This is a genomic window from Terriglobales bacterium (assembly GCA_035624455.1).
Classification (GTDB): Bacteria; Acidobacteriota; Terriglobia; order Terriglobales; family Acidobacteriaceae; genus DASPRM01.
In genome coordinates this window covers 57,672-99,272 of sequence record DASPRM010000004.1, presented here as the reverse complement: position 1 = coordinate 99,272, position 41,601 = coordinate 57,672, and the positions used below count along the sequence as shown (strand labels likewise).

The 41,601-nt window shown below is 57.3% G+C and carries 32 protein-coding genes and 1 tRNA gene (1 of these 33 cut by a window edge); 8 read left to right on the top strand and 25 right to left on the bottom strand.

What is annotated here, in order from left to right; genetic code table 11:
- From VEG30_00715 to VEG30_00670, 10 genes are all read right to left on the bottom strand, one after another.
- The coding region (locus VEG30_00715; protein HXZ78420.1) for a Glu/Leu/Phe/Val dehydrogenase dimerization domain-containing protein at positions 1-440 on the bottom strand (440 nt) is incomplete at its 3' end.
- Between the two features lie 1,211 nt (positions 441-1,651).
- Positions 1,652-2,215, bottom strand: coding sequence for an NADH-quinone oxidoreductase subunit B family protein (locus VEG30_00710; protein ID HXZ78419.1), 564 nt, complete (start codon positions 2,213-2,215; stop codon positions 1,652-1,654).
- Positions 2,202-2,720, bottom strand: coding sequence for a 4Fe-4S dicluster domain-containing protein (locus VEG30_00705; protein HXZ78418.1), 519 nt, complete (start codon positions 2,718-2,720; stop codon positions 2,202-2,204). The genes VEG30_00710 and VEG30_00705 overlap by 14 nt, the downstream gene beginning before the upstream one ends.
- Before the next feature lie 15 nt (positions 2,721-2,735).
- A complete protein-coding gene (locus tag VEG30_00700; GenBank protein HXZ78417.1) occupies positions 2,736-3,650 on the bottom strand; it encodes a complex I subunit 1 family protein in 915 nt (304 codons plus the stop codon).
- Positions 3,647-5,344, bottom strand: a complete 1,698-nt coding sequence (locus VEG30_00695) for an NADH-quinone oxidoreductase subunit C (protein HXZ78416.1) — start codon at positions 5,342-5,344, stop codon at positions 3,647-3,649. Before VEG30_00695 ends, VEG30_00700 begins: the two co-directional genes overlap by 4 nt.
- Entirely contained in the window at positions 5,341-7,227 is a 1,887-nt protein-coding gene (locus VEG30_00690; protein ID HXZ78415.1) for a proton-conducting transporter membrane subunit, read from the bottom strand. Before VEG30_00690 ends, VEG30_00695 begins: the two co-directional genes overlap by 4 nt.
- Positions 7,224-7,724, bottom strand: coding sequence for a hydrogenase maturation protease (locus VEG30_00685; protein HXZ78414.1), 501 nt, complete (start codon positions 7,722-7,724; stop codon positions 7,224-7,226). The genes VEG30_00690 and VEG30_00685 overlap by 4 nt, the downstream gene beginning before the upstream one ends.
- An 8-nt stretch (positions 7,725-7,732) precedes the next feature.
- Positions 7,733-8,581, bottom strand: a complete 849-nt coding sequence (locus tag VEG30_00680) for an FAD/NAD(P)-binding protein (protein ID HXZ78413.1) — start codon at positions 8,579-8,581, stop codon at positions 7,733-7,735.
- Positions 8,562-9,644, bottom strand: a complete 1,083-nt coding sequence (locus VEG30_00675; GenBank protein ID HXZ78412.1) for a 4Fe-4S dicluster domain-containing protein — start codon at positions 9,642-9,644, stop codon at positions 8,562-8,564. The genes VEG30_00680 and VEG30_00675 overlap by 20 nt, the downstream gene beginning before the upstream one ends.
- Positions 9,641-11,665 carry a molybdopterin-dependent oxidoreductase gene (locus VEG30_00670; protein HXZ78411.1) on the bottom strand — a complete coding sequence of 675 codons (2,025 nt, stop codon included), beginning with the start codon at positions 11,663-11,665 and terminating at the stop codon, positions 9,641-9,643. The genes VEG30_00675 and VEG30_00670 overlap by 4 nt, the downstream gene beginning before the upstream one ends.
- Positions 11,666-12,782: 1,117 nt before the next feature.
- On the opposite strand from VEG30_00670, the gene VEG30_00665 reads away from it, so the two are divergent.
- Positions 12,783-15,323, top strand: coding sequence for a hypothetical protein (locus VEG30_00665; GenBank protein ID HXZ78410.1), 2,541 nt, complete (start codon positions 12,783-12,785; stop codon positions 15,321-15,323).
- On the opposite strand, the gene VEG30_00660 is transcribed toward VEG30_00665, so the two are convergent.
- Positions 15,300-17,969, bottom strand: coding sequence for a hypothetical protein (locus VEG30_00660; protein ID HXZ78409.1), 2,670 nt, complete (start codon positions 17,967-17,969; stop codon positions 15,300-15,302). The two genes, VEG30_00665 and VEG30_00660, sit on opposite strands and share 24 nt — an antisense overlap.
- Positions 17,970-18,066: 97 nt before the next feature.
- The gene (locus VEG30_00655) at positions 18,067-19,056 is read right to left on the bottom strand and encodes a DUF362 domain-containing protein (protein HXZ78408.1); all 990 of its coding nucleotides are present in this window, start codon (positions 19,054-19,056) and stop codon (positions 18,067-18,069) included.
- A gap of 167 nt (positions 19,057-19,223) precedes the next feature.
- On the opposite strand from VEG30_00655, the gene VEG30_00650 reads away from it, so the two are divergent.
- The gene (locus VEG30_00650; protein ID HXZ78407.1) at positions 19,224-21,449 is read left to right on the top strand and encodes a hypothetical protein; all 2,226 of its coding nucleotides are present in this window, start codon (positions 19,224-19,226) and stop codon (positions 21,447-21,449) included.
- A gap of 4 nt (positions 21,450-21,453) precedes the next feature.
- Here the strand turns inward: VEG30_00650 and amrB are convergent, their stop codons facing one another.
- From amrB to VEG30_00625, 5 genes are all read right to left on the bottom strand, one after another.
- Positions 21,454-22,962: an AmmeMemoRadiSam system protein B gene (gene amrB / locus VEG30_00645; protein ID HXZ78406.1), complete on the bottom strand. Its 1,509-nt coding sequence runs from the start codon at positions 22,960-22,962 to the stop codon at positions 21,454-21,456.
- A gap of 22 nt (positions 22,963-22,984) precedes the next feature.
- A complete protein-coding gene (gene amrS / locus VEG30_00640; protein HXZ78405.1) occupies positions 22,985-24,094 on the bottom strand; it encodes an AmmeMemoRadiSam system radical SAM enzyme in 1,110 nt (369 codons plus the stop codon).
- Between the two features lie 153 nt (positions 24,095-24,247).
- Positions 24,248-25,255, bottom strand: coding sequence for a DUF362 domain-containing protein (locus VEG30_00635; protein ID HXZ78404.1), 1,008 nt, complete (start codon positions 25,253-25,255; stop codon positions 24,248-24,250).
- 118 nt (positions 25,256-25,373) lie between these two features.
- Entirely contained in the window at positions 25,374-25,886 is a 513-nt protein-coding gene (locus tag VEG30_00630; GenBank protein HXZ78403.1) for a DUF6599 family protein, read from the bottom strand.
- Entirely contained in the window at positions 25,883-27,535 is a 1,653-nt protein-coding gene (locus VEG30_00625; protein HXZ78402.1) for a 4Fe-4S dicluster domain-containing protein, read from the bottom strand. Before VEG30_00625 ends, VEG30_00630 begins: the two co-directional genes overlap by 4 nt.
- Positions 27,536-28,259: 724 nt before the next feature.
- Between VEG30_00625 and VEG30_00620 the strand changes: the two genes are divergently transcribed.
- Positions 28,260-28,769, top strand: a complete 510-nt coding sequence (locus VEG30_00620; GenBank protein HXZ78401.1) for a hypothetical protein — start codon at positions 28,260-28,262, stop codon at positions 28,767-28,769.
- Between the two features lie 38 nt (positions 28,770-28,807).
- Here VEG30_00620 and VEG30_00615 read toward each other — a convergent pair whose 3' ends face one another.
- Positions 28,808-29,155: a hypothetical protein gene (locus VEG30_00615; GenBank protein HXZ78400.1), complete on the bottom strand. Its 348-nt coding sequence runs from the start codon at positions 29,153-29,155 to the stop codon at positions 28,808-28,810.
- A gap of 98 nt (positions 29,156-29,253) precedes the next feature.
- Positions 29,254-30,438, bottom strand: a complete 1,185-nt coding sequence (locus tag VEG30_00610; protein HXZ78399.1) for a 6-phosphofructokinase — start codon at positions 30,436-30,438, stop codon at positions 29,254-29,256.
- A 111-nt stretch (positions 30,439-30,549) separates the two neighbouring features.
- Here VEG30_00610 and VEG30_00605 point away from each other — a divergent pair, with 111 nt between their 5' ends.
- Both VEG30_00605 and VEG30_00600 read left to right on the top strand, forming a co-directional pair.
- On the top strand, positions 30,550-32,556 hold the full coding sequence (locus tag VEG30_00605; protein HXZ78398.1) for an oligopeptide transporter, OPT family: 2,007 nt from the start codon (positions 30,550-30,552) through the stop codon (positions 32,554-32,556).
- Positions 32,556-33,923, top strand: a complete 1,368-nt coding sequence (locus VEG30_00600) for a hypothetical protein (GenBank protein ID HXZ78397.1) — start codon at positions 32,556-32,558, stop codon at positions 33,921-33,923. The genes VEG30_00605 and VEG30_00600 overlap by 1 nt, the downstream gene beginning before the upstream one ends.
- A 563-nt stretch (positions 33,924-34,486) precedes the next feature.
- Here VEG30_00600 and VEG30_00595 read toward each other — a convergent pair.
- Positions 34,487-34,564, bottom strand: a tRNA-Glu gene (locus tag VEG30_00595).
- Between the two features lie 333 nt (positions 34,565-34,897).
- Between VEG30_00595 and VEG30_00590 the strand changes: the two genes are divergently transcribed.
- Complete coding sequence (locus VEG30_00590; GenBank protein HXZ78396.1) at positions 34,898-35,590, top strand: lipid-binding SYLF domain-containing protein; 693 nt, start codon at positions 34,898-34,900, stop codon at positions 35,588-35,590.
- A gap of 101 nt (positions 35,591-35,691) precedes the next feature.
- Here VEG30_00590 and VEG30_00585 read toward each other — a convergent pair whose 3' ends face one another.
- Entirely contained in the window at positions 35,692-36,219 is a 528-nt protein-coding gene (locus tag VEG30_00585; protein ID HXZ78395.1) for a hypothetical protein, read from the bottom strand.
- A 227-nt stretch (positions 36,220-36,446) separates the two neighbouring features.
- On the opposite strand from VEG30_00585, the gene secA reads away from it, so the two are divergent.
- Complete coding sequence (secA, locus tag VEG30_00580; GenBank protein ID HXZ78394.1) at positions 36,447-39,395, top strand: preprotein translocase subunit SecA; 2,949 nt, start codon at positions 36,447-36,449, stop codon at positions 39,393-39,395.
- Between the two features lie 31 nt (positions 39,396-39,426).
- On the opposite strand, the gene VEG30_00575 is transcribed toward secA, so the two are convergent.
- Entirely contained in the window at positions 39,427-40,020 is a 594-nt protein-coding gene (locus VEG30_00575) for a class IV adenylate cyclase (protein ID HXZ78393.1), read from the bottom strand.
- Positions 40,021-40,077: 57 nt separating this feature from the next.
- Here VEG30_00575 and VEG30_00570 point away from each other — a divergent pair, with 57 nt between their 5' ends.
- The gene (locus VEG30_00570) at positions 40,078-40,452 is read left to right on the top strand and encodes a RidA family protein (protein HXZ78392.1); all 375 of its coding nucleotides are present in this window, start codon (positions 40,078-40,080) and stop codon (positions 40,450-40,452) included.
- Positions 40,453-40,585: 133 nt separating this feature from the next.
- Here the strand turns inward: VEG30_00570 and VEG30_00565 are convergent, their stop codons facing one another.
- From VEG30_00565 to VEG30_00555, 3 genes are all read right to left on the bottom strand, one after another.
- Complete coding sequence (locus VEG30_00565; GenBank protein ID HXZ78391.1) at positions 40,586-40,960, bottom strand: winged helix-turn-helix domain-containing protein; 375 nt, start codon at positions 40,958-40,960, stop codon at positions 40,586-40,588.
- 48 nt (positions 40,961-41,008) lie between these two features.
- On the bottom strand, positions 41,009-41,257 hold the full coding sequence (locus tag VEG30_00560; protein HXZ78390.1) for a hypothetical protein: 249 nt from the start codon (positions 41,255-41,257) through the stop codon (positions 41,009-41,011).
- A gap of 312 nt (positions 41,258-41,569) precedes the next feature.
- On the bottom strand, positions 41,570-41,601 hold the final stretch of the coding sequence (locus VEG30_00555) for a carboxypeptidase-like regulatory domain-containing protein (GenBank protein HXZ78389.1). 3,373 nt of this gene lie beyond the right edge of the window; only the last 32 of its 3,405 coding nucleotides appear in the window; the start codon falls outside the window, past its right edge — the gene reads right to left on this strand; it ends in the stop codon at positions 41,570-41,572.

Sequence of the window (41,601 nt, the reverse complement as noted above, 5' to 3'; positions counted from 1 at the left end):
TTAGGATCGAAGTCCGAGCCACCCTTCGCGCCTCCCATCATTAGCGTAGTCAGTGAGTTCTTGAAGACCTGCTCAAATGCGAGGAACTTTAAGATGCCCAGATTAACGGTGGGATGGAAGCGCAGGCCGCCCTTGTAAGGCCCGATGGCGCTGTTCATCTGGATGCGGTATCCACGATTAACCTGCATCTCGCCATGATCGTCGAACCACGGCACGCGAAACATGATGACACGTTCCGGCTCAACGATCCGCTCCAGGAGTCGGGTCGACTGGTATTCCGGATGCTTCGGCAAGACCAGCCGCAGAGAATCCAGTACTTCTTGAACCGCTTGATGAAATTCAGGTTCGGCGGGGTTCTTCGCCTTCACCTCGTTCATGACGTCGTCTATATAGTCGCTCGGCGTAGCTTTGATTCGCGGCGCCGTGACTGTCGTAGCCATAAGCCCTCCTTTGCCCCCAGTCAAAAAATATCCTGGCAGGCAGATCTCTTTCCCCATTACCACGGGGGAATTGGGTGAACCGGCTGATCTCCTTTCCTGCGAACTTCGTGGCCACGAGATCAACTAGCCTTCAAATGGCGAGGGATCTTTCAGGGGGGTTGCCTTACCGTTTCCGTGGCGACATCTTGCTCCACAGACCACACTTCTCCGGCGTCTCCCCAGGGGACTCTCGCACGCACTCCCGCAATGCAGGTTCGCTTCAAGCGAAGCGACACAAGGCGGGAGCAGTCTCCAACTGTGCGCGGCTCAGGTAGCGGTTCCGCTTTAACACCCGGCCCGAGTGACCAGGCTGGCGCGGCCTCGCCCCACGGACCATTTACGATGTGCTTGGAAGTCGGAATGCTCTTTACCGTGTCTCCCACGTGAACGCAGTCTTCAACCCTGGGAGTCTCTGGGAATTGCGAACCGGCAGGTACATCGAACGACCAGCCTGCCGCTGCTTCGCCCCACGGCACTTGAACCCGGGACGGCGGAGTTGCATGTTGAGAGGGTGAGTGAAGGAAGCAAACCTCGACCAAAACTGGTTCGGGTAGGGGTTCTGCGGGAAGATCTGACTTCAAGGACCAAGCCGCTGCCGCCTCGCCCCAAGCACCTTCCACCTCTGGCACTCTCGCAGAGGTTGACTTGATTGGGGGCGGTGGATGGCAGAAACACGGTCTCTCAAGCGTGTAATCTACCGCGCAATAGGGACATAAATACATAGACCACCCCCCATGCGCCATCTAAACGCTAGGCCGCCATCCCCTTTGAGGTCAAGCTACTGCGTCACACTGGTGATTTGCCTCCCGTTTCGGGAAGCGCTGCACACAAGGTACCAAGCCTGCCGCACGCCAGCATATTTGCTCGGGAGATTTCTCCAAGTGCTCCTGATTCGCAGGTCATCCTGTGTTTGCGTGAGACCGCATTGAACATGCCAACACCTAATTCTTGAAGAGCGTTCTCCCAAAGTCGTTCCGTTTCTACCCAGCTCTCAACGATTTTCCTTCCGCCGGAACGGAAGCAGGTTGAGTTCGTGCATGACTCTGAATTCAGCAGCTCGCTCAAAGACATGATCGAAGCACTCGGAGTGCCCCACACCGAAATCGATCTGTTGCTCGTAAATGGAATTCCTTCGCCTTTGTCGCAGCTAGTTCATGAGGGCAAGCGCGTGGCTACACCTTTTCTGACTTCTCATAGACGACCAGTTCGTTTTCGCCGCAGAGCTGATCGGGGTGATAGGTGGGAATGGGAAATTCTGCCTGCTTGAATACAACGGGAGCGGCTTTCTTCTCCACCATGCCGAGAGCAACCGCCACGCCGTAAATGATGGCCTCAGGCCGAGGTGGACAGCCGGGTATATAAAAGTTGACGGGGATGACCTTCTCCACCGCACCGAGAACGGCATAACTGTCGAACCACAGGCCTCCTCCACAAGCGCACGATCCGATGGCAAACACCAGCTTGGGCGCAGGCATCGCCTCGTAAGCGCGACGCAGCGCGTCGGCAGTCGAACGGAGAGCCGGTCCCTGGCAGAGCATCACGTCCGCGTGCCGTGGCGATCCGACCAGCTTGATCCCGAACCGCTCCACGTCGTAATAGGGCGTGAGCACGTTGAGGACTTCGATATCGCACCCATTACAGCCGCCACTGTTCGCATGATAGACCCACAGCGAACGGCGGAACATCTTCTGGCACAGGTTCTCCAGCATGGCTACCTCGGTGCTAGTCGAGTTCAATGCGAATATCGTCGACCAGCGGATCCCCCTCAAAGAATGATCGCGAACGGCATACCCAGCGCGCCTGCTCGAAATCGTCAAAGCGATACCCTGGCATTTTCAATTGCTCCAACACATCGGAAATCTTGAAACAACGTCCGCAGCGCTGGCAGGTGCTCATGAACAACTCCAATCGTTGCCGTAGATCGGCTACATCATTCGTAGCCTGCTCAAAGTCGCGGCTCATAGTGATGGCCTTTTCGGGGCAGACCTCGGCGCAGCGGCCACAATAAGTGCAGCGGTTCCCGATATAGTTCAAAACGCGAATTTCCTGGCAGATGTCGGTTACCAGAATTGCGCGTGCCGAACAGTTGCTGGCACAGCCGGCACAACCGATGCACTTGTCGCCGTTCCAGCGGGGCACGCCACGGAAGTTTTCCGGGGTGGGTTGCGCCTGGGCGGGATAGGGCAGAGTCACCTTTCCCGGCCTAAGACAAAGCAACGTTTCTTTGAGTTTGCTCAGCATCACCTGTTCGCCTTCTCAGTGACCATACGCAGCAACCACCAGTGCTCCCAAAGATGCGATGTCCATGACCACAAAGTAGCGGATGGCCTGGTCAATGCGGTAGCGGGCGTGGAGCGCCGCGATGGCGGTGACAAACAGCATCAGCACGACCACTTTCAGCCAAAAGACTAACCAGGCAATGAGCAGGTTCGAGGTCCCGGACCAGGGCGCGAACAATCCGATGAACAGCGCAGCAAAGACTACCAGCTTCGCCATTTGGGCATACTTGAACAGCGCCAGCTTGGGGCCGGAGTATTCCATCAACGGACCCTCGATGAGCTCGGTTTCGGCTTCCGAGGTGTCGAACGGAATTCGCTGCACAAAAGCCTGAAAGGCGAGCAGCATCAGAGCCAGCATCGCAAGGCCCGACCAGGGAATTCCTGCTACCGCATACACTCCTCCCTTCAATACGAGGTCGAGATGCAGCGATCCAACGTGCAAACCGGCGATCAGCACGGCAACGGCGAACAGGGGCTCAAGTGTGACCATGCTCATCATCTCCCGGCTGATCCCGACCAACGAATACGTCGACCCGGCAGCGAGGCCCGCCAGGATGGTGCAAATGCCCATGAGGGTGAGCAAATATACAAGCATGATCGCATCCCCGATGCTCGCACCCGGGGCCGCGGTTCCCATCGGCAGGACAAACGCAATCGTCAGCACGACTGCCAGCGCGAGATAAGCTGCAAAGCGCTGCATAGCAGGTACCTCACCAACTTCGATATCTTCTTTGCCGGCCAGCTTGAGCAAATCGTAGTAAGGCTGCCACAGCGGAGGTCCCTGGCGCGCCTGGATGCGCGCGACGATCTTTCTCTGCAGTCCGTGGAGGAAAGGAGACACGAGGAGCACCATAACCACGTTCAGCAGGCCAGCAGTGACGCTTGCAATCACGCGTTTTCTCCTCGCGCCGCACTCCGGGCTGACTGGGTTGCCCGCAACAGTTCTTCCTGGGTCCAGACCTTCAGTGTTCCCGAATGCACATCAATGGTTTCCAGCCGATCGGTGCAGGAAAAGCACGGGTCGATGCTGGCGAGCGAGATCGTCATATCTGCGATCCGCTGATCCTTGATCATGGTGGGGACAGCTTGCAGGTTTTGATAAGTCGGGGCGCGAACTCGCCACCGACGCGGCCGATTGTTCTCGCCGGTGACAATGAAGTGGTGGCTCTCGCCACGCGGCGCCTCTACGGAACTTAGCCCCATGCGAGCGGCGGGCAACTCCTCCTCAATTGCAGCCTGCAGCGGGCCGGCCTCCATCTTTTCCAGGCACTGCCGGATGATGCGAGTGGATTGAAACACCTCTTTCATTCGCACCAGTAAACGCGACCAAACGTCCCCATCCTGCTCAGTTATCACCTCCAAGGAAACGCGACTGTAGGCCGCATAGGGATGATCGCGTCGGCAATCGATGTCGACACCGGCCGCTCGCGCTACCGGGCCGACTGCAGCGGAATCCTTGACGAGCGCAGGATCAGCAACCCCCACTCCCCGTGTGCGTCGCTGAATATTGCGGTCTCCGCTGACCGCCGCAACCACTGCTTTCCACTCTTCCTCTAGCTTTTCCAGCACGGAGCGAAGCTCTAATTGCAGTTCAAGGCTGATGTCGCAGCGCACGCCGCCGATTACGCACAAGGAATAAGTCTTGCGATTGCCACTGATCTTCTCTGCAATCCGCATGACTGGTTCACGGATGCGGAACGCATGCATGAACAGGGTGTCGAATCCCAGAACGTGACACGCAAGTCCGACCCAGAGCAGGTGGCTGTGGAGCCGCTCCAGTTCCAGCATGATGGTGCGGATAAACTCGGCGCGCCGAGGCGGGGTGATCGCGGCGGCTGATTCGACAGCTTGTGCGTACGCCACACTATGTACGCAACCGCAAATTCCGCAGATGCGCTCGGCTAGCATCGGGATATCGTCATAGCCCATCACCGATTCGGCCAGCTTCTCGATACCGCGATGGGCCATGAATCCGCGGTACTCGCACCCACGGACGAATTCACCTTCCACGTAGAGCCGGAAGTGCGCGGGCTCGTCGAGCGTGGGATGAAACGGACCGAAGGGCACCACCGTACAGCCTTCCGGCGGTTCATCAAACGTGAACTCGCGGCGGCTGTCGAAGGCTTCGGGAACGTGGTTCCAGGGCACATCTTTGCGCAGCGGGTGGACGCCTTCAGGCCATCCGTCGGGCAGGACGAGGCGCTTCAGATAGCGATGCCCAACCGGCCGAATGCCAACCAAATCCCACATCTCGCGTTCGCCCCAGCTCGCCGCCGGTACGACGTCGGAAATAGTCTCGACTTCAGGGTTATCGCTGGGAAGGTATGCAAGGACACTGAACAGTAGGTGATCGCGATCCAGCGCAAAGTTGTGCGCAACCAGGAAGTTCCCGCTGTAAGGGCGATCATCCGCTCCCATCGTAAGCACGTAGCGGGCATCATAGCGACGGAAGAGGTAATAGCAGATGCCTTTCAGTGCCGCAGGCTCCACAAAAATGAACAAGCGCTGGTCGCTCGCAAGGTCAGCGCGCTTGATGGCTTGGCCGAAGCCATCCTTCAGCAATATGAACAATTGGCGAGCGATCATGGGTGCTTCTCGGCCTTCGCCGCCGAGCCTCCCAGGTAGCGAAAATAGGTTTTCAGCTCACCGTAAAAATTGTGAGCGACATAGCGGTAGCAGTCGGATTCAGTTGCGTATCCACAGAGCCATAAAGCGGCAGTGCGGCGCCGCGCGCCACCGATCTTTGAGGCAGCGGCCGCGACCGCAAACATCAATGCCATGACTGCCACCAGAGCCAGGGGCACAAATCGGCCGGAGTTGAGCAGTTCTGCACCGCTCAACCCGCCGGAATTCACCGGGACCACATCTGCAAGGCGCGCGATCACAGCCTCCGGGTTGTGGGAGATGGCGCGTCGCACCAGCGCAAACCCTATTGCAGGCCAGAGCCCGAGCAAGATGCAGAGCAGCGCGAGAAAAAGCTGAGGGATCTGCATCAGCCAGCCGGGCTCCAAGCGCCGGGTTTGCGCGCACGCCAGCACCAGGGCACTGGCACGCGACATGAAGCTCGCGCCGAAGAACTTGATGAACGACGCGAGCGTCACGCCACTGATAAAAATGGCGGCGATGGCGCACACTACCAGATAATGGGCGGCAGTAGCTCCGCGCAGGGCTGCTACGTAGATCGTCCATTTGCTGATAAAACCATTGAACAGGGGCACGCCGGAAATCGAGCAGGAAGCCACCAGGGTGGTCACTGCGGTTATAGGCATGAAGCGCATCAATCCGCTGACACGGTTCAAGTCCTGCGTGCCGGTCGCGTATAACATGGACCCGGCGTTGAAAAACAGAAGCCCCTTGAAGAGCCCATGATTGGCAACATGCAACAGCGCCCCGAACAGCGCGAGCGCAGCAACTGGCGCCAGCGCCGCGCCAGCAGGCAATAGCGCCATGCATATGCCGGTTCCCAGTAGGATGTAGCCGATCTGGCCGATGCTGTGATAGGCGAGTAAGCGCTTCGACTGCTCCTGTTGCAGCGCCTGCGTGGTGCCGGTGAACAGCGTAACTGTGCCAAGCGCCGCAACAATATTTCCCCAACTATGCAGGGGATACAGATCGAGGGCTTGTGCCGGGACCAGCCACAGAAAATAGCGAATCAATCCGTAAACGCCGGTTTTGATCATCACCCCTGACAACATTGCACTGACTGGCGAAGGCGCGGCTGGATGCGCGTCCGGCAGCCACACTTGCCCGAAAGGCCACATGCCCATCTTGATCCCGAATCCGATCATGAACAGAGCGAATGCGAATTGCGCCAGAAAGGGTTGGGCGGCGAGCAGTCGCGGCAGGTGTGCACTCACGGTTTGAAAGTCGTACTTGAGACTGCCTTCGCCGACAGCCGTGGCCACGATTTGCGCGCCAATCAACGTGAATGCACAGGCGATCTGCATCATGATCAGGTACTTGTTTGCGGCCCGAACCGCGGTCGGTTTGTGCCGTTCGAAACGGATCAGTGCATAACCGGGCAGGGTCATCAATTGCCAAAATATGAAGAAGAACCACATCATGTCCGTCGTGGTAAGCAAGCCGTACATGGCAGCGAGGAACAATAGAAAATTCGGGTAGTAACGGGCGACACCGTAGGCCGAGTAATGCTGCATGTAGGAGATCGAGTACAGTGCCGCAGGAACAGCAATCGCAACGGCCAGCAATAGAAACACGGAATTGAGCCCGTCCACGTGCAGGCGCAACGCGAAACTGAGGTTGGGCATCGACCAGAAACTCGCCGGCTTTTCCGAGGGTGCAAGAAGCCAGACACGTCCGCAGGCAAACACGACGAGAACAGCACTGGCCGCGGTGACGGCGAATGAAACCCAGGCCGCCAGGGTTCGGAACCGTGCGCATAAGAGCGTTATTACCGCGCCCGCAATGCAGAGCAGGATCGCAGCGACAATCGCGCGTTCCGGCGTCATTGTCCCACCCCTCCCGAGGCTGTCGCCCTGCCCTCACACGCGAGTTCGCCGAGCAGTGTGGAGACAGCACTTATCGTCGTCTGCAGGACCGGTGACAATTGTTTGCCAAAGGAAACCGATTCTGGTTGTGCTCCCAGCAACCAGACCCGCGTGTCGCCGTTGGCCTCCGCGCAGCGCGCCAAAACCCCGAGCGAAATCTTGTGAGTCGAAATCTGAGGGAATCGTTCGGCGATTTCTGCGCTCTTCATCAACACGAGCGAGCCCGCGTCAGCACCGAAATCAACCGCGTCGAGGAACAGCAGGGTCGAAAAGTGTTCATCGGCGATGCGGCCGATCCACCGCTCTGGTGTGCTCCTTGCCACGAAAACATTCGGCACACCTTTAGCCAGCAGCGCCTCCGCGAGTTGCACCCCAAAGCCATCATCAGCGCAGTCCACATTGCCGATACCAACAAAGCCCACCTGTCCTCTTAGCAAATCGGCGAGTTGTGCGCGCAAGTCGGGCATCAGATCTCCTCGCCCAATCGCTTTATCTGCTGATACGTAAAGACCGGGCCATCGATGCAGACGTAGGCGACACCGATACAGCAGTGTCCGCACTTGCCCACACCGCATTTCATATAACGCTCGAGCGTAGAAACAATGTTTGTCTGAGGCATTCCCATGGCCAGCAAATCCTTGATGACGAAGCGAAACATGATTGGAGGGCCGCAGACGAACGCAATCGTGTTCTCCGTCGGGACCTGTACCCCGGCCTTTTTGAACAGGCTGCCCACTACGCCCACATGTCCCGTCCAGCCGTCCTGGCCACGATCGACAGCCAGGTGGCACTCGACTCCCTCGCAGGCTTCCCACTCGCGCAGCTTCGGGACGTACATCAATTCTTTGGGCGTTTTCGAGCCGTAAAAGATCTGTATCCGGGCGTAATCGGCGCGATGAGCTAGCGCGTAAACAATGCACGACCGCAGCGGAATCAGCCCGATCCCGCCCGCAACGAAGACCAGGTTCTTGCCGCGATATTGTTCCATCGGAAACCCATTACCGTAGGGCCCGCGGACCCCAAACTGATCACCGGGACGCAACCGGTGCAGGGCTCCCGTACAACTGCCGACCTGCCGAATGGTAAAGAAGGTGTCGTTCTCAGTCGGACTCGGAGGCAAGGACGCGGGAAATTCGCCCACACCGAAGAGCGACACTTGTGCAAACTGTCCCGGCCGGAAATGGCGGAAGCGCTCCTGGTTTTCGGTTTCACGAAAATGCCAATAGAAGGTCTTGACCTCGGCAATATCGTCTTCCACACGATCAAGCACTGCCACCTTGGGCAGGTAAACGTTTTCAGTGAGAAACTGCTGCATGTTGCTCCGAGCTTGCACGGCGAATCATTTCCACCACGTTTGGCATGCCGATGTCCCCGTGGCACACGGTGGCGCAGCGCCCGCAACCCACGCAGGCCACCGACAATTCACGTTGCACGAAGTAATGGGCTAGTTTGCGAAAGAAGCGACGGTTTCGGCGGTCGTGCACTGCGCGGCGCGGATTGAAGCCGCCGGCCATGCGGGTGAAGCCGCTTAGTGCGCATGAGTCCCAGATTCGTACGCGCTCGGCTTCGCCCGGCCCGCTTTGCCGGTCGCTGACGGTGAAGCAAGTGCATGTGGGGCACACATAAGTACAGCCACCGCATTCTATGCAGCGGTCGGCGATCTCCTCCCACGTTTTCTCCGGTATCTCACCGCGCGAAATACAACGTACGCCAGCGGAGAACCAACTGGTTGCATGCTTGAACTTCTTCCGTGTTTCTTCCAGGACAGCTCGTCTGCGCGCAATATGTTCAGCAGTGCCTCGCCGAAAAATACTCTCTGCGAAGAGTGCTTCACCGGCGGCGCTGCCGGCAACGGCCATGTAGTCGTCGCCCAGATCGATGAGCTGAAGATCGAAGTGAGCGCGCGCCGCCGGGCCGGTGTCGGCACAGACACAGAAGCAATTGGCCCCGATATCTGCTTCCGGATCCGTGCACACAAAATTGACCAGGAACAGGTTCTGGCGGCGTTTTTCGTAATAGATGTCGCGATAGTCCCGTCCGAGATAGAACCGGTCCAGGTGGTAGACGCCCGCGATATCGCATGACCTCATGCCGAAGATCGCGCGTTTTCGATCATCATAAACAGGCTCGATGTGCACCTGTCCATTCCTGCGATGGACGGTGAGCAACGGCTCGAGGTGCGGAAGAACAAAGCGCTTTGGCGGATTGCAAGGATTTGGCGCATGCATTTGGATCTGCGATCTGTTTGCCGGCGTGACTACATCAAAAAAGGTGTCGACGCCATGATCCCGGAACAATGCCAGAACCTCATAGCCGGAAGCGCTCAGCAGGTCCACGATCTTCAGTACGTCGTTGCGTGCGACAATCCGCGCCCTCACGCTGCCTCCTTCTCGAGACGGATCCAGACCAGTGCTGCGCCACCCGCTACGCTTCCCAGAATCTGGCGCTCGACTTCCCGAACAAAGTACGGAACGCACACCGTGCCTCGCCGCACCTCGTCAGTTACTCGTGCGGTAGATACGGCAGCGGCATCGGGAGAAACGAGGCGGACCTTTTGCCCGTCGTGGATACCCAGGGCCTGGGCGTCAGCGGGATTGATCTCGACAAACCCTTGCGGATAGTCGAGCAGCAAAATGCGGTGTTCACGGCGAAGCGTCTCACTATGCTGAATAAGGACGCTTTGGTTCCAGTAGTACAGCGACTGACCGAAAACCAGGATGAGCGGGAACTCCGGTGGCGGCGGAATGATCGTCGGCTTGGCAACCGCCGCGAATCGGAACGCATGATTGCCATTGTGATTCCCGAACAGCAGTGATGTTCCTAGCGGCTGTTCTTTAGTGCATGGCCATTGCCGTCCGTAGTGGCTGCCGAGGTTACGGTAATTCACCCCACTGTAGAAGGGCACGACAGCCCCGATTTCGTCCATCACCTCCGCGGAGCTACGGTAACTCCAGTCCGCACCTAACAGACGAGCCACTCGGACCAGTTGTTCCCAAGCCGGTAGCGGTCCTGGGGGCGGCGCAACGGCCCGTTCCGCGAGCTGAATCCTTCGCTCCGTGCTGGTGAACGATACGCGCTCCTCTCCAAACGATGTCGTGGGGAGAACGACGTGGGCGTATTCCGCGGTTCCGGTCATGAAGAGATGCTGGACAACGATGAGTTCAAAATGGCGAAGCGAATTGGCAGGATCCCCAAAAAATGCCGTGCTGAATGGGTCGCAGCGACAGAGCCACAGCGCCTTCAAGCTGCCATCGCCTCGATCTGTCAGCATCGATCGTGCTCCAAATCCAGGGCTGGAAGGGATTGTCGTCTTCCAGAGCGCTTCCACCTCAGCTCGCGCCCTTGCATCGCCGACCGGTCGGTATCCCGGCAAGCGATCAGGGAGGACACCCATGTCGCAAACGCCTTGCAGATTGTTGTGTTCTGTGAGCGCGAAGATGCCGGCGCCGCGCTTGCCGAGATTCCCGGTCAACAGAGCCAAGTTGACGATGGCGCGGATACTGTCGCGCGTTCGCGACTCGATCCCCGTCGAGTACAGCACAGCCGCGCAGCGCGCGCCTGCGTAAACCTGCGCCGCCTCTTCAATCAAGTCGGGCGACACGCCGCAGCTCTCGGCTGCCTCGAACACGTCGTAAAGGCGGATATGTGCCAGGAACGACTCGTAATCGCGACAGTGTTTATGGATGAAAGAGTGGTTCATCAGGCCGCGGTCGACAATTGCCTTAGCGAGTGCGCCGTAGAGCATCGCCTCGGTGCCGGGGAGCACTTGCAGGAACAAATCAGCCGAGCGGGCGATTCGATGGTACCGGCTACCAATAACAATCAGCTTGGCGCCAGAGAGTTTGGCGCGGAGTACGGCGCCAGCAATCACGGGTAGACGGCGCGCGAGGTCGACGCCGTCAACGACGATCACTTCGCTGTTTGCCAGATCCGAAATGGAGTTGGTGGTGGCTGGCAGCCCCAGTGTTTCCAGTAACACGTTGATGGAGTTGTGGCAGTAAACCCCGCTTCCGTGGTCCACGTTATTGGTGCCGATCGCGGCGCGAGCTAGTTTTTGCAGAAGATAAGATTCTTCGTTGGCGCATCGGGGAGAATTGAGGAAAGCCAGCGCGTCCGGTCCGTCGCGCGCGCGGATTCGCATCAGCTTGTCAGCTACAAAGCCGAGGGCTTCGTCCCATCCCACTTCCTCTAGTGTGCCGTTCCTCCGCAACAGCGGCGACCGCAGCCGGTCAGGCGAACTGCACACTTCGTGCACGTGCCACCCGCGCACACACAGCCGGCCCGAGTTGGCGGGATGAGAAAGGCTTGGGTATGCGCCCACTACCCTCCCGTCACTGCTCTCCAGATAGAGGCCGCAACCAACGCCGCAAAACGTGCAAGTAGTCAGCGTCTGGGCCATCTGTCCCTTCTTCCCCGGTAGAGGCACGACAACGAGTCATCGGCCACGGCGGGTGAATGCACCAGTACGTGTGGAACGCCAATTTCTGCTAATAGCGTCTCGCTCCTGGAGTAGTCAGTCTGTGACGGGGAACACCACGAGGGGTGCCTGAGCCGACCACATCCGAAGCACCCCCGCAGGCAGTCTTGCCAAGGAGCGCACTACGGGAATGGCACCGCTACGAGTTGCTTCCAAGTAAAGAACTATGGCGACGAGTTTTGGGCGGCGTCGACGTCAAGGCAATCCCACCCCTGGCATGGAGGAGCGGAGGCAACCATAGGCGTAATTGCCGTATGAAGGCAGGAAATACATATAACACTTCACATCACTGAATTTCCGTACCCAATGTGGTATGAAGAATTCGGGCCGGGAGTCGTCCGAAAGTCCTCACTCGACCTCTGCACCAACGCGGGCTTGAGCGCGGCGACGCCCGGCAACCAGCTTGCGTGAACTCCGCATGGTCGCTACCCACAAATCCGAGGCCCCGGCGCCGGACGACCTGCTGGAAAGCTGTCGGAAAGCAAGAGAGCGCGCGCGCGACGTCGTAGCCATGTACAAAGAGTCTGCCCAAGAGAGCGCGACAGTGGTCGCCGACGTCAGAAAGCTGCGCGAGAATGGGGAGCGTCTGGTTCAGCGTTTCGAAGAAGACTTGGCAATCGCCCGAAGACTTCTTCCCTCCTCGCCGAAAAGCCCGGTAAAATTCGTCCGGCGAAAGCGACGGAGATGAGAGCAGACGAAAGCACCCGCCGCCCCTTGGCCTAGGGCGGCGCTTCTTATTTCTCGCGCAATACACGTAGAATCCGCACGAGCCCCACAGCTCGCGCCATCGGTTAAAGGGCGAGGGCTAACATCCCTCGCCTTTAGAAAGACACCCGCAGTTGTTGGGCTTCTCCACGTGATCAGGGTCACAGACCCGTGCCCACCTCCAATGGAGAATCTACAGAACGCACGCTGATTCCGTGCTGGAGTCAAGAGTGCACCTCACTCAAAGCAGCGAGTCTGCAGATCGTGGGCGCATCGTGGCGCCGGCATATTTGCGGAATCCTGCCTCACGCCTGCCTTCCCAGTGGAGTACATCATGAATTACTTCCGAGATCTCGCCGTCCATTCGTGCGGCCCGCATGGCAGCACTCATAGGAACCGATTGCTGAAAGGAATCGCAGATTTTGCGCAAGTGGTTAGGCGCTGCTTCTGCACGGTAATCCCCAAGCCGAGCGACCTTCCGGGGCTGGATCGTGGTTGGATCATCGCCAACCATAAGCTGGTCTCATTCCACGCTGCATTCTTGACGTCCTTGCTTAGCATTTCGACGAGTGTGGCGTCGAGGTTTGATGTCATGCGGCAGATGTTTCTCAGCGTGGAGGTAGTGATCTCTTCCATCATCTGGTATGCGGCCTGGCATACGAATATTGCCATCCACGAGATGGGGCACTATCTGGCCGCGGTCAGGACGAATAACCTGCGGCCAGAGCTTGAGGAACAGGCGCAGGCAAAACTCAAGCAGGGCGTATTGGGGAGACTGCGCTGGTATCTGGAGATGTTTGTGAAGATCCCCTGGGGAGCATTTCTTGGAGTCAACAAGGAGGCGGGCAGCTTTCACCCCAGTGTGAAGACACAAAATCTCGCGGTGGCAGCTGCGGGGCCAAGGGCGAGCAAAGTGCTCAGCCAAATCTTTTTTGTCCCGGGAATTCTCTTGATCATCATTGGTCTCCGCATGGCGTTTCCGGCAGCCGTCTACCTGGGCAGACTCTGCTTCACGATCGGCGTGGTTGCGCTTTTTGATTTCCTGCTGTCCGATGCCGGCAAGTACAAGGCATTCCGTGAACGGCAGGAAGAGGCGGCGGCAAAGGCAGCGGAAGTTAGGGTGGCTGAACCGGCCCGCATGACTCAGGAAGTACGTCCCGTGAAGCCCTCTGAGTTGCGACGCAAGCTGCGCCTGCACCGCTTGCAGGAACTGGAACTGCCTGACGGCCGGATTGTGTTTGCCCCCTGGGAATTTCGAAATTCGATTATGGGCGGACGTCACACCGAGGAGATGGGCGGTAATCTCAGTTTTCAGGAATTGATGTTCCTACCGCTCACCGCCAAAGACTATATCGAAGCCCAGCGGGTCACGAATCTTCTACAAAGCAGGGCCATCCAGATTATCCAGGACACCGAAGGACTGAATTTCGTCGGCATTGGCCTGGAGGGTGGGATTGTCGCCTCCTATGCCAAGGAAAAGGGTGACCTCCTGCCCGAAGAACGGGCATTGAGGGTTGCGGTGCAGGCGATCGAAGAATGTGGATTCGTGCCTGACCGGGACGTATGCCTTGCTCTGGATCCAGCCGCCAGCGAACTCAGCAATGCTTACCGCGAGAAGACCGGGGAGAAGGACTCGGTTGGCCAGTATCTGTTTTGGAGAGCCGAAGATCCTAGGGTGATGACCACCGACGAGATGGTGGATCTTTTTGTGAGCTGGGTGAAGAAGTATCCGATTGTCTCGCTAGAAGACCCCTTCGCGGAAGACGACTACGAAGGCTGGAAGAAACTGATGAAGGCGCTCGATCAGGAAATCCTGATCATTGGAGACGACCTGGTTACCACCAAGGATTCTACGATTCAGCGGTGCGCCGAACAGGGCCTGATTAATACCGCGCTGATCAAAGCTAATCAGATCGGAACATTGAGCGAAACCTTGCTAGCTACCCGCATAGCGAAACAGATGAAGCTCGCGCTGGTGGTCTCACACCGCTCGAAATCCCCCAATGAGGTGATGGAAGCGGACATCAGTTTCGCGGTCGGAGCGCTTGGCTTGAAATGCGGAGGTGGGGCTAACACCGAGAGGCTCGTCAAATATGGGCGAATCGTCGACCTCATGGAGATGGCCAAGAAAGGAACTAAGGTTACGCGGAGACTCGACCCCGATCTGGTGATTGCGGATATATCCGCTCACGAGGAACCGACCAATGCCGGCATTCCGACCGTGGGAGTTGTTGTGATGCTGGACAATGGAATGAAATTCTCCGGCGCTACCCCACTCGGCACGTCCGCAGGGACGGACGAAGCCATCCACCTGGTTGACAGCATTATCGAAGCATCGCCACTTACCAGAAAGTATTCGCAGTATTTCGTCTACAAAGAGAAGGAAAAGACTTACCGCTTCGCATCGGGAGTCAAGGCTGAAACTCTCGCCACCGAGAATCGCGAACTTGCCGACTTGTGGGTACGGTCAAAACGCTATGGCGGCAAGGGCTGTCTGAACGCAGTGCACAATGTCACGGAGGTCCTGGCTCCTCGCTTCCTGGGACAGAAGATCTCGGCGCTGGGTACGCTGGCCGACATCGATCGCGAACTCCTGCTGATGGAGCTGGACCTGGCAATGAAGCGGGGGAAAATCGCACTCGGCGCTTCTGACGAAGAGAAAGTCCAGATCATGCAGCGCAAGGCCAACCTCGGCATGAACGCGGTGCTGTCGCTGTCGCTTGCCCTTGGACGGCTGGTGGCCGCAAGGGATGGAAAGGAACTGCCTGACATCCTTCACGAACTGGAAACAACCATCGACCGCGACGTTCTGTACGGCATTAAGGAGCGAATGCAGGAGCCGGCAAGGGAGCTAGCAGTCGTCGGGACTCGGTAAGGGGAGGTTCTCCTCCCGGCATATCTTTTCGAGCTGGCTAACCGACCAGGGTGCTTTGAAATCGTAAAACACGCGGTAGGGCTGCTGCAGGAGTTCAATAACGCCTTGGCATTGCGGGTCGGCCCATTCGGGGAGTACGGACCTGACCTCGTCCAGTTTCGCGCCGCTCAGCTTCAGCGTGATGAGAGCCAGCACGTTGCGGGGGTGAAGGGAAAGCTCCTCGAGGCCACCTTTTAAGATCTGCTTTCGTGCTAATAGAATCCTGCGTTCGCCTACGCTGTGCAGAACCTGCATGTATTTCTCAAACAGGACCCACTCGTTTACCAGTAATCCGATTTCCGAGGGGGTAAAGGATCGCCAGAAGGCAACGGGGTAAGAGAGGCACAGAAAACGTCCCAACATGAACGCTCCTGCCTCATAGCCGGAAATATGTTCGCGCAAGCATTTCGCTAGTGCGTGTTTGAAGAACCTTATTTTCCTCCCCAGTGTGAGCATCTCGAAGACATTGCTTTGCCCCAGGTGGTCGCCTATGTCGCTTTTGAGGACTTCCTCCATGTAAAGAGTTTCGCTTTTGTCAAACCAGGCGTTTACCAGGGGTTGGGCTTGCTCCAATTCGCCGCGCAGATCAAAATTTACGAGCCGTACGACTTCACTCAATGTCGAGATCTGGTCAATCTCGAGCCCTCGAGTTAATTGCTTGTAGTAGCGATAGGCGTAAGCGATGGAGGCAAAGGATTTCTTTTCGCCCTCATCCATCTCGACCGCCTCACCTTTCATGTATCGCAGCAGGCGCGCCGGTTTGTACTTGGCTTGTCCCTGATAGAGGCATCTTCGCCGCGACGAAACAGTGATCCAATCCCCCTCCCTGATTTCCTGGCCCGCCGCATTGAACAAACCTCCGCCAGGGTTCAGCTGTACCCCGCTCTTCTCCAGGCTCAACAGCGCGGGAATACCCAAGCTCTGGCATATGGTGACGACATGGACAGCGGCTGAGGTCAGGCTGACGATGGCATCCATCTCCCGCATCACCACGGTGTCGGTCGGCACAAAGGTTTGTTTGCAGAGGCATACCTTCTCGCCCTGACTCTTTGCCCTTAATGCTTCATCCCCGGTGAAATACATGCGTGCCGAAACCGCCGACCTCGGCAGGACCGCAATCCCCGAGCAGAAGGGAGTGAGCAGGCTGAAGTCATCCTGATCGATGGTATCGCTTGTGAGTTGCTTGAGGTGGTAGGGACGAACGAGCTCGGAAACTCGCTGCCGGGAAATCGTGCCCGCCTTATGCATGTCGACCGCCGCAGTGATGGCTGCCCGTCCTGACATACCGCACTGGTTGACCTGCAGTAGAGCGAATAGTTGATGCCGTTCTGTGGCCTCGACTGCGAATTCGATCGTGACCGGCGATTCGAACTCCCCTTCCAGATCCCCGAGGTGGGGAAGGAAATGGTAGACGCCAGGAAATGTTTTCCTGATCGCTTCCGGATCTTCGAAAGACGTAGCCTGGATCTCGGCAGTGCCGGTCATCATTTCTTCGCCAAAAATGTTGCGAGCCGTTTGCAGTTCAATCCCCGTTCCTGTGTGGGTGTCGCGACTGGAAATGACACCGGCATAAGCGCTTTCATGGCGCACGGTGCAGATCATTTTTTGGAGGATGAGACTGGGGTAGTGTTCTGTTCCACGACACAGGGTTAGCACGAGATCCTGATTCGCTTCGAAGTCTTGATAGGCCAGTTTCGCGAAGAAGATGGCTTGAGCGATTGGACTATCCACAAGATTTCGATCACTGGATCTCACCGTCGAGCTGAGCTGGTCGATCAGGCGTGCCACTTGACCCGGCGAGAGGTTTGAACCCGACTTCTTGATTAGGGCAAGGTACTCGTCATGGTGTAGCGCTTGACAGAGATTTCGCAAATTGTTCAGGAACATCCTGCGAGCTGCGACCGTGCCATACATCTGTTCCAGGCTTGGCAACGTACCCTCTGTCACTCCGACATTGAGGTAGGTATCCATGAGTCCGGGAATATAGGTGGGGGTAGCGCAGCGCATGGCAAACACCAAGGGATTTCTGGAATCGCCGAGCCTCTGCATAGTGAGAGTCTCGAGTTGCCGGGTGGCCTTGGAGACATGTTCCTCGAGATGCTGTGCCCGATCGAGATAGCCAAGCGATGTCAGCACGACAAAATCTGGCACCGGATAGCCCTGCTGGCTCAATTTCAGGAGAATGGAGCCCTTTTGACTGATCTTTTGTTCGGAGTGCGCCTGACAGCTCGTGGAAGGAACCACGAAATCACTTTCGACCGGCTGCCCTCGAACTGCAACGTCGGAAGCCTGGACAGCGAGCGCTAGATCTCCAGCGGCCCTGAGGTCTCCGTGACGCGCATCCAGAATCAGCTTTAGATGTGCCTTAGCTTTTTCGAAGTCATCGCAGCAGAGCAGCGGAATATCTGCTTCGCTGACCGCAATGCAATTGGTTGCTCCGTCGTCCAGTTCATATTCGATTACTGGCGGAGATTGTCCGGTACCCTTCACGGTTCCGGTTTGACCGCGCCCAAAATGCAAATCTCTGCTGGCCAGGAGATTGCGCTGGTTAACAAAATTACCGCGAAGTTTGAAGTCGCGGATTCCCGTGCTTAGGAGAATTGCCATAACGCCTCAGAATCAGGAATACAGCGGTCGCGAAAATCGCGACCTCAGAACCTGCCCGACCTCATGGGCCGGTCCAATTCCCAACCCGGTATCGTCATCACGACAGCTGTTTCGCGATTGTGCGAAGGTGCTCAAACTCATATGTTCCCAGGCCGCGTTGGGCTGCCATCTGCAGATAGGGAAGAGCGGAAACCTTCAGGTCCCAATAGGCATTGGCTACATAAGCATCGACCGCGACTGGATCAGTGCTGGCCACCAGCGTCTTCTTGAAAACGACGTCTTCCAGGTTGCCTCCGGTGGGTCCGTTTCGCATCAGAACTCGGTAGCAATCGATGAGCGTTAGTGTCGGACGCATGAAATCTGCGAGATCCACCAGGCTTTCGTGGATCTTTTGATGCAATTGATGGCGGGGGCCGCCCAGGATGCCGTACCAGTTTTTCATTCCCAGGGTGGTACCAGTCAGGCTGTGGTGTTTGGCGATCGGGACGTTGATGATTTTGTCGACGTTGAGGAAGGGATCGAAGACCGGCCACTCGCGCAGCACTGCGCCTTGTAGATCCACGTCCCTGAATCTGGCGGGTTCGGGCAGGATGACCTCCGCCCCCTCGCGCCGCGCCGCTTCGGCAATGCCCGAACGCTGGAAGCACCGTCTGGCCTCGTTACAGCTGACGTCGGTGACAATGACATTCTTGGCTCCGGCGTTCCAACATTGGCGGACTATCTCGGCAACGATTAGCGGGTTGGTATTGGCCGCCTGTTCGGGAGTGCGGTCCCAGCCTATGTTGGGCTTCACCAGAACAATGTCGGCGCGCGAGATGAAGCGGCTCATGCCGCCTAAGGCCTCGATGGCTTCACGCGCCAGTTGCGCAGGATTTGCACCCTGAATGACTGCCATCTCGGGCAGTACTGGATTGGCGGCGACAGCATGACTACGTTTCCGACTTGTCGCCAGCTCTGGCTGAGGATGCTGATTGCGCTGGCTAAGCCAGAATCCGAGCCTGGTAGTTCCCGCGGCAATTCCACCCAGCCGGAGCAGTTGGACTAAAGCCTCGCGACGGCTGATTGTTGGGTTGGTGGCCGGCGGCATATTCGCACCGCCTTTTGATTTTTGTTCAGCAGCTAGATTCTAATTTCGTTCCGGTGGTCCCACCTGTGCAACCCGTCACACTGCCCTGTGCGCGACAGCTAACGATTGCAGTAAAAGCTGCTCTGGGTTTGGTTGGATTCAGCGCGGTCATCGGCCAGATTCTTCTCATGCGGGAACTTATCGTCGTGTTCAACGGCAATGAGATTTCTCTGGGAATTATGCTGGCGACGTGGCTTTTATGGACTGCCGCCGGAAGCAGCCTGGCCGGCCGGATGGGAATCGGCCAAAACAATGCTCGGACGGCGGTGGCGGCGATCGAATGCCTGCTGGGCATTAGCCTGCTGCCAACGATTTGGATCGTACGCACCTCCAGGGCTTTCTTTCAGACAGTGCCGGGAGAACTGGTGGGTCCGCTGCCGATGCTGCTCACGTCCCTGGTGTGCCTGGGTACGTTTTGTGTTCTCTCAGGATGCCTGTTCGTCGTGGCGGCGCGCATGTACCAACAGGAGTGCGCGGTTTCCGGCCGCCTCGCGAGCAGTTCGGCCTACTTGCTTGAGGCCATCGGCTCCGGTTTGGGCGGAGTCCTGGCCAGCATCGTTTTGCTGCGTTTCCTGAGCTCTTTTCAGATTGCCATTCTCGTCGCCCTGCTGAACCTATGCATGGCCGCGACCTTATTATTGCGGATGAAGCCCAAACAGGTGGCGGGTTGGGTTGTGGCAGCCGCCTGCTTTGCGATTCCGCTTCTTTTATATATCGCGCCATCCTTCGACAGGTCTGCACAACAACGCCTGTGGCGAGGATTCAGCGTCTTGGGAATTCGCGACTCGATCTACGGCAATCTCACGGTCGTCGAGACCGGTAATATCCGCAGTATTTACGACAACGGTGTGATCCTGGCCAGCACGCCTGATCCAAATGCTGCCGAAGAGGCCGTCCACTACGCCCTGCTTGAGCATCCTGCGCCGAAGCGAGTCTTGCTCATGGGCGGCGGTGTCAATGGTAGTATTCCCGAAGCGCTGAAGCATCCCACCCTGGAGCAGCTCGACTATGTTGAGCTCGACCCCACACTGATTCATCTATTCCGCGAATTTTTCCCGACGTATTCGGCGCCCGCTCTTTCTGACCCTCGCGTCCACATCCATTACGCGGACGGGCGGCACTATCTCCAGATGGCGGCTGATTCATTTGATGTAATCATTCTGAATCTGCCCGACCCCCAAACCGCGCAGCTCAACCGTTTCTACACGGCCGAGTTCTTTCATTCGGCTCGTCATCATCTCGCTGCTGGAGGGCTGCTGGCGTTAGACCTGCGCTCGTCGGAGGACTACATCAGCCCAGAATTGGCAGAATTTCTGCGCTGCATTCACCATACGCTGCGACAGGTTTTTCCTCAGGTCGTCATCATCCCCGGCGAAACAGCACACTTCTTCGCGGCTGTGCAACCGAATGTTTTGACCGATGATCCGCAAGTATTGATTTCCCGGCTGCAGAGCCGGCATCTGCAGACGCAATACGTGCGGGAATATTTCATCCCATTTCGCATGATGCCGGATCGCATGGCTCAAGTTCGTGAGCTGCTACAACCGCTGCCTGCGACGCCAGTCAATCGCGACTTCGAGCCGATTGCCTACTACTTTGACGTGGTGTTGTGGAGTGCTCAGTTCAAATTGGCCTATTCCCGTCTATTCCAGGCTGCAGCGCACATTGCCTTCAGGCCGATTATCGACGGAGTGCTTGTCGCACTGCTGCTCGTAGCCGCTGTACTCGGGTATCTGCCCGCACGGGAGCGACGCGCGCGGGCAGCGGCGGCCTACTGTGTGGCGGCGACGGGGTTCACGCTGATGGCTTTACAGATTTTTCTCCTGCTGTCGTTCCAGTCTCTTTTCGGCTATGTCTACCATCAACTTGCGATCCTGATCGGTATGTTCATGGCGGGCATCGCGTTTGGGAGTTGGCTGGGGATCGCTCGCACTCGTGCTTCCGATAGCGGGCCAAACATGACAACTGCCGCAATCGCTCAACTTCTGCTAGCCCTATCAGCGCCAGTACTGCTGTTTGGAGTGAGCCTGCTGTCCCGAAGCTCTAGCGGACCGGGCATTCTTTTGGGTGCGCAGCTTGCTTTTCCAGCTTTAGCGGTATGGTGCGGAATAGCGGGGGGATATCAGTTTCCCATCGCCACAGAGATTTATCTTGGCGGTCGTCGAGCCGAAACCGGTGTGGGCGTACTCTATGCGATCGACTTGCTTGGCGGTTGTGCCGGCGCTTTGTTGTTGAGCAGTTATCTCATTCCGGTATTCGGGTTTTGGAAGACCGCATGGCTCACTGCCGCAGTCAACCTGGCGCCCCTGCTTCTGGCTAGCCGGTTGAGCCTGGCAAAGAGCGCTCGGACATAACCAGTCAGTTCTCCCCAAACACGACTGCGGTAAACATGAAGATGTCGGTGTTCTCATCCTTCCAGCAGCCGAAGTGCATGCCGGCCTTAGCGCAGGTTTCATCCAGGAACCGCTTGCGATCCCATTTTTCTTCTACAGGAACTTGTGGCAGCAACAGGCCCTCACGACTGCCATTCTTCATCAGCAGACCGTGCCGGCCGACTTGAACTTGTTGAATATCCTGCACGCGCCGCAGCGGTGAAAGCACGGAGATTTCATATTGGAGTTGCGGCAACTCGGAGCTGGAGACTGGCCTGAATCGCGGATCGCGCAGGGCAGCCAGCGTGGCGGTGTCCCGCACTGCCAGGTAGAGAGGCTTCATCGCAGAGGTGTAGCCAATGCATCCTCGCAGCTCACGCGACTCTCGCAAGGTCACAAAGGCGCCGTGCTCCTGATTCAGCACCTCGCTGGTACTCGAAGTTGGTTGATACGCGCTCTTTTCCTGTACGGCGTGTTCTACAGACGTGCGAGCCAGAGCAAGCAGTTCGCTTTTCTCGCGCGCGGTCAGTGAGAACGGCGGTTCAGCGGACTGAGAGTGTGGAGTCTTCACCAGAGCCACGGCGCTATATCCCACAACCCGCGAGCGGTCTGATGTTACGTCGCCCGAATTGGCATACTTCAGCACCTGAGCCTGATTTGCACCCAGGCGTTCGGCGGCGATCATCGCGGCCACGATTGGTGCGCCGCCACAAGCTTCCCAAACTCGTGCCCCGAAGTTCTGCGACATGCTGAAGTAGTCCCACGCCTGTAGTGCGCTGAGTGTTTTGTGGTCGATCTTCACCGCCTCGTCGTAAGGGTGATAATGCGAGAGGTCGGAGCTCGCCACGATCAGCGTGTCGTTACCGTGGATCAGCTTCGCAAGAGCTACTCCCAAGGCACGGCTGCTTTCATAACTCCGATCGCCCATGACGATGGGCACGAGCTGGAAATCACTCAGAACCCGTTGCAACCACGGTAACTCCACCTCGAGTGCATGCTCAGTGCCATTGGGGGTAGGAAGATGTCCGCGGCCCGAGAGCTTGATGCTGGGGCTCATCTTCACCAACTGTGCGGCGAAGGCATGGTCCACACGAACCGTTCCGAGCGGCGTCGTGTAACCGTCACCGTCATAGATTGAGGTGAATTCAAAGGATTCGTAATGCGACGGGGCGATCACCACGACTCGGGAAAACTTCTGCCCTTTCAATGCCGCATACGTGAAGGCAGCGACAGGGCCGGAGAATTGATAACCCGCATGTGGTGCTACAACAGCGACAATCGAGCCCGTGATCGGCGGCGGCGATGCATGTGCCAGCATGTCATCCATCATTGCCGTGAGCGCCTTGGGGTCGGCTGGATAGAAGCCGCCTGCCACTCCAGCCGGCCGCAGGTGTTCCGGGCTCATAGCCGAATCGTGCCGGAATGCCGCAATCAGCAGAACCGTGATCAGTAGGATCGCCGCACGATACATTGCGCCGCGAATTTTCATACTCATGCGCGAGCCCTCCTCTCGGACCTCATGCGTGCCACACTCCCGGAATCGGTTGCTGGCAGAATGGGCAGGCATTCTTGCGGATGAGCATTTGCCTGGCCGTCAATCCTACGCGTTCCACCAGCATGCGGCGGCACTTCGGGCAATAGGTGTTTTCCGCGGGATGCCCTGGCACATTGCCGATGTAGACGTAGTGCAGTCCCTCAGCGTCGGCGATCGCTTTGGCGCGCTCCAGGGTCGGTACCGGCGTAATCGGCAGGTTTTTCAGCAGATATTCCGGATGAAATTGCGCAAAATGCACAGGTACATCTACGCCGAGATTTGTCTTGATCCACCGAACCAGGCCGCGAAACTCGGCATCGCTATCGTTGAGGGTCGGTACTACCAGGTAGACAATTTCAGTCCATTTGCCCATTTTTCGCAAAGTGACCAGGGCATTCAGCACCGGCTTCAATTCCCCGACAACGACATCGCGGTAATAGGATTCGGAGAAGGCTTTCAGATCGATCTTGACGGCATCCATCTTTCCATACGCGGCCTTGAGAGCGTCTGCTTGCATATAGCCGTTGGAGACGACCACACTGCGGATGCCGGCTTCGTGTCCGGCATCCGCCGCATCCATCAGGTACTCGCTGAAGACCACCGGCTCACTGTAGGTGTAGGCAATCGTCGGACAGTGGTATTGCCTGGCCAGGTCGGCGACCGATCTTGGGGGTGCATAGTTGGCGGGAACTTGCTCCGGGCGCACCTGCGAAATGTCCCAATTCTGGCAGAACTTACAATTGACGTTACAGCCAGCGGTGGCCAGCGAGAAAGCCATAGTTCCCGGCAGGTAGTGGAAGAAAGGCTTCTTCTCGATGGGGTCTACGTGTGCCGCACACAAGCGCGAGTGCACCAGCGTGTAGTAGGTGCCGCCGCGATTTTCTCGCACACCACAGTATCCACGCTCCCGGTCTCCCACCGTGCATTCGCGCGGGCATAACTTGCATTTGATCCGCTTATTCTCAATTTTCTGGTAGAACCTAGCCTCGACGGTGAAACGTGAATCGTCCAGCTTCTGCGGAAATGCACTGAGAGGGACAGCGACCAAATCTTGACCAAGATCACCTAGGCTTAGAGCTGCGCCCGATAACATTGCGCATTTCAAAAACGATCGGCGATCGACTGGGGACAGCATCGGGAAGCACTTAGGGCTTAAGAGCAAGCTACTTTCTGCCGCCGCTGCGGCCCGCCATTCCCCCTCTGCTTGCGCATCCAGCTCGCGTGACATCTCACTACCTCACGCCGCTTACACTTCGACAGTCGCGATTCGCCGCGGATCATTCATGCCTAGCCGATGCCCTGCGTCGGCGGCTGTTGCGATGTATGCCGGCGATCTGCCGACGCCCTCCAGCGTCTTCAGTCCCTTCTCAGCCCGCTTACGCTCGATGATCTGCCAGCCAATATAGTCGAGCGCCACCGGATCTTGCGAGATGATCAGGCCATCATTCTTCCAGCTGTATTGCGGCTTGTATCCGGGACCACCTTCATACGAGGCGGTTGTGGCATCGCAAATCGTCAGCCGCATCTTGCTTCTGATCTCGGGCAGCATATTCACGTCGGCGATATACGGATTGCAGCCATTGGGGTGATATTTGTTGGGGTTGTGAATTACGCCGTACATGTTCTTCAAGGCGATGGTGACTCCGGCCCCATCATGATCTTTCAGCACTGGCACATTGATCAGCACGTCGCTGCGCTGCGTGAGGATCTTCGACAGCCGGCTGCCGACGCTGCCATATGTCGCCAGCCTCTCTTCGTAACCCAGCCGATCGCTGCCGAAACATTGAACGCGGTTTCCGGCCGTGGCAACGTGGAATCCGGCACGTTCCAGCTCCTCAGTGTCGCGGTCCCAAATGACGGTGTCGTTCCCCCTGATTCCAGCTTCCTGCAATCTTTCACAGATAGCTTCAACTAGCTGAACGTTACTGGAAAGGCCGCGTCCTCCAAGTGCATTTACTTTCACTCCGACCCTTTGCCCCGCGCGGACGAGCTTTTTCCAGGGCTCAATCGGATCATCCAGATCGAATAGGCTTTGCATGGCGCGGTCGAGAAGACTAGCAATCCGACTGGAGTCGACGGTGGTTTTCGCACCGCGGAGCTGTGCATCATTTGCGATCACAACCTTCGATTTGCCGGGCGTTGATTCCTGTCCTGCCATCCCCAACAATGGCAGTTTGGCGGTTCGCAGGACGGCGGTCCCCATGACGCATTTCTTCAGGAAGTCTCGCCGGCTCGTATCGCTTGTTTGGTCCATAAAGGCAGCTCCCAGACTGCGTATAAGGCTTACTTGATCCCCGGCCGGATTCATTCCACCCATACCTCAAACCGGCTTAGGTTTTCAGTGATAACCGCACACAACTTTCGGCACTGACTTATCTCGTTAGCCTCCGCTCGATACTGCGTCCCAGTTGCAACAGCGCCTGCGCGGTTTGGGCGGACTCCTGATAGGTAACAATCCGCACCAGGTAAGGTCCGGCGCGAAATACGAGGCTCTGTCCGTACAACCGGCCGCCGTCTCCGAGTTGGACCTCCTTGGCGTCCCCGATCGGCTCGGAGTCGAATATCTTCGCCGCGCTCTCAGAATTTCCCATAGTGTAGATGTCGACTACTGCCTCAACCTGATTCTGAAACTTGTAATCAGCGGTAACTACTCTCAGCGTCCCAGACTTCAAATACCGTTCCGCCTCGCCGTCGATGTACTTCCACAGGTCGGCCGCCTCAAAGCTGCGTATCGCACCAGTCCTGGCCCATCCTTCAACCTCGTCAGAAGCCGGAAACGGAGTAGTATTCGTCCGAGTCCCTCGATTGCAACCGGCACTTCCCAAGAGTGCGCCACACACGGCGATCATCAACGCCAAACGCAATGGACTGAACCCTTTCCTCATTTCCCGTTTCCCCGGCTTCGATTCAATAGGATCTGGTTCGTCCGCGACCGGCTCTCACCGACGCTGGTCACGTAAATGGCTGCCCGATCCTGTACCGGGCACGCGTACTCACAAGCGCCACAGCCGACGCAGCGCTTTGGATTGATGTACGGCTGTTTCACTTGTTTGAGATGCCCCTCTGCATCCATCACTTCGGCTGGCTGGAGGTAGATGGCCTTAGGTGATGTCGGACACCATTCTTCGCAGACGATACACGGCGTCGCCATCGCCCACGCCAGGCAGCGGCCGCGATCTACGAATGCCGTTCCCAGGCTGATGGGCTTGAGGTCAGTGGCCGCCCCCACAGCCCAGCCCTTGTCTTGGGCTGTGATCTCCCAGATTGCGCCCGTGGGGCAGACTTGCGAGCACAGCACGCAGCTGCTCTCGCAGTAACCGATTCGCGGGACCATGACTGGCGTCCAAAGGCCTTCCAGCCCCGCTTCGCTCAAGGCGGGATGCAGAGCGTTGTCTGGACAAACCTTTATGCACTCGCCGCAACGTATGCAGCGCGCCAGGAAGGACCCCTCATCGAGTGCCCCCGGGGGGCGCAGTAGCCGGTCGTGGCGCTCGACGGCGAATCCAGGGGTGCTACGCAACAGCGGAATGACGGCTGCCCCCGCTCCCAATCCCATCACCACCTTGCGCCGCTGCAGGTTTACACCGCTCCAGCTTTGGGCGGGGAAGAACTTGAACTGCAGGCCGTGCTCTGGACACCCATCAACGCAGTTCAGGCATAAATGACACTCAGGCTGACGCCAGGGAACCCCACGGATCGGGTCGTCGCCTCCCTGGCATCGCAGCAGACAACGGTTGCAGTTCTCACAACGCTCCGCGCTCTTGACCAGCCCGAGAATCGGCCAGCGCGAAACCAGGCCCAGCAAAGCACCCAGCGGACAGAGCGCGCGGCACCAGAACCGAGTGATGTGAAAATTCAGAGCCACAACAAGAATGAAGATCAAGCCCAGCCAGACGCCTTGCCGAAAATACGGCTGCTTGAAACTTAAGAACAGTGCTCCGAGGATGAAATGCAGCACACTACCCGCGGTCTGGACCGTTGCGAACCGGCTGTGTTCTAAAGCGGCTAGCACGGCACTCAACGCATAGTTCGTTCCCGGCAGAATAGACAGGCCAAGCGAGCGCACCAGCAACGAGAACGGATCCAACCACCCAACCATTCCGCTGCCCAAGAGCGCGGCGATCAAGCCCGCAATTAAGAGGTAGTACTTCGTGGTCTGCCAGCGCTTATAGCGGTTCGATTCAATCAGCTGTTTTCCGCGCTTGCGCTCTGATTTCAGGCTGCTGAAGAAATGGTGCAGAGACCCCAGCGGGCAGATCCATCCACAGAAGAAGCGCCCCAGGAACATCGTTGGGATCAGAATCAGCAGGCTCCACAACAACCCGTGATACAAAGCGCGACTCGCCAGAGCGTTCGACAGTGCCACCAGGGGATCGAATCGCAAGAAGAGGTTGACCGGATAGGGCAGGCGAATATCCGCCCCTACGGCGCGCAAGGATCCGCGGAACTCTGTATGCAGCAAAAGGAACAGAAACAGCAAAAAGAAGATGAGCTGCGAAAGCCAGCGCAGTCTGGTTGGTTTGACATGAGGCACTCTGGCACTCCTCGTAGAAGGGAACCGGTTACCAGAGTCTGGCATGAAATCTGGAACTCTTTGGCGCAAGCAATGTTCCTCTGAATGGTTACCCGACTGCTGTGAGCAAGGTCACCTGTTTCGGGTATTTGCAAGCGGAAGACAGTCCCTGGAAGCATCGTCTCCGGGCCAGGCGATATGAGTCATTTTCTTAGCAACTCAATGAATTCCTCGGGACTCATCTGAAGCCGTTGAAGAAAATTGTGCAGTGTGCCGGGATGAATGGTGTCGCCCGGGTGAGGTTCGTGTAGGGAGATCAGACTAGGGTTACGGCTAGGGTGAGAGAACAGTCGGGTCGAACCCCGACGTGCCTTCACCTGTCGGTATCCCAACCGCTGGAGGACGTGAACAAAACGCTTCCACGGCAATTGCCTGGGTACTTCGGACATCATCAACACCCTTGCAATGAGTCTGCCTCGAGAGGCAACTGCTGGAGAAACAATCGATGCGACACTTATCCCGAATTCCGTTTTGGTACCGCATTGCCACACATCGGAATTTAAGAATGCCACCGCAAATAGGCGGCTGGTCCCAATTGCCAGGTACGATTTCGAAACAAGGCAAATTCTTGAGTGAATGCTCACTTATGCAGGTGTGCTTAGTCACTGAACTTGTTATCTGACTGTGCTAGCGCTTGCAAGGGGAGTGGTTTCGAAGAGCGATTCCTCCCCCGGAGGAGGTTCTTATGGGCAGCACGGTCGTCGTCCCCTTCGCGCCCGAAACGAAGCAAAACGAAGCCGTGAGAGAGCGCTATCGCAATGCCTATCAGGTAGCGGAGACTACCACCGGCTTTAGCGAGACCATCAGGAACGGTGGCCTTTTCTTGGCAGGAGTAATTTGGTTTGCCGCACTTATTGTCTACCAAGCAAGATCAGCCGAGCGTTCAGGGTTTCCGGTTGTGTGTGCCTCGCTGGCAGGCTGTGCCATCTTCGCGATATTGATTTCGCGCATCATTAGCAGGGGCTTTCGAGTATGGGCACAGTTGCTGGCAACTACTATCGATTCCGCGGTTACTTCCTCACCTTACCTCTCGAAAGCGCAAAAAAATGTCATGTTTTCGCGAAGCCAATCGGTATCCGTGATGTGGGAGTGTGCGCGCGTTCGCGACTTGGCCCTACTTCGTCAGGATGGTGAAGCAGCATCGGGCGCAGCGGCTAGCGACAGAACAGAGGTAATTCGCATTCGCCGGGCATAGCCGCCGGGGGAGTCACGGCGAATTTCAATCCAGGGAAATCACTTTGCCTCGATCAGGCAATATTCGCCGATTTTGTCGTCTATGGGATCGGTCGAGTTTCGATAAATATCGGCATTCACGCAATCGTAAATTCCGTGGCCCTTCGGAAGTCTCACCATGAAGTAGTCTGCTGGCTCCAGCCCGGTGCAACCTCGGAAACCCTTGTTGCACTGCAACTCAAAAGATTTTTTGCCCTGCTGAACGGCAAGGATTACAACACCGTTGCTTACCTCCCTGCTCTTTACCGTGATTTTCAGGAATTCACTCTGTTCCTGCCCGACTTGCGCTAGTGCAGTAAAAATCGCAAGCAGGAGGGATGCCAGGAGGAAAATTGCTGCTTTTCTCATAGGTCATCTCCCCAGGAGAGTTCGCTGACGAGATTCTCAGTCCGCACACTTATGATCGCGCACCAGGTCGTCCTCTGTCTGTGACGGGGAACATGGAACTAGGGCCGCGTCAAAAAGATTGGCAGGCCGAGTTTGTGGTCGTACTTCGGGCGGTAGCGCTCGGTGTTGTACATCGATGCGACATCCACTTTGCGTGGACCCAGCTTCGGATCGGGAATCGGCACCATTGCATAGCGGCCCTCGTTGATCGCGGTCATCAGTCCGGATTTGCCTTGTTCCAAGGCGTCCATGGCCATGCCCGCAAACGTAAATGCCACCAGGCGATCGACGAAATCGGGGCTACCCGAGCGGAGGTCGTAAGTCAGGTCGCTGACCACGGTCTCTTCACCGGTCGTCCTCTTGATCTCGTCGCTCAGGTCTTCGGCGACACTCATCTTTTTGCGATGTCCGAAGGCGTCGGCTTCTCCGTATTCCTTTACTGTGTAGCCTTGCCACTCGGCGCCTTCGGAAAGAATGACCAGTGAGTAGTTGCTCGGATTGTTGCGCTTATCATCGATGAGCAACTCTATCAGGCGCTTAAGGTCGACCTTGTACTCAGGAATGCAGCAACGCACCGCGGTCACGTAGGCTGTGTAGAGGGCGGTGTAGCCGGCATCACGGCCGAACACACGGAAGATGCCAATGCGCTCGTGCGAGCCGACCGTGGTACGCTGGCGGTCGATGGCGTCCATGGCGCGCGTAATCGCCGTCGAGAACCCGATGCAGTATTCCGTATTGCGTACGTCGTTGTCCATCGTCTTGGGCACAGCACCCACCTTCACCCCCTTGCGATCCAGTTCCGAGGCATAGCTCAGTGTGTCGTCGCCACCAATTGCAATCAGGTAATCGAAACCCAGCGTCTCGATGTTCTTGAGCACCGCCGGGGTCACATCGAACACCGTACTGACCACACCCTTCTTGGTCGATTCTGTGGCAGCAAACTTCTGCCCCTGCAGAACCGGAGGCAGCTTCTTCATCTTGGCGGGATTAGTACGCGAGGTGTGCAAGAAGGTACCGCCGGTGCGATCAATGGTGCGCGTGTTCTCGCGATTCAGGGGCAGGATGTAGCGCGCTTTGCTGGCCGGATCATTTAGATCAACATGGGTCAATCCTTCCCAGCCCCGGCGGATACCTATGACTTCGCCTCCGATTTCCGCAGCGCGATAGACCACCGACTTGATTACCGAGTTCAGCCCGGGGACATCGCCACCACCGGTGAGTATTCCTATGCGCTTCTTTGCCATATAAGACTCCTTAACCCCTTAATACCAAGGGGTGATATTCCACCAAAAGGTGATTCGTGTCACTGATCTGAATGGGAGGGGAATGGTCCACTTGGGAACGAGGGAATACCAATGCCGGCTGAGCTCATCGACACCAAGACTCTTCCCGAAAATGCCTACAAGCCGCTGCATGACGGCGAATTGTATCTGCCCATCGTCCCGGCTACCGCAAAATTACCAGAACTGACATCGCGCTCCATCTTGTGGGGAGTCCTGTTTTGCGTGATCTTCTCGGTAGCGTCGGCCTATTCCGCTCTCAAAGTCGGCCAGGGAATGGAGGCTGCGATTCCCATCTCCATCCTCGCCATCGGCTTGGCGCGCTTGTACCAGCGGCGCTCCTCCCTGCTGGAGAACGTGATCATCACCGGCATGGGCGGCGCTTCCGCCGCCGTAGTATCAGGCGCTGTTTTCACCGTGCCGGCGCTTTACGCTCTCCATCTCGACCCGCATCCCGTGCAGACGATTTTCATCTGCCTGGCCGGCGGGTGCCTTGGCATTCTCTTTCTCATCCCGCTGCGGCGTTACTTTGTGCGCCAAATGCACGGCAAGTTCCCATTTCCGGAGGCCACGGCCATCACCGAAGTCCTCGTAACAGGCGAAAAAGGCGGCTCGCAAGCCAAGCTTCTCCTTCAGGCCACTGTCATCGCCGCGATTTACGACTTCTTTGTCACCACCTTTCATATCTGGAAAGAGTACCTGAACTTCCAGTTTCTGCCGGTGGTGCGGTCACTCGCGGATCGCAGCCGCATGGTATTCAATTTCGATGCGGTTAGTTTCATTCTCGGTCTGGGATACGTGATGGGCTTGCGTGTTGCTCTCATCTTTTGTGCCGGCGGCGTACTGGTGAACTTCGTAGTCGTGCCGATGATCTGGTTTTTCGGCAGCCACATGGGCGATGTTACCGTGTACCCTGCCACCATCCCCATTTCGCACATGGCGGCTGCGGACATCTACCGCAACTACGTGCGCTTCATCGGCGTGGGAGCCATCGCGAGCGCCGGATTGGTTGGAATTCTCAAATCGCTGCGCGTGGTTGCGGGATCGTTTGGCATCGCGCTGCACGCCTTTCGTCACGGTGAAGCGCCGCACATGGAACGCACGGACCGTGACATTCCCATCATCACTATCCTGCTCGGAGTCGTGCTGGGCGCAATTGCAGTGGCTGCCTTCTTTGGACAGCTTCATGTTTCATGGACGGTGGTTGGAATGGGCCTGGCACTTACCCTGCTGTTTTCATTCTTTTTCACCACGGTAGCTGCCAATGCCATTGCCACGACAGCCAACAACCCCGCCAGCGGAATGACCTTGCTCACCGTAATCGTCTCTGCGGTCGTGCTGCTTAAGTTCGGGCTCTCGGGAGCCACCGGCATGTTCTTCGTGATGGCCCTGGCGGGCATGGTTTGCGTTGCCCTTTGCGCCTCAGGACAATTCGTCACCGATCTGAAGGCCGGCTATTGGGTCGGTTCCACGCCCGCAGCGCAGGAGAAGGTGAAGTTCATCGGGGTGGTCGCGTCGGCCATCACGGCAGGTTTGACCATCATTCTGCTGGCCAAGGCATTCCAGTTCGGAGAGGCCGTGCCCGGCGATCCGCGGCAGGTGCTGGTTGCGCCCCAGGCCTCTGCGCTGAAAGCCGTGGTCTCGGGATTCATGAGTGGCCAGCCCGCTCCCTACATATTGTTCGGTCTCGGCGCCATGGTCACCGTGGTGCTGGAGATGCTCGGCCTTTCCTCCATGGTCTTCGCGCTTGGAATCTATTTGCCGCTGCAGTTGACCACCCCCATCCTGGCTGGGGGATTTCTCTCGCACCTTGTAAACAAGCGCTCCGAAAAGACGGGGGGCCAGCAAGGTAGGACAATCCGCGAGCGAGGTATCATCATTGCCGGCGGCTTGATGGCTGGCGGCGCGCTCGGCGGCGTGATTGGGGCGGCGCTGCGGGTGCTCCCGCACTTCAAAGAAGAGTGGCTTCAGACGCCGTTCTACGAGAACATTGCGATTTCGCAGACCATTTCGGCACTCGCTTTCATTGGTCTGTGTCTGTACGTCTGGTTCACTTCGCTGACAAAAGCAAAGGAGATGTGATGGACAAGGCAGGGAAATTCGCTGCTGATGCAATCCTTGGGATCGATACGATCTGGGGCGGTGATGTGATGTGTCCCTCCGGAACTGGCCGGTTCATCGCCGATTCCTGGTTTTCGGATGAGCCGCTGCCTCCTGCTTATACCCTTCCAGCCGCGGCTCGCGTGAGGGAATCCGGCGGGGTTGCGGGCAAGAATGTCGATCGTGCCGCCCTGGATGAGTATTTGGCGAAGGTCGATCTTCCGGCCGCCATTCATGGTGTTCGCCAGGAAAGCCCGAAGATTGGCGGCTTACGTGGTCAGTACTTATCCGGTTTGGCGATTTGCTTGGAAACCATGTGGGACCTGGCGATGGAGATCCTCGGCCAAGGCGATCCCGTGCCCTATGAGCGAAGCGTCAGAGCTTCCACCGGGCGCGCGCCGGAGCCGTCCCAGCCGGAAGCGAAGCGGCGGCGGGTTGAAGGGCTGTTGGGCCGAGCCGGCTATTCGCCGTCGGGCTCGGGCGGAATTCTCGGCGCGGTGGACGCTTGGCGGCGCGAGCGCACGGTTCCCATGGCTTCAGTGCGCGCCCTGAGTAGCGCGGTGATTGCCCACTTCGACCGGCTCAGCGAGCAGAATCTCATGCCTCACCTTCCCCACGAGCTGGCTCGCGTGCCGCGCGCCAACATCGAATTTCTTCCCATTAAGGATGCCTGGTTTTCCGGTTCCATGAATTACGTCGGGCGGGCCCGCACGGCAGATGGAAAGCCGAAATATGAGGCAACCTACGAGATCAACGCATCTCTGCAGATTTCCATCCCGGAATTCGAGCAATTGATCAGTCACGAGGTTGTGCCCGGACACGTGACTACATTTGCCTACTTGCAGGACATGTATGTGCGCGGGCGGGTGGGTTTCGAGGCTACGGTCCTGACCATGAACACACGTGCCGCCACTCTTTTTGAAGGAATCGCGAACAACGCCATCCTGATCGCGCATGGCGTCACCGAAGTGGACCAGCTTCCAGATGAAGATTTACAAATTGGTGTGCTCCTGGCGCTCTTGCAGGATGACGCCAAGAACGAAGCTTCGTATCTCACCTGGAGCGAGAAGATGCCGAAAGAAGAAGTCGCCGCTATTCTTCGGCGGGACTACCTGGTCACCGAGGAGCGTGCCGACAAACTCTCCGGCGCGTGGGCACGTCATCCGCTCTTGGGACGGATGTATCTGCCGGCTTACCGTTGCGGCACGGAGAGAGTCGCAGAACTGCGCCGCAAGTATGCGCCGAGCCAGCTGCTGCCGGTACTCTACGGCGCTGCCGGATTGGTGGATTGTGAGACCGTCGAAGCCGCATGCGAACAGCTGACTTATTCCGGTCAGGCGGTCGGTTGAGGTTTGCATCCCTACCACCATTTCATCCAGCTTCGGGAGGGGGGCGGGTCGGCTGAGATCCAGCCCCCGAGCGACACACGCCCAAGGGGCGGTGAGCGTTTCCAGGCCGAAGTTCGCCCGACGCGGTTAGTGCTAGCGCGCCAGCCGCCGATTTCTCTGCCGAAACTACCCGGTTCCACTCCAGGCGCACGATCTCTTCGACCTCCTCCACGGCAAACCCCTGCACGGAGCGTGCATACTCCGTGACCAGGAGTATGTTGCGGGCCGTGGGAGTGCAGCCGACGACAGAGGGAAGTCGATGACCGGAATGATCTGGCCCCGGATGTTCGCTACGCCCAGCACGTGCTTGGGAGAGCCTGGCATAGGCGTGATTGCCGGCATGATGAGCGTCTTGAAGACGTTGATGCCAAAGATCTCATGTGGTGGCCAAGATCGGCTCTCTACCTGTTAGGTAGGAAACCGAAAACTCCCTGGAGTCGGTGAGAAATCGGTTTCGATCATGAGCTCATCGTGATCGCGAAGTCCTGACTAAACTTAAAATCCAGCTAATTGCTTTGGAATCTTGGCGTCCCCGACGGGATTTGAACCCGTGTTACCGCCGTGAAAGGGCGATGTCCTAGGCCGGGCTAGACGACGGGGACGCTCTGGCAGGAATCAGGCCGCGTGCTTTTGCACGCCGGGCATGCAGAAAAATCTGCATTAAGCCTCAGGCATTGTAACAGATGAGCTGGCTTACCTATTTGCATGGTCTTGCTGGCCTCAGACGGCTTGATTACAAACGCGCCAGAAGTTCTGGTCTCACCGCAAACCCCACCTTACAGACTCCCGATCCCGACTCTAGCGGAACCCTCTCGACTTTACATCAGTTGCAATATCTGCCGTCCACCCTCATTATTGATGCCCCGAAATTGATGCCCCGAATTTCGATGCCCGGAATTTCAACAACGCCCGAATCTCTCGACTGGAGGCAGGAAATGATGAGGAAGTGCATGCTGGTGCTGGTTTGCCTGGCCATGGCCTTACCCGGGTTCGGCCAGAAAAAGGAACAGGAGCGGCTGCAGGAATCCGCCGACGTGCTGAAGGAAATCCTGGGGATGCCGGAGAGCATTCCCAAGGATCTACTCAACAAATCCTTTTGCGTGATCGTATTTCCCAGAGTGAAGAAAGCAGCTTTCATCGTCGGTGGCAGCTATGGCCGAGGGGTGATTACCTGTCGCAAAGGGAAGGAGTTCAATGGTGGCTGGAGCGCTCCCGCAATGTTTGCCCTCGAAGGAGGGAGTTTCGGTTTGCAGATCGGCGGCGAGGCAACTGACTTCGTGATTCTGGTTATGAACGAACGTGGGGCGAATTCGGTGATGTCCAGTAAGGTCAAGCTTGGAGCGGACGCTTCCGCGGCGGCTGGGCCAAAGGGGCGCGATGCCGCCGCTGCCACGGATGTAGTCATGAAAGCCGAAATGCTCTCCTACTCACGTGCTCAGGGGGTCTTTGCGGGGATCTCGCTGGAAGGTTCTACTCTCCGCTCCGATGATGGCGGCAACAAGGATCTTTACGGAAAAGAATTCTCAGCGAAGCAGATTGTTCGGGAAGGGGCAGTCAAAGCGCCCCCAGCAAGTGCTGCTTTGCTGAGCGAACTGACAAAGGCCTCTCCCAAGCACGTGGCGTCTTAACACGGGACGGACCCAGAGAAGCCTTCGGCATTCTGCACAAACAGATTGTCAACGAAAAGGGGCGGCCCGCGCCGCCCCTTCGCGTTATCGAACTCCAGAGCTTAGTCGCCGCTCTTCTGCACATCCATGTTGGAGACGAAAATCGCCTTGCCTTGCGGAGTCTGCTGTACCATCCCCGTTACTTTGACCTGCTTGCCCATCTGCGCGGCGAAAGCGTCGCGAATATTGGTCTGGCCGTCGCGCCGTGGGTGATGCTCTTCCGGAATAACCAGGTATAGCTCTTTGCTGGAAGTGAGAATCCCGATCGGTTGCCCGTTCTTCACGCATTTGCCGCCGCAGTCGGCGTGCTTGGCACCTGTCTTGCCCAGTTGCATGTAGCAGGAGACGTCCACCACCTCGCCGCTGATGGTTTCCGGCTTGCCTTTGTTGAGCCAGGCTTTTTGCTCGTCGGTAGCAGCCGCTTCTTTGCTGGTGTCCGTCCACTTAGCGGAATCCGTACTGCCAAACTGCTTCAACGCTTCTTGTTGGGTTTCTGCGGGCTTGCTGTCCTGCGTTTTCGTGGTCTGTGACCACATCAGGGCACAGCAGGAGATGACTACAATGGCGGCCAGGGAGAACCATCTCTTCATTGTTCCTATCCTCCACGAGCAATCGGTTCAAGGGGCTGGGGATCGGTGTGAATCCCAAAACCAGTAGCCGGGCTCGAAATAGTGCCATGCATTATAGCTGTCCCCCGGAATTCTTCTGGGAATGTGGTTCTCGGTTGGCCAAGGATCATCTAACAGATGTGTGTTAGCCTGTAGCATGCCCCGGCTTTCTTTCCTTCACTTGGGATGATCACGGAAGGGATAAGACATTGATTAATCAGCTTTTAGGTAAGGTTTTTGGGACCAAGAACGAGCGCGAGATCAAGCGCCTGCAGCCGGTCGTGCAGCAGATCAACGCACTGGAACCGGAGATGAAGAAACTCTCGGATGTGCAGCTGCGAGAAAAGACCGACGAATTCCGCAAGCGCATCGCCGCACATCTGGAAGGCTTGGAGGATGAAGACGAGCGTTCGCAGGCGTTGAAGGAAATTCTGGAACAGATCCTGCCCGAAGCCTTCGCTGTGGTTCGGGAGGCGGGCCGGCGTGTCCTGAACATGCGTCACTTCGATGTGCAGTTGATCGGCGGCATGGTGCTGCATCAGGGCAGGATTTCCGAAATGAAGACCGGCGAAGGAAAGACCTTGGTTGCCACCCTTCCGGTGTACTTGAATGCGCTGTCCGGACGCGGTGTTCACGTTGTCACGGTGAACGATTACCTGGCCAAACGCGACTCGGAGTGGATGGGCAAGATCTATACCTTCCTGGGGTTGAGCGTGGGGGTGATCGTTCACGATCTCGACGACAATCAGCGGCGCGAAGCCTATGCCGCCGATGTCACCTATGGGACCAACAACGAATTTGGCTTCGACTATCTCCGCGACAACATGAAATTCGATCTATCGGAATGTGTGCAGCGGGGGCACAACTTTGGCATCGTGGACGAGGTCGACTCCATCCTGATTGACGAAGCGCGTACACCCTTGATCATCAGCGGCGCCAGCGAGGAATCCACCGACAAGTATTACCGCGTAAACAAGATCATTCCCAAGCTCACGAAGGGTGAGGAAATTGATGGACCGCCGGGGGAAGGGAAGACCTATACCGGGGACTTCACAGTTGACGAGAAGCACCGCACCATCACCATCACCGACCAAGGCTGGGAGAAGGTGGAGCAGTTGCTGGGCATCGGCAACATTGCAGATCCAGAAAACTGGGATCTCAAGCACCACGCGGAAACCGCGGTCAAAGCTCACGCGCTCTATCGGCGCGATGTCGAATATGTGGTCAAAGAGGGTGAAGTCATTATTGTGGATGAGTTCACCGGACGCCTGATGCCCGGCCGCCGCTGGTCCGATGGGCTACATCAGGCGGTCGAGGCGAAAGAGAACGTCAAGGTCGAGCGGGAAAATCAGACGCTGGCCACCATCACGTTCCAGAACTATTTCCGCATGTACAAGAAACTGGCCGGCATGACTGGTACCGCCGAGACCGAAGCGCCCGAGTTCGACAAGATTTATAAGCTCGAAGTCATCGTGATTCCCACGAACCGGCCGCTGCTGCGCGTTGAGAATTCTGACATCGTCTATCGCACGGAGCGGGAGAAGTATTTCGCAGTGGCCGACGAAATTAAGAGATTGAACGATCTCGGCCAGCCGATTCTGGTGGGTACTACCTCGATTGAAAAATCGGAGCGGCTCGCGGAACTGTTGACGAAGAAAGGCTTAAAACGGCATGTGGTGCTGAACGCCAAGTATCACGAAAGAGAGGCGGAAATCGTGGCGCAAGCAGGCCGCAAGGGAGCCATCACCATCGCTACCAACATGGCCGGGCGCGGAACGGACATCCTGTTGGGTGGGAATCCCGAGTTCATGGCTAAGCAGGAACTGGTGAAGCAGGGGATCGCCCGCGCCGTGCAGCAGGCAGGTGGCGAAATTGAAACTCACGACACCGAGAACACCACCGTCTGGTACTACCAGGGCAGCGAATTCGAATGTCCGGCTGATCTATGGAATCAGACCCTGGAAAAGTACAAATCCCAAACCGATGGCGATCACGGGGAAGTTGTAGGCGTTGGTGGGCTTCACATCCTGGGCACCGAACGTCACGAGGCCCGACGGATCGATAACCAGCTACGCGGTCGTGCTGGACGCCAGGGCGATCCCGGTTCTTCCCGGTTTTATCTGTCGCTGGAAGACGACTTGATGCGCATCTTCGCCAAGGAGTGGGTTTCGACGCTGCTGCAGCGGCTGGGCATGGAAGAGGGCATTCCCATCGAGTCGCGGCTGATCACTCGCAGGATTGAAGCCGCACAGAAAGCCGTAGAAGCGCAGAACTTTGAAGCCCGCAAACACCTATTGGAATACGACGACGTGATGAACAAGCAGCGCGAGGCTGTCTACAGCCTTCGCCGCCAGCTGCTGGAGGGTGTCGATCAGAAAGAACTGATTCTGGAAGATTATGTCGCCGACATCCTGAGCGATCTGATGGATCGCTACTGTGCCCGGGATGTGCATCCGGAGGACTGGGACACCAAGGGCTTGAAAGATGCGATCTTCACCCGGTTCGGTGTGGACATTCTAGCTGAGGGCATCAAGCCGGAGACTCTCAACCGGCAGGAGCTCGGCGACGCGATCTTTGACAAGCTGAAGCAGCGTTACGACGCTAAGGAGAGGTTGATCGGTCCCACCGAGATGCGCCGCCACGAACGCATGATCATGTTGAGTGTGCTCGATTCGCAGTGGAAGGATCACCTGCTCAACATGGATCATCTGAAGGAAGGCATCGGGCTTCGCGGGTACGGGCAGCACGATCCTCTGGTGGAATACAAGCGCGAGTCCTTCGATATGTTTGAAGAGATGATGAAGCGCTTCCAGGAGGACACGACGCGCTATCTGTACCTGATGCAGATCATCGGGCCGGCCGGAGTTGAGGTTGCTGTGGGTGCGCCGGGGGGCGAACAGCCGCCTGATTTGGGAGCGCGCGAGCCGCGAGGCGGTGATGGACGGCGTCCCCGGCCCCTGGCGACCAGTGTCGACGAAATCGAAGAGGCATTTTTGCGGCGCAAGAAACGCGAACTGGAGGAAGCGCGTATGGCGGGAGCCGGCGACATGCGCCAGGTGCAGCAGGTGGTTCGGGGCAGCGCCAAGATTGGCCGCAACGATCCGTGCCCCTGCGGCTCCGGCAAAAAGTACAAGAAGTGCTGCGGCCAGAACGCGTAACCATTCCAAACGTCAGGTTCTCATTCACACTCTAGAGTCGCGGTATCGCCGCAAAGGTCATTTCTTCGGCTTCGTTGTGAGTCTGTTTCTGCCATTCAAAAAACAGCTCTGCGTAACTCTTGGTGATGTAGTGCTCACGAGGGATGTGAAGCTCAGAGGCAATGCGGTCGATCCAATCAGGAGAACCTTCGATTTCGCCGAAGTTGCCGATGGGAGTTTGGTCCAGCACGACCTTTCCTTCACCGTCAGTCCATTCGCTGCGGAACTTTTCGTAGCGGAAGCTGGGAGCATAGCCTAGAGCCAGCAGCATGGCATTCATCCGCTCGCCATCAGCCACTTCGGTCTCAATCTCGATGCGGGTTTTGTGGCTGCCGTTCTCGTCCGAGCGTCCCTTGTACGTCAGCAGCCAGGTGTCGCCGTACTTGCGCAGCCGAAGCAAAGAACCACCGCGGCGTAGTTCACCTCCGCGATCGTAGAGTATGTTCATCTCATGGCTGGGTGGCGTCTGCTGGTGGAAGTTGAGCTCAAACAGTCGCGCTTCAAGCTTCGTCAGATCGGGAATCCGAAACTTGATTTCGACTTCTTTGTGCTCAGCCACCAAAGAAGTATAAGTTATCTGCGGCATCGCAGGGCTGTTCCTCTCAGGCCCAAGGTTTAAACAATTCAGGAGTAGATAGACTGCATGCGCACGCACATCAACCTGCTTCATCATCCGGAGAGTTTACCGTTTAGTGATGCCGTACTGGTCGACGACACGCTCTATCTATCAGGATGTATCGGAATCGATCCCGCCCTGGGCATTGCGCCCATGGATGTGGATCACGAGATCACGCTGCTGTTCGAGCACCTGCGGGCCGTCCTGGCGGAAGCGGGGATGACCTTGAATGACCTGGTGCTGGTGCAGATATTCTGCTGCAACCTCGGACTATTCGAGCATTTCAACAAAAGATACCGCGAGTATTTCCAGGGACCTCTGCCCGCACGAGCCTTCATTGGGTCGGGCCCACTGCTCCGGCAGGGACGCTTTGAGATCGTGGGGATCGCGCGAAAGAATTGATGGACTGGAGCCGTCGCAAACCGGTTGGCTTTATGACAACTGCTTCCTCAACAGCCCCGAATGGGAGGCAGCGCCCAATGCGAAGACCCGAGTATCAAGCGGCGATGACCATTCGCGCCCCGTACCCATTTGCTCAGGAGGCTACGGGGTCGAAGCGGTATAAGACCCAAGGCTCAGTTCGGATGTAATGTTGAGGCCCATCCTCTTCTAATTTCCTCCGCAGTGACAGTAGAACGCGAAGGAACTCCGCGTGCTGCACTCCCTTCCGATTCCAGTTGGTGGATAGCAGCGTCGATGGTGTGACCAGCTTTTTGGGATGCGACGTGAGAAACATCAACAGATCAAATTCTTCGGGTGTGAGCCGCAGTTCTCGCCCTCGCACGGTGGCGGTGCGCGCCGAGAGGTCAATGTGAAAGTCACCCACATCGATAACATCGGTTGACGGATGGCCTCCTTCGTCGTCACTCGCGCGTTGAGGAAATGGCCTTACGTTTGCGGTATGAGCCATGGGCCCTCCTTCTTTGAATACTTTGTGTTGTTGGCGATGCAACTGTGTTCAACAACCCCATTCGGCTTGGCCTGGTTTCGCAAACCAGCGCCGTTGCTCTTGTTGGTCCTGATGAGTATTGATTTCCAGTAATGCCAGGCGCGCCGCCGCAACCATCCGGCGCTGCTCGTTGGCGGAGAGTTCGCCCCAGGTCTCAGCACTGGGCTGGTGGTTGCAGCCAAAATCGGCGGCAAGCGCTTCGTGGTAATGATGAAAGAGTTGTGCGAGCTGTTCGGCAGAGACTTCTTTAATGGACATACCAATCATCCCTCGCTTTGATTGGATACCCGAGGGCATAACGTTTGAATAAAAGGTTCATAAAAGAACCATAAAGCAGGGCTCCTGCTTCACTTTGCCAATCGAAACAGAAACGAATAGCCTGCTCCGACGAACACGTCGGGTGCTGCTCCAGAGAGTCCGGCTGCGATGTGGAAGTCGACTTGATGTCGCGTGCGATCTTGTAGATACTTCCGAAGTAGAGCAAATGACGGGGTCCGCGCGCTAAAAGCGGGCGCGACCCGAGAGCCGCGCCCTCATTGTGCTGTTCCTCTCAGCCGACCTGCCGCATCTTCAGAACTCGACCCGTAGCGCCAGCTGACCTG

Coding starts and splice junctions, on each gene's coding strand:
- VEG30_00705 (HXZ78418.1), bottom strand. CDS start 2,720: ATGCTGAGCAAACTCAAAGAAACGTTGCTTTGTCTTAGGCCGGGAAAG.
- VEG30_00695 (HXZ78416.1), bottom strand. CDS start 5,344: ATGATCGCTCGCCAATTGTTCATATTGCTGAAGGATGGCTTCGGCCAA.
- VEG30_00690 (HXZ78415.1), bottom strand. CDS start 7,227: ATGACGCCGGAACGCGCGATTGTCGCTGCGATCCTGCTCTGCATTGCG.
- VEG30_00680 (HXZ78413.1), bottom strand. CDS start 8,581: ATGCAGCAGTTTCTCACTGAAAACGTTTACCTGCCCAAGGTGGCAGTG.
- VEG30_00670 (HXZ78411.1), bottom strand. CDS start 11,665: ATGGCCCAGACGCTGACTACTTGCACGTTTTGCGGCGTTGGTTGCGGC.
- VEG30_00665 (HXZ78410.1), top strand. CDS start 12,783: ATGAATTACTTCCGAGATCTCGCCGTCCATTCGTGCGGCCCGCATGGC.
- VEG30_00660 (HXZ78409.1), bottom strand. CDS start 17,969: ATGGCAATTCTCCTAAGCACGGGAATCCGCGACTTCAAACTTCGCGGT.
- VEG30_00655 (HXZ78408.1), bottom strand. CDS start 19,056: ATGCCGCCGGCCACCAACCCAACAATCAGCCGTCGCGAGGCTTTAGTC.
- VEG30_00650 (HXZ78407.1), top strand. CDS start 19,224: ATGCGGGAACTTATCGTCGTGTTCAACGGCAATGAGATTTCTCTGGGA.
- amrB (HXZ78406.1), bottom strand. CDS start 22,962: ATGAGTATGAAAATTCGCGGCGCAATGTATCGTGCGGCGATCCTACTG.
- amrS (HXZ78405.1), bottom strand. CDS start 24,094: ATGTTATCGGGCGCAGCTCTAAGCCTAGGTGATCTTGGTCAAGATTTG.
- VEG30_00635 (HXZ78404.1), bottom strand. CDS start 25,255: ATGGACCAAACAAGCGATACGAGCCGGCGAGACTTCCTGAAGAAATGC.
- VEG30_00630 (HXZ78403.1), bottom strand. CDS start 25,886: ATGAGGAAAGGGTTCAGTCCATTGCGTTTGGCGTTGATGATCGCCGTG.
- VEG30_00620 (HXZ78401.1), top strand. CDS start 28,260: ATGGGCAGCACGGTCGTCGTCCCCTTCGCGCCCGAAACGAAGCAAAAC.
- VEG30_00615 (HXZ78400.1), bottom strand. CDS start 29,155: ATGAGAAAAGCAGCAATTTTCCTCCTGGCATCCCTCCTGCTTGCGATT.
- VEG30_00610 (HXZ78399.1), bottom strand. CDS start 30,438: ATGGCAAAGAAGCGCATAGGAATACTCACCGGTGGTGGCGATGTCCCC.
- VEG30_00605 (HXZ78398.1), top strand. CDS start 30,550: ATGCCGGCTGAGCTCATCGACACCAAGACTCTTCCCGAAAATGCCTAC.
- VEG30_00600 (HXZ78397.1), top strand. CDS start 32,556: ATGGACAAGGCAGGGAAATTCGCTGCTGATGCAATCCTTGGGATCGAT.
- VEG30_00590 (HXZ78396.1), top strand. CDS start 34,898: ATGATGAGGAAGTGCATGCTGGTGCTGGTTTGCCTGGCCATGGCCTTA.
- VEG30_00585 (HXZ78395.1), bottom strand. CDS start 36,219: ATGAAGAGATGGTTCTCCCTGGCCGCCATTGTAGTCATCTCCTGCTGT.
- VEG30_00575 (HXZ78393.1), bottom strand. CDS start 40,020: ATGCCGCAGATAACTTATACTTCTTTGGTGGCTGAGCACAAAGAAGTC.
- VEG30_00570 (HXZ78392.1), top strand. CDS start 40,078: ATGCGCACGCACATCAACCTGCTTCATCATCCGGAGAGTTTACCGTTT.
- VEG30_00565 (HXZ78391.1), bottom strand. CDS start 40,960: ATGGCTCATACCGCAAACGTAAGGCCATTTCCTCAACGCGCGAGTGAC.
- VEG30_00560 (HXZ78390.1), bottom strand. CDS start 41,257: ATGTCCATTAAAGAAGTCTCTGCCGAACAGCTCGCACAACTCTTTCAT.